Raw genomic sequence first — 56,458 nt, 5'->3', positions numbered from 1 at the left:
GAACCGGGCCACCGTGTAGAGGGCCACCATCAGGGTGAGGGTGAAGTGCGGGGTCGGCGGGGTGCTCACGTTCACCAGCACGCCCAGCGCCAGTACGGCGGCGAGCACCGTCACCGGCCGCGCGCGCCGGGCGATCAGGGGCATCGCCGAGACGATCAGGGAGACGGCCGCGGTCACGCTCAGGACCCGGCCCTCGGTCTGCATGCCCAGGGAGTAGCCGACGAGGTCGATGGTGCCGGCCGCAACCGCCACCAGTGCGTCGTTACGGGTCCACGGTGAGCCCTCGGCGCCGCCGCCCCCTTCGCCTCGCACGCCCACATCCGTACCCACACCCACACCCACACCCACACCCACACCCATGCTGCCGGTCCTCCCCCGTCGGCCGCCCGCGGCCGTGCTCTCCGGTGATCCATTCTGGCACCGTCCCCGACTCCTGCCGCCGGTCCCCGGTGTGAGCCCGTACCAGGACTCCGGTCCTGGTCGGCACCCCCGTACGGACCCTGGTCCCGCGGTGCGGATCCTCCCCTGCCCCGACGTTTTCCCCGCTCCCCGCTGATGGTCTGGAGTCAGGCCGGGAACCCCGGCCGTACCGCACAGACCGGAGGAGACCAGTGATCCGCGCCCTGACCCGATTCTCGACGCGAAGTCCATGGAAGGTCATCGCCCTGTGGGCGGTCCTGGGGATCGCAGCCACCATCGCGGGCCAGGCGTTCGTCTTCCGCGCCATCCAGCCCGGCAACGGCGGGTTCCTGCCCGCGCACTACGACTCGGCGGCGGCCCTGAAGATCGCGGAGGAGCGGTTCGGCGTGAAGCCGGACGCCAACCTCCTCACCCTGCTGGTGGCCCGCTCGGACGACGCGCCGCTCGGCGCCGCCGACGAGCAGCGCATCGACGCGCAGGCCGCGCAACTGGCCCGGAAGCGGGTCGCCATGCCCCGGACCAAGGACACGATGCCCCTCGCCGAGGACCACTCGCAGATCCCCCGGGTCAGCCCGGCCATGACGGCGCCCGACCGCTCCTTCCGCCTGCTCTCCGTCGAACTGACCGGAAATCCCGCCGATCCCGGGGTGCAGGACACCTACCGCGCCTTCCGGGATTCCGCCCGCGACGCGTTCGCGGAGGAGGGACTGCGCACCGGCTTCACCGGCGGGATCGCCGACCGGGTGGACACGGCGGACGCCGAGAAGACCAGGACGAAGGTGGTCGGGGCGCTCATGCTCGGGGTCATCGTCCTGCTGCACGTCCTGGTCTTCCGCAGCGTCCTGGCGGCCCTGCTGCCGCTGCTCGCGGTATCCGTCATCGGTGGCGCCGCGGCCGGCGTCGTGGTCGGCGCGGCCCTGCTCACCGGGACCGGACTGGCCGATTCCACCCCGGGGTTGATCAGTGTGGTGCTGGTGGGCATCGGCATCGACTACTTCCTCTTCCTTCTCTTCCGCTTCCGCGAGCAGCTGCGCGAACACCCCGGGCAGTCCGGCCGCGAGGCAGCCGCCGAGGTCGCCGGGCGCGTGGGTACGGCCATCACCTCCGCGGCGCTGACCATCGTCGCCGCGTTCGCCACGCTCGGGGTCGCCTCCTTCGGCCAGTTCCGGGTGCTCGGGCCGGCCATCGCCCTGTCCGTCCTGGTGATGCTGCTGGGCAGCCTGACCCTGATGCCGGCCCTGCTGGCGGTCACCGGGCGCAGGATGTTCTGGCCCTCGCGGTCCCTGCGCCACGCGCCCCGCGCCGGTTCCGCCGCGCGGCTGGGCGACCGGGTGGCACGGCGGCCGCTGGTACTGGTCCTGGGCTCGGTGGCGCTGCTTGGCACACTGGCCGCCGGTGTCGTGGGGATGCGGATGGACTACGGGCAGGGGGGCGCGGGCGGGGAGCGTACGGCCGCGGTCGTCACCGCCGCGGAGATCTCGCGCGCCCTGCCGGCCGGGGTGTCGGACCCGACCAGCGTGTTCGTCACGGCTTCCGACGGCGGCACGCTCACCGCCGAGGGCCTGGGCGGGCTGTCCACGGCGCTCGCGGGGGTCGGCGGCGTGGGCCAGGTCGCGGGGACCGTGCTGAGCGAGGACCGGCGGGCGGCGCGCATCGACCTGTTCCTGACGGTCGACCCGCAGCGCCAGGAGGCGCGCGATCTGGTCACCGGACCGGTCAGGGCCGCGGTACGGGCCCACGCGCCCGCCGGTACCGAGGCGCACGTGGGCGGCACGCCGGCGCTCTTCGCCGACATCTCGACCGCGGTGGACAAGGACCTGAAGGTGGTCTTCCCGGTGGCGGCCGTGCTCATCGCGCTGATCCTGCTCGCGCTGCTGCGCAGTCTGCTGGCACCGGTGATCCTGCTGGCCGCGGTCGGCCTCGGGTTCGCCGCGACGCTCGGCGCCTCGACCCTGGTGTTCCAGCACGCCCTGGACCGGCCCGGAGTGGACTTCACCCTCCCGCTCGTGCTGTTCCTGTTCGTGGTCGCGCTGGGCACCGACTACAACATCCTGATGAGCGACCGGATCCGGGAGGAGATGGAGCGGCCGGGTCCGGCGCGGGCGGCGGTGGGCCGCGCCGTGCGGCACACGGCCCCCGCCATCGCGACGGCGGGGCTGGTGCTGGCCGCGTCCTTCGGCAGCCTGGCCGTGACCCCGGCCCCGTCCACCCAGCAGATCGGCTTCGCGACGGCCCTCGGGATCCTGCTCTCCGCCTTCGTCTGTCGTCTGTCGCCGTCAGGCGAGCTGGTCGACCTCGGGGTGATCCTTGAGCCAGGCGCGCACGGCCTCCTGCTCCTTGCCCTTCCCGGTTTCCTGGATCTTCGCCTCCAGGCCGGTCAGCTGCTCCTCGCTGAGCTTGAACGAGCTCAGCCAGCGGGCCATCTCGGGCTCGTCGGCGGCGAAGCCCTTGCGGGCCAGGGTGTGGATCCCGTCGCCCTTGCCCCAGGCCACCTTCGGGTCCTCCAGTTTGGTCAGGTCGTACGTGGAGTACGCCCAGTGCGGGGACCACAGCACGACCGCCACGGGCTCCTTCTTCTCGTAGGCCCGCTTGAGCTCGGCGAGCATGCCGGGCGTGGAGCCGTCGACGACCTGGTACTCGCCTTCGAGGCCGTACTCCTTCAGGACCTTGTCCTTGAGGATGGACATGGCTCCGGCGCTCGGCTCGATGCCGATGATGCGGCCCTTGAACTGGCCGGCCTTGCCCTTGAGATCGGCGAGTGAGCGGACGTCCTTCATGTACGAGGGCACGGACAGCTCCAGCGAGGTGGGGCCGTACCAGGACCCGAGGTCCTCGAGCTTGTTCCCGTACTTCTCCCAGTACTGCGCGTGCGTGACGGGCAGCCAGGAGTCGGTCTGGAAGTCGAGCTGGCCGCCGGCCAGGCCGGTGTAGAGGGCTCCGGCCTCCAGCTGGCGGGCGTCGACCTTGAAGCCGCGCCGCTCCAGCAGCTCCTTCCACAGGAAGGTGGAGGCGATGCCCTCGTCCCAGGGGATGTACCCGACGGAGACCGTACGGCCCTTGCCGATGTTCGCCGCGCCTGCCGGTCCGTCCTCGGCGGTGGAGCCGCCGAAGGTGCTGAGGCCGCCCGCGACGAGCGCGAGCACGACGACGCCGCTGAGGGCGTAGACGGGCCGGGGGCGGTGGTTCCACACCTTGGCCGCGCCGGTGGCCGCGGCCTTCGCCTTGGCGAGGGCGCGCCGGCCGAGCGGGGAGACCTGGCGGCCGAGGGCGCCGGTCATCCGGTCCAGGTACATGGCCAGGATGACGATGGAGATGCCCGCCTCGAAGCCGAGGCCGATGTCGACGTTGCCGATGGCGCGGTACACGGCGCCGCCGAGTCCGCCGCCGCCGACCATGCCGGCGATGACGACCATGGACAGGCCGAGCATGATGACCTGGTTGACGCCCGCCATGATCGTCGGCAGGGCCAGGGGCAGCTGCACGCGGAAGAGGGTGTCGCGCGGGGTGGTGCCGAAGGCCTCCGCGGCCTCGACGAGTTCCGCGTCGACCTGGCGGATGCCGAGTTCGGTCATCCGTACGCCCGGCGGCAGCGAGAAGATGATGGTCGCGATGATGCCGGGCACCACGCCCACCCCGAAGAAGATGATCCCGGGGATGAGGTAGACCATGGCGGGCATGGTCTGCATGAAGTCCAGGACGGGCCGCAGGACGGCGCTGACCCGGTCTGATCTGGAGGCCCAGATGCCGAGCGGGATCGCGAAGACCAGGGTGACCAGGGTCGCGACGAGGACGAGGGAGAGCGTGGACATCGCGTCGGACCACAGGCCGACGGAGTCGATGAGCGCGAGGCCGGCGAAGGCCAGCAGGCCCGCGAGGAGCCCGCGCAGCCACCAGGCGCCGAGCGCGAGGATGCCCGCGAACAGCAGCGGTGCGGGGGCGGAGAGGACGGCGTCGATGCCGTCGTAGAGGCCGGTCACGAGCGCGCTGATGGCGTCGAACAGCCAGGACAGGTGGCTCTGGAGGAAGTCGACACCGCTGTCGACCCAGGCGCCGAGGTGCAGGCGGGGCATCAGGCGGCCACCTCCGCACAGGCCATCGGGGGCCGTTGTTCGTCGCCGAGGAAGGCGATGAGCCGGTCCTGCGGCACGGAGCCGACGACGGCGCCTTCCGCGTCGGTGACGGCGACCGCGTGCGGGACCCGGGCGCTGACCGCGCAGACGTCGGCGAGCGGGGTGTCGCCGTGGACGGTCGGGCAGCCGCAGGCTTCGGCGTCCGCGTCGGGCTCGTCCATGACGGCGTCGGCCGTGAGCACCCGCGAACGGTCGACGTCCTGGATGAAGGAGGCGACGTAGTCGTCGGCGGGGCGGGTGAGGATGTCCTCGGCGGTGCCCTGCTGGACGATGCGGCCGTCGCGCATGACGGCGATGCCGTCGCCGATGCGCATGGCCTCGTTGAGGTCGTGGGTGATGAAGACGATGGTCTTCTTGAAGCGCTGCTGGAGCTCCAGGAGCTGGTCCTGCATGTCACGGCGGATCAGCGGGTCCAGGGCGCTGAAGGACTCGTCCATGAGGAGCAGGTCGGCGTCGGTGGCCAGGGCCCGGGCGAGGCCGACCCGCTGCTGCATGCCGCCGGAGAGCTCGTCGGGCCAGGACTTCTCCCAGCCCTCCAGGCCGCACAGGGCCAGGGCCTCGGCGGCGCGGCGGTCGCGCTCGGCGCGGGGGACGCCCTGCACCTCCAGGCCGTAGCCGGCGTTCTCCAGGACGTTCCGGTGCGGGAAGAGCGCGAAGTGCTGGAAGACCATGGAGATCTTCGTGGACCGTACGCGGCGCAGCTCGCCCGCGCTGAGCGCGGTGAGGTCCTGGCCGCCGAAGAGGATGCGTCCCGCTGTGGGCTCCAGCAGTCCGTTCAGCATGCGCAGCAGCGTGGACTTGCCGGATCCCGACAGACCCATGACGACGAAGATCTGGCCGGGTTCGACGCTGAACGAGGCGTCGATCACCGCGGCCGTGGTCCCGTCGGCGCGCAACTCGTTGCGGTCGGTGCCGCTTTCGAGCGCGCGGACGGCGTCGTCGGGTCGCCGTCCGAACACCTTGTAGACATGCTCGGCTTGGAGCGTGGACACATAAACCTCACGGGTCGTACGGGGTACGGCGCGCGCCGGCGGACCGGTGGGCCGTAGAGCGGGACGGGATCTGCCCGCGTGCGCCCCGCCGCCGGCACGAACGGCCGGAGGGCGTGGTTCCGCTCCAGCAGTCCACGATGCCCCGCATTCACCACCGCAAACACCAGCGTGATTCAGGTCACTTGCACATCCGGGAACCGCGGCACGCGGGGCCGCACCGCGCGCCGGGTGGCGACGCGCGGCCACCGGGACGGAGTTGGAGCGGGCGCCCGACGGCCCGGCGGAGCGCCGGGCCCGGCGCTCCGCCGCCCGCGGCGTGTCGGAGCCCACACCGGACGTCCGGCGGGTGGACCCGGCCCCGGCGGCCCCGGGTGTGACCTAGGTAACGCGGAAGCCGGTCCCCGCGGGGTCGCGGCGGTCGCGGTGGAAGGTCAGCCGGTCCCACGTGGGGAAAGCCAGGTCGGTGACGGCCAGCAGCCGGCCGGAGGTGTCGTGCAGGGTGCGGCACACGGTGAGGCCACAGGCCGGGGAGGCGGCCCGCGGGTGGGTGGTGCGGGTCATGGTGATGGTCTCGGCGACCCGGCCGCCCGCCGCGGCGCGGTCGAGCCAGCGCCGCACCGGGGCGAGGTCGTCGTCGCGGAGCGTCACCCCCAGGCCGCGATAGCCGGCCAGCTCGGGGTCGCGCGCGACGACGCCCGGGCTGAAGTACGTGACGGCGTCACGGAGGGTCTCCCCGGCCGGGCCGCGTTCGCGATGGTGATGGACCAGGGTGCGGTCCCCGCCCGCCATGCCGAGCAGTCCGGCGAGCGAGGGCGGGACGGTGACGAGGGTGAGCCGGCTCAGGGTGAGGGCGGGCACGGCGGAGGCGGGCCGGGCGGCGGCCGGCTCGACCCCGGGCCCGTTCCCTGGAGCGGCGGGGACCACCACGGCGGTGACGGCGGGCCGGGTGCCGCGCCGGCCGGTGACGACCAGGCCGTCCTCGCGCAGGTACTGGAGGGCGGCCCGGACGGTCTGCCGGTTGACCTCGTAGCGGGCGGCCAGGCTGCGCTCGGAGGGCAGTCTGCCGCCGGGCGTGCGTGCGGCGCGCTCGAGATCGCGGCGCAGCGCTGCGGCGATCCGCTGGTACTTGGGCATGGCGGCCGGGCCGCCGCCCCGCGAAGGGGAGGGCATGGCTTCTCCTCTGACGGGTGGTCAAGGACTGCGCGGTCTGCCCGACCAACGTAGCATTGGTCTATACCTTTAGGTGAGGGGAGATCCGGGAACCCGGCCCACCTTGGCCGGTTCCGTGCGCACCCGGCCCGATCGGCAGGGCGCCTCCTACTCCCGCAGCGGGTTGGGCAGGGGCAGGTAGCGGGCGTCCGCGCCGTCGGCCCGCGTCCAGCGCAGCAGCAGGTTGGTCTTGGCGGGCAGGGCCGGGGCGGCCAGCAGCTCCACGATCTCGGGGAGCCCGCGCGTGGCGTCGTAGCGCCGCAACTCCTCCCGTACGGCCGGCCACAGGAGCGGCGAGATGTCCGGATACCGTCCGGCCAGCGCTCCCGCGATCTCCGCCAGGTTGTTGACGACCAGGCAGTAGACCAGGCGCTGCCAGGCGTCCGCGCGCGGCAGGTCCGGCAGCAGCTTCACCCCTTCCGCGTCGCGGAAGAGTGCCTGCACGGGCATGCCCTCCGCGTCGACGGCGACCAGGGTGTTCTGGAGGTGGGCCTCCAGCACGACACCGTGGCGGGCGAACAGTTCCAGCACGGGTGGCACCACCTGGCGCAGGTACGCCCGCCACCAGCGGGCCGGGTCGGTGGCCCCGGCCGGCGGGCTCCCGGCGTAGCCCTCGGCGAGCGCGGCGGCCAGCAGCGGCGTGGCCCCGGGCACGGTGTGGGCGTGCAGGCCGTCGCGGACCAGGACGGCGAGCTCCTCGAAGGCGAAGGAGGCGGTGCGGTAGCCGCGGTCGGCCAGCCAGGCCGCCGCCGAGCCGGTCCGGCGCAGCGCGGCGAAACCGGCCTCGACGGCCGCGTCGGTGCGGCGCAGTTTCAGCAGGTCGTGCCGCCACAGCCGGCGCACGTCGTTGGTGATCCGGACGTCGAGGCTGAACTTCACGAAGAGGTCGGCCGCCGGTTCCGGTACGTACAGGGTCCGGATCGAGGCGGTGGGCCAGGCCGGCCGGCGGCTCTCCCCGAGCCGCAGCAGCCGCCCGTCGGCGAAGGCCTCGCGCACCGCGGGCCGGTCGCCCACCAGGTCGAGCTGCCAGGGGTGGGCGGGCAGCAGCCGGTAGCCGGCCGGGGCGCGCGGCCCGTCGAGGGCGTCGGCCAGGGAGTCGATCGCGGCGGAGGCGGCCGGGCCGCCCTCCTCGGCGGCCTGGTCCTCGCGCAGCGCGAGGAAGACCAGCGGGAAGCGGGCGTGGGCCTCCGGCGCGTACGGCAGCCAGCTCCCGGCCGGGGCCCCGCCGCGTGCCTTGGGGGCGGGGTGGTGCGGATGGCCCATCACCAGGGACTGCTCGGAGAGGACGTACGGGTCCTGCGGGGGCTCGGCCTCGGCGCGGGCGGCCAGCAGTGCGGCGAGCGCGTCACGGCTGTCGGTGATCTCGACGGGGAGCTCGTCGTTGGGAACGCCGGTGAACCGGCCCAGTTCGTCGGAGACGAGTTTGACCAGTTCGGTGTGGCTGAGCGGGTGCCAGCCCGCGGCCGTCCGCAGTTCGGGGCGGACCGGCCGGCGCCCGCCGCGCACCCGGAGCAGCCGGCCGCTGCCGCGCAGCCGGTGGACTTCCACTCCCGTGCCCGTGTCCGCGCCGTACTCTGCCGCGGGGCCGGAGGGCCCGGCAGGCTCGACGGGATCGGCCGTCTCCCGCAGCAGGCAGTTGAGGAGCGGGGTGGCGGCGTACGCGTCGGCGGCGGCGTTGAGGTCCACTGGTTCCATTCGGTCCATCCGGTGCGCCGGAGGTTCGCCTGGCGTAACCACCGGTCGTGATCGTCGGTATCCGCAATGATTACTTGATCATCCCGTAAAGCGATATTCCGATGTCGGAGCCCAGCATGTACTTTCCCCACTCGCCGGCCGAAGAGGCCGTCGCCGCCGAACTGGCCGGTGTACGGCCCTGGCTCGGCCCCGGGTACGACGCCGCACTGAGCGGCGCCCGGGCGGCCGTGCTGACCCGGCTGTGGCGGGCGCTGGCCTTCGAGCCGCTGCCGTGGGTCGTGGGCCGGGAGCGCGGGCCGGACGGCCTGGCGCTCCTGCTGGAGGGCGGCGCCCGGCTGGAGGGCCCGCTGCCGGATCCGTACGCGACCGAGCCCTACGTGAGCGAACTGCTGCTCGACGGCAAGGCCTACGGGCAGGCCGCGGCCCTGGTCACGGCTCTGGGGGTGGCGCACGGGAAGGAGTTCGCCGCCGAGCTCGACGCCAGTACGGCCTCCCTGGCGCTCTCCCGGGCCGGACAGCCGCCCGCCGGCGAGGATCGCGCCCCGGGGGCCACGTGGGAGTGGGAGCAGCGGGTCGTCGACGGTCATCCGTACCACCCGAACTGCCGTTCCCGGCCGGGCTTCTCGGTGGCCGAGCAGCTGGCGTACGCCCCCGAGCACCGCCCGGTGGTGGAGCTCGGCCTGGTCGCCGTACCGACTGAGAAGTGCCTGGTCACCGGCGACTGGCCGGAGCCGCTGCGGGACCCGGGGCGGATCCTGGTCCCGGTGCATCCGTGGCAGGCGGCCCACGTACTGCGGCACGAGCGGGCGCTGCCGGGATTCGCGGCGCACCCGCTGATGGCCCTGCGCACGCTGGCGCCCGCCGACGGCGGCCCGCACGTGAAGACCGCGCTGAGCGCCCGGCTGACCTCCTCCGTACGGGACATCTCCGTCTACTCCGTGGAGACGGCGGCGGCCGTGTCCGCCTTCGCCCAGGGCCTGTCCGAGCGGCTCGACGGCCGGCTGCACATCACCCGCACCCTCGGCGCGGCGACCGCGCACACCCCGGATCTGGCGGCCGTGCTGCGGGAGCCGCCGGAGGTGCACGCGGACGCCTCCGCCGGTGAGCGGGTGCTCCCGGTGGCGGCCCTGGCCTCGTTCCCGCCGGCGCGCTCGGCGGCCTGGCGGGCGGACTTCGCCCGTCTCGCGCTGTCGGTGTGCCTGCGGGTGCTGGAGCTGGGGGTGGCCCTGGAGGCCCACGGCCAGAACCTCCTCGTCGTCCTCTCCCCCACCGGGGCCCCGCTGCGGCTGGTCTACCGCGACCTCGCCGACATCCGGATCAGCCCGGCCCGGCTGGTCCGGCACGGCCTGCCGGTGCCGCCCCTGTCCGGCAGGCTGATCACCGACGACGTGACCGTGCTGCGGCGCAAGTTGTTCGGGTCCCTGCTGGCGGGGGCGCTCGGCGCCACGGCGGGCTCGGCCGGCGCCTTCGCCGAGGCCCTCGCCGAGGTCGCCACGCTGCCGGCGACCGCCGACACCGAGGCCCTGCTGACCGGGCCGCTGCCCACCAAGGCGCTCACCCTGATGCGGCTGAGCCCCGGCATTCCCGGGGACCAGTGGGCTGAACTGCCCAATCCGCTGGCCGGAGGGTGATCCGGAGCACCAGAGCCGGGGGTCCCCCGGACGGATCCCGGCGGCTACTGTCCAGGGGTATGACGGAGACCTCGGACCTGACCTCGGTGAGAGCGTCGTACGACGCCGTCGCCGTCGACTATGCCCGGCTGGTCGGCACGGAACTGGCCCGGAGGCCACTGGACCGGGCCATGCTGGCGGCGTTCGCCGAGTACGTGCGCGGCGACGGTGTGCGCCGGGACGAGGGCCGCGGTGGCCGGGCGGTCGCCGACCTGGGCTGCGGGCCGGGCCGGGTGACGGCTCATCTGGACGGGCTCGGCGTACGGACCTTCGGCGTCGACCTGTCCCCGGCGATGGTGGCGGTGGCCCGCCGGACCTACCCGGGCCTGCGGTTCGAGGTGGGGTCGATGACCGCACTGGACATGGCCGACGGGGTACTGGGCGGGGTGCTGGCCTGGTACTCCACCGTGCACACCCCGCCCGCGGAACTGCCCGTGGTGTTCGACGAGTTCGCCCGGGTGCTGGCGCCGGGCGGGTACGTCCTGATCGCCTTCAAGGCGGGCGACGAGAGGGTCCGGCTGGAACACGCGTACGGGCATCCGGTCGAGCTCGACGTGTACTGGACGCCGCCCGACCTCGTCTCGGGCCTGCTGGCCGGGGCCGGGCTGACCGAGGTGGCCCGTCTGGTCCGCGGTCCGGACGCCCGCGAGAACTCCCCGCAGGGCTTCCTGCTTGCGCGCAAGGGGTGATCCTGCCGAGGGCCGTCGGCTGACCGGCGGCTCCTCTCCTTCACCAGCTTCACCAGCGCAGCGGCAGCCGGGTCACGCCCCGCATCAGCACGCCGGGGAGCCAGTCCCGCGGACCCGCGTCCGAATCCTCGGCCAGGTCCGGGAACCGCTCCAGCAGGGCGCGGATCGCGATGCGGCCCTCCATCCGGGCGAGCGGCGCACCGAGGCAGAAGTGGATGCCGTGGCCGAAGGCGAGGTGGCCGGGGCCGGGGCGGCGGATGTCGAACACGTCGGGTCCGGGCTGTGCGAAGCGGGCCGGGTCGCGGTCCGCCGCGGCGAGGGCGACGAGCACGGAGGAACCGGCGGGGATCAGGATGCCGCCCAGCTCCAGGCCGGTGCGGGCGAAGCGGTGGGTGGCGTGCTGGACCGGGCCGTCGTAGCGCAGCATCTCCTCCACGGCTCCGTCGATCAGGCCGTCCGGGTCGGCGCGCAGGGCGGCGAGCTGGTCGGGGTGCGCGAGCAGGGCCCGTACTCCGTTGCCGATCAGGTTCACGGTGGTCTCGTGGCCCGCGACCAGCAGCAGGAAGGCCATCCCGATCAGCTCGTCCGGGGAGAGCCGGTCGCCGTCCTCGTCACGGGTCCGGATCAGGGCGCTGAGCAGGTCGTCGCCGGGGTCCGCGGCCTTGTCCCCGACGAGTTCGAAGAGGTACGCGGTCATCTGCTCCAGGACCCGGCCGTCCGCGCCGACCCCGTCCAGCGGGGCGACGATCTCGTTCGACCAGTAGCGGAACCGCGCCCGGTCCAGGCCGGGCACGCCGAGGAGTTCGCAGATCACGGTCATCGGCAGCGGTACGGCGAAGGACCGGATCAGGTCGGTGCGCCGGTCGGGACGGGCCGCCATCTCGTCGAGCAGTTCCCCGGTGATCCGCCGGACACGGGGGCGCAGGGCCTCGATCCGGCGGGCCGTGAACTCCCGTGCCACCAGGCCGCGCAGCCGCGTGTGGTGGGGCGGGTCCGCGTCCAGCATGTTCGTGGCGACGGCCGGGACCGGTGCGTCCCCGAACAGCCCGGTGCCGAACCAGTTCTTCGACAGGGCCGGATGGTTCAGGGCCTGCCGGGCCTCCTCGTGGCCGACGACCAGCCACGACCGCTCGCCGCCCACGACCACCTCGTGGACGGGGCCGGCGGTGCGCAGCGCGGCGTAGAAGGGGTACGGATCGGCGTTGAAGTCACCGGTGTGCGCGCTGAGGTCGACGAGGGGCATGGGGGCAGCCTAGGCGGGTGGCGTCGATCGGACCGGTCCGTCCATACGACAAGCCGAACCGTTTCGGCCATGAGCCGTTCGGGGGGCTGCCCGGTGTGTGTGGGCCCGCCTTCACCGCGATCGGGGCGGGCGGTGGCAGGAAGGAGGTATGAGCCTCCATCGCCGCCAAGTCCTCGGCAGCGCCGCCGCGGCCGTCCTCGCCACCGTCGGCGCGGCCGCCCGGGGCCCGGACTACGGGGCCCTGGCCCGCGGGATCGACGGGCGGGTGGTGCTCCCGGGCGACCGGGAGTACGCGGAGGCCCGCCGGCTGTTCCAGCCCCGCTACGACGCCGTCGCGCCCGCCGCGGTGGCCTACCCCGCGCACGCCGCGGACGTGGCCGTCTGCCTCGACTTCGCCCGCCGTTCCGGCGCGGCCGTCGTCCCGCGCGGCGGCGGGCACGGCTACGCCGGCTGGTCGACCCGCGCCGGGGCGCTGGTCGTCGACACCGGGGCCATGGCGGGAGTGACGGTCGAGGGGGACGGCGTACGGATCGGCGCGGGGGCCCGGCTCGGGGACGTGCACTCCGCCCTCGCCGGGCGGGGCCTGGCCGTCCCGACCGGGCTGTGCCCCTCCGTCGGGATCGCCGGGCTCACCCTCGGCGGCGGCCTGGGGCTGGCCTCGCGGGCGTACGGGGCCACCGCGGACCGGCTCACGGGGGCCCGGGTGGTCACCCCCGACGGGCGCGTGCGCGAGGTCGGCGCCGACCGCGATCCGGACCTCTTCTGGGCCCTGCGCGGCGGCGGGGGCGGCAATTTCGGCGTGGTCACCGAGTTCCGCTTCCGGACTCACCCGGCCCCCCGGGACTGCGCCTTCGCCGAACTCCACTGGCCCGGCCGCGACTCCGCGGACGTGCTGCGCGGCTGGCAGCGCTGGCTGGCCGGGCTGCCGGACCCGTTCTGGAGCCAGGTGGAGTTCACGGTCGAAGCCGGTGCCGGTGCGGGTGCTGGATCCGGCGCTCGTTCCGGGGATCCGGCGCCGCCGGCGGTCCGGGTGGTGTGCCTCGACGGACGCGGGGAGCTGGAACGGCAGTTGACCCGGCTGTCGGACCTGGTCGGCGGACCGCCGAGGGACGACTGGACCGTCGTACGCAGTCACGCGGACACCCTGCGGGCCATGTCGGGCTGTCTGGACCTGACCGCGGCGCAGTGCCGGCTGCCCGGCACCCTGCCCGGCCGGGACCCGCAGGGTCGGCTGGAGCGGCACTCGTACGCCGCCCGCTCCGACTTCTGGGCGGGCGCCGGGCTGCCCGACGCGGCGATCGGCACGGTCCTGGACGCGGTACGCCGCTACGGGTCCGAGGCCGGCGTCCCCCGCGGCGGCCTGGCGGTGGTGCAGTTCGACGGAGTCTGCGGCGGCGCGCTGAACCGGGTCGCGGTCGCGGACACGGCCTTCGCGCACCGCGGCAGTGCCTTCCTCGCCCAGTACCTCGTCCACTGGCCCGAATCCGCGCCGGCCGCCGCGGTGGCCCGGCACGAGGCCTGGCTCGACGGGCTCTGGCAGGACCTGCGGCCCTGGGCGAGCGGCCGCGCCTACCAGAACTACACCGACCCGAAGCTCACCGGCTGGCGCGAGGCCTACTACGGCCCGAACCTCGCCCGCCTGCAGGAGGTCCGGCGTGCCTACGACCCGGACCGGCTCTTCCGTTTCCCCCACGCCGTTTAGGGAGTGTCCGGAATGCGACGTATGGTGATGGTGGTCGCGCTGGCGGCCGCCCTGCTGGTGCCCGGAGGTCCGCTGCCCGTGGCCGAGGCCGGGAGCAGCGCCGCGGCGAGCGCGGGCCGCTGGTCCGCCCACGAGGCCGAGTCCTTCTGGACGGCCGAGCGGATGGCCGCCGCCGCCCCGCTGCCCCCCGTGACACCGGAGCCTCCCGAACCCCCGGCGCCCGAGCCGCCGTTGGAACCCCTCGCGCCGCTGGAGCCGCTGGAGCCGACGCCTGCCGGAACGCCGGCCCCGGACACGGCGGAGCCCTCCGTGACCCCGTCCGTCCTCGTCCCCGTTCCCACCCCCGCCCTTCCCGCGCTTCCCACGGCCACGCCCACTCCGACCCCGACCCCGACACTGCTGCCCGTTCCGAAACCGACTCCGAAGCCGACACCCAAGCCGACTCCCAAGCCGTCCCTGCTTCCCGCCCCCGCCCGTCCCGTCGTCCCCCGGGTGCCGGCCACCGACCCCGGCATCGGGCAGAACTTCGACGGCATCCCGGTCGTCGGCCGGATGTTCCTCGTCAAGAACGGCGGGTCCTACTTCTGCACCGCGAGCGTGGTCGCCTCCCCCGGCCGCAACCTCGTGCTCAGCGCGGCGCACTGCCTGCTCGGCTCGGACACCCAGCAGGTGGCCTTCGTACCGCGGTACACCCGGGCGAAGCCGCAGCCGTACGGCATGTTCCCCGTCCTGCGGGACGCGGCCGGGCGCTCCCGGATCTGGATCGACCCGCGCTACCGCTCCCAGGGCCCCGACCGCGCCGCCACCCTCGACGTGGCCTTCGCCCAGGTGGGCCCGGACGCGCGCGGCTTCCCGGTGCAGGACGTGGTCGGCGGAAACCGGCTGGTCACCGGCGCCGGTTACGCGCACGCCAAGGTCTCGCTGATCGGGTACCCGGCCTCCGCCGCCCGTCCGCGCCTGTGCGTGAACCGGACGACGAAGTTCACCAGCAAGGACGCGCGGATCCCCGGATCGTTCCTGCGCATCGACTGCACCGGCTACCCCGGCGGGACCAGCGGCGGCCCGTTCCTGCTCCGCTACAACGGGCAGACGGGGACCGGCGACGTGGTCGGGGTCATCGGCGGCTGGAAGACGGGCGGGGACACCGCCGACACCTCGTACAGCTCCTACTTCGGCGCGGACATCAGGAAGTTGTACGAGAAGGCGGTTGCCGGGGCGAAGGTGCGGTGAGCACCCGCACCCAGCGGGTCCGGCGCGGGTTCCCGACCGTACGCGGGGCCGCCGGGAGCCCGTCGCCGGCGGCCACTTCGGCGGAGGCGAGGCCGAGCCGGCGGCGGAGGTCGGCGAGGGCTGCGTGGACGGGCGCGAGGACCACCTCGGCGCCGGGGTCGATGGACGCGAGGGCGTGGGCGGTGGTCTCGATCGCCTCGGCGGCGTCCTCGGCCGCGGTCCGGCTCCACCCTCCGGGCGCTCCGATGCCCCAGGGCGCGATGGTGTCGTAGAGGTGGCAGGCGGCATCGGCCACGGCGTCGGCCCGTTCCCCGACGCCCGGCGCCGCGATGGTCGGCAGTTCCATGCCGGGTCAACGAGCCGGTCCCGCCCCGAGGTACGACCGGATGCGCCGCGGACGCAACCCGGTCCGGCAAGCGTTCCCCGTCCGAGCGGCGGGGACTGCCCGCCAGTAGAGTCGGTTCGAAGACAGCGCGGACCTGGGGGACTCATGACGGCTGCGGACACGGGACCCGGCTCAGCACGGGTCAATGGAGCCCACGGCTCACCGCGCTCCAGGAGGACTTTCGGGTGGCTGCCGTTGACCTGCCGGGCCACGGCGCACGCTCTGATCAGCCCGGGAGCCTGACGACGGCAACGGAGGTCATCGCTTCTGCGGTGGACTCGCTCGACCGCGGACCGGCTCTTACCGGCGGGCCGATTGACCCGCTGGAACGACAGGTTGCTGCGTCACAGCTGAGCGCGCCGGCCGGCAGTTCGCGAAGGCCGCTGAGGGCGTCAAGGTCGCCCTTCGGACGACGGGAGCGGCCCTCCTCTACGACGTCGACGTGGTCGACTACGACCTGGCCCACGTGGCGGGCGCCCACCCGTACACCGAGGGCTACCGCGGCTGAACCGTCGCACGCGCCGGGATGTGCGCGCACATCCCGGCTGTAGGAAGATGTGACGCAGGCGTACTGCCGCACCCGCAGGGGCCGGGCCCTCGTCCCACGGCGCTACGACTCCCGCAACCGCGGAGGTGCCCGAGATGAACGACCGGCCCATCGCGGACTACGCCTTGCTCTCCGACTGCCACACTGCGGCACTCGTCAGCCGCCATGGATCGGTCGACTGGCTGTGCATGCCGCACTTCGACTCACGCTCCCTCTTCGGCCGGATCCTCGGCCCGCAGGCCGGCCACTGGCTCATCCGGCCGGCCGGCCCCGCCACGCAGAGCAGGCGCTACCTCGAGCGCACGATGGTCCTGGAGACGACGTTCCGCACGCCCACCGGGACGGTCACCGTGACCGACGCCCTCGCCTCCGGACGCAGCGAAACAGGACACGACCTGGGCCGGCACGCACCCCACCTCCTCCTCCGAGTGGCGCACTGCACCGAGGGCCAGGTCACGCTCGAGATGGAATTCGCCCCGCGACCGGAATACGGGCTGATCAGACCCCGCCTGATGCCGGTTGACGGAGGGCTGCTCTGTCACGGCGGCCCCGACACCCTCGGACTGTGCTCCCCGTATCCGCTGGAGATCACGGACCTGGCCCGATGCGCCCCTGAGCTGCACGCGGGCCAGTACGCGGGCTTCGCCCTCCAGCACGTCCCTGCCGGCGGGGACCCCACCCTGTGGTCCCAGCAGGAGATCCGCACCCACCTGCAGGACACCGTCGCCGCCTGGCGCGCCTGGTCGGGGCAACACCAGGCGTACGAGGGACCGTGGGCGGACCTCGTCGCCCACAGTGGCCGCGTCCTGCAGTCGCTCACCTTCCAGCCGACCGGTGCCATCGTGGCCGCGCCGACGACCTCCCTGCCCGAGGAGATCGGAGGAGTCCGCAACTGGGACTACCGCTACGCCTGGGTGCGCGACGCCTCATTCACCCTGGACGCCTTGTGGGTTGCCGCCTGCCCCCATGAGGCAGAGCAGTTCTTCCGCTGGATGGCACAGGCCGCCGCCGGCGACCCGGACCACCAGCACGACCTCCAGATCATGTTCGGTATCCGCGGCGAACGCGACCTGAGCGAACGCGAACTGCCCCACCTGCCCGGCTGGCGCGACAGCCGCCCCGTACGGACCGGCAACAGCGCATGGGCCCAGCGCCAACTCGATGTCTACGGCGAACTGCTCGCCGCCTTCCACAAGTTGCGTCACCACCTGCACGACGCCGACGAACACACCAGGGCCTTCCTCACCGGACTCGCCGACACGGCCGCAGTCCGCTGGCGCGAGAAGGACCAGGGCATCTGGGAGGTCCGCAGTGAACCGCAGCACTTCCTGTACTCCAAGCTCATGTGCTGGGTCGCCCTGGACCGCGCCCTGGACCTGGCCGAGGAGTTGGGCGCACAGGAACGGACCCCCCTCTGGCGGCAGGCCAGGGACGAGATCCGCGCGGCCATCGAACATGACGGATGGAGCGAGTCGGCGGGCGCGTACACGCAGGCCTTCGGCTCGGACACCCTCGACGCGTCGGCCCTGATGATGGCGATCGCCGGGTTCGAAGCCGCCGACACTCCCCGGATGCGAGCCACCATCGACGCGGTCAGGACCCGCCTCACCGGGCCGGACGGGATGGTCTACCGCTACCTCTCGGCCGACGACGGCTTGGCCGGAGGCGAAGGAACCTTCCTGCTGTGCACGTGCTGGCTGGCCCAGGCCCTCGCACTGGCAGGCGACACCGAAGGAGCCCGCACCGTCTTCGAACGAGTGGCGGGCTGCATGAACGACGTGGGGCTGCTCGCCGAAGAAGTCGAACCGGCGACAGGCGAACTCCTCGGCAACTTCCCCCAGGCCTTCAGCCACATCGGCCTCGTCAACGCGGCCTGGGCCATCCACCAGGCGGAGTCCCGGGCCACGTGACCGGCAGGCCCCCTCCCGCCCGTGGCACTGTGCCGTCCCAACGCCCGGGCCGAGCCCACGCCTGTTCCTCGGATGCGAGGCCCAACCATCCGTGACACCGTGGAGGGGCGAGCGACACCGCGTCGCCGGATCCGGATGTGGTCCAGCACGCCAACGGATCCGGAGCCGATTCGACACGAACGGCCCGGCGGTCTGCTCCTTCGCGCCCGGCGACCACTGCCGCTGGTGCCATGCCAACAGAGCCCGGCTCTGGATTCCGTACGCAGCCTCTCGGTGGACACCGTCTGCCGAGATGTCGTAGAGGCCACCGTGCCCGCTTTTGCGGGCACTGCCGTCGTGGAGGTGGCCGAAGCCATCGTCCGCGGAGAGCAACCACCGCTGGTCTCTGCCGACCAGGACATTCCCCTGCGCCAGGTGGCCTTCCAGGGCCCGATCTCGCCACACCCGGTGGGAGAGGTGCGGCCCCTGCCGGCGGGCACCCCCTTCTCGGGCATTCTGACCGACCTCCGTCCACGCGTCATCCAGATCGAGGAGGACAGCGCGTGGCTGACCGCAGACCCGGCCAGAGCCGACTTCGTCAAACGGTCCGGTGCACACTCCCTGATCGTCGCGCCGCTCGCGCTGCACGGTCGCGCACTGGGCGTGGTCAGCTTCTACCGCCACCGGCCACAAGACCGCTTCCGAAGAGGACGACATCGAAATCGCGTCCGCCATATGCGCGCATGCTGCGCTCTGCATCGACAATGCCGGCCGCTACATGCGCGAATGGGTTGTCGCGCTGACCGTCCAGCGCAGGCTGCTCCCCGAACACCCGGCCACGCAGAACACCATGGACATCTCTCACCTTCACCTTCCCGACCCGGAAGGCGGTGGAGCCTGGTTCGACGTGATCGATCTGCCCGGCGCACGGACCGCGCTGATCGTGGGCGAAGTGACAGGGCACGGCATCCTTGCAGCCATCACGACGGGGCTGTTGCGGACGGCCATCCACACACTTGCCGCCCTCGATCTGCAGCCCGATGAGCTGCTCGCCCGCCTGAGCGACACCACGGTCCGGCTTGCCACCGCCTATGCCGCCAGACCTCCCGAAGACCCTCGCCACGGTCAGCCACTCACCGTCGGCTGCACCATCACGGTCTACGATCCGGTCGAACTCACGGCCACCATCGCCCTGGCCGGCCTGCCGGAGCCGGTCGCCATCCTCCCCGACGGCACCTCCGCCGGCCTGTCCGTCTCCCGCGGTCCCCTGCTCGCCGAAACGGGAGACGCCCCGTTCCCCGCGACGACCGCCAACCTGCCCGAAGGAAGCATCCTGGCGCTGGGCACGGCCGCACTCGCGGACGAGGTCCTGGCATCCTCCGGCCCGCTGCGCCCGCTCCTGAACAGCGTCGGCAGGAGGCCCCGCCGCGAGGTGCTCGGCCGACATCGCAGAGGCGTTCCCAGCGCCAGGATGCTTCCATCGGGCAGGTTGGCGGTCCGTCGTCAACTCGACGTCTGGGGCGTGGACGAAGAGACGGCGTACACGGTCCAGCTCACCGTCAGCGAGCTCGTTGGCAATGCCGTCCGCTACGGCGCTCCTCCTCTACGACTCCGCCTGATCCACGAGCGGATGCTGACCTGTGAGGTCAGCGACTCTGCGACCAGCTGGGCAGAGCTGCCGACGCCACGTACGGGTTTCCCACCGGAGTGATCAAGCTGGTTGGCGAGCAGTTCGCGGACCGCGAGCGTAGGCTGGAGATCACGTTCCGCGAGCACGACGCCGGCGCGCGTGCGCGTCCGGCGAGCCGCGGAAACGGGCGCCGACAGGCGCGGCCATCAACCTGCGCATCCCCTGGTGACGACGTCATTCCGCCAGTCGCAGGATCTCAGAGGCCATGAACCCCATCGCATGGGAGCTCGTTATGGATATGAATCTTGAGGTCGTAGTGATACCGGTGACCGACGTCGATCGCGCCCTGCGCTTCTACCAGGGCTTGGGCTGGAGGGTCGATGCGGACTTCGAGACGGGTCCGGAATTCCGCATTGCGCAGCTGACGCCCCCGGGCTCGGGATGCTCCATCCATATCGGCCGCGGACTCACCCCGGCGGCCGCAGGCTCGGTCCAGGGAACGTACCTCGTCGTCCAGGACCTCGAAAAGGCCCGCGCCGAGCTGATCGGCCAGGGCGCCGAGGTCAGCGAGATCTTCCACCGCGTCTACGACAGCGGCACCCAGGAACAGGTGGACGGCCCGGCTCCGAATGGCGCCAGCTACGGCTCGTACGCGACGTTCAGCGACCCGGACGGAAACGGGTGGCTACTCCAGGAGGTCCGAGAGCGACTGCCCGGACGATGACGGCCGCGCAGAGCCGGCAGCGCCCACTCACACGAGATTCATTGCTCAGCAGGGGGACCGAGAGGACCGCCCATGACCAGCTTTATACGGCCGATTCTTTACGGCGCTGCTGCGGGGCTCGCCGGTACGACCGCACTCAATATGGCGGGTTATGTCGATATCGTACTTCGAGGCCGACCCATCAGTGATACGCCCGAGATCACCGTGCGCAGCCTTGCCGAGAAGCTTCATGTTCGAATTCCCGGGGACGATCAGGTCCGGGAGAACCGGATCGCGGGCCTCGGCCCCTTGACCGGATACACCGTGGGGATGGGCATGGGGGTGGCGCTGTCATTGGCGCAGGCTGCCGGCTGGCTTCCGACGAAGACTTCCCGCTATGCCGTCGCGTCCCTCTTTGCCCTGACCGTCACAAATATGCCGATCTTCCTTTTGGGAATCTCGGATCCGCGGACCTGGACAGCCTCGGACTGGGTCTCGGACATCATCCCGCACGGCATCTTTGCGGTAGTCACGGTCCGCGTCATCGAAAAGCTGGAAGCAGCGGGCCCCCAGAGCTGACGGCCGGATTCACCCGCCCGCATGCGCGACGATGTCAGCCACGGGCGCGAGAGCGGCCCTCCCCCACGACATCGCCGCTCGCCGCGCCAGTCAGGATCGCGCCTGCCACAACGCCGAAGAGGCGATCGGCGCGTGGGGCGAGCGCGGGTTGATCGCCGAGCCAGGCGAGCGCGGCCACGAGCGCGAACAAGTCGGCACCATCGATGTCGGTCCGCGCCACGCCCGCGTCCTGGGCGCGGGTGAGGAGCCGCGCGCCGGCGGCACGCAGAGTGACGCACGAAGCATGGAGTGCGGACTCGGTGTCCTCGAGGGCGGCTGCCATCAGCGCGACCGCGCCCCGGTACTCCGTCGTCCACGCTACGCAGTCACTCAGCCACAAAGCGAGAGCGTCGCCAGGCGAGCTGGACGCCTCAAGGGTGTCGGCCTTGCCGGTCAGCTCGTCGAAGCTCGTGCGCAGCAGGGCATCGAGCAGCGCCTCGCGCGTCGGGAAGTGCCGCAGCAGCGTGGCGAGTCCGACATCGGCCCGCCGCGCGATGTCGCGCATCGACACGTCGACGCCCTGCTCGGCGATGGCGGTGCCCGCTGCTGCGAGCAGCTGGTCGCGGTTCTTCCTGGCGTCGGCGCGCATCTGCCCCTCTTGACTAAACGGATCGGTGGTCCATATATTCGGATCAGTGGTCCACTTATGTGGATCGCTGATCCGCTAAGCCTATCCCGCAGCGCGGGCTGGAGGAAACGATGTCGGCACAGACGATGAGGGCGATCCGGCTCCATGAGCACGGCGGCCCTGAAGTCCTGCGATACGAGGAGGTGCCCTTCCCCGAGGTGGGGCCGGGTGAGGTGCTCGTCCGTGTGCACGCTGTCGGCGTCAACCCCCCGGACTGGTACCTGCGGGACGGGATGTCCAACCTGCCTCCCGAGGTGCGACCCAAGTTCAGCTTGCCCGTGATTCCGGGAACGGACCTGTCAGGCGTCGTCGAGGCCGTCGCCGCGGATGTGGACGGCTTCTCCGTCGGTGATGAAGTCTTCGGCCTCCTTCGTTTCCCCGGATTCGACGGCAGCACCTACGCCGAGTACGTAGCCGCGCCTGCTTCGGACCTCGCTCTCAAGCCGGCCAACATCGATCACGTGCACGCTGCCGGGGCACCGATGGCCGGGCTTACCGCGTGGCAGTTCCTGATCGAGCTCGGACACGATCACCCCTCACCGTTCCAGGCGGCGCAGCATCGCCCGGTGCCACTCGACACCGACAAGACGGTGCTCATCAACGGCGCTGCGGGCGGCGTGGGGCACTTCGCCCTCCAGCTGGCCAAGTGGAAGGGGGCACGTGTCATCGCGGTGGCTTCGGGCAAGCATGAAGCGTTCCTGCGTGAACTCGGCGCCGACGAGTTCATCGACTACACCAAGAACCGTCCCGAGGAACTCGTGCACGACATCGACCTCGTTCTCGACGCCGTCGGTGGCCCCCACAGCAAGCGCTTCCTGCGCACGCTCAAGCGCGGAGGCTCCCAGTTTCCCGTGTTCTTCGGCGACTTCGACGAAGAGGAGACCGCGAAACTGGGCGTCACGGTCACGGGCACCCAGGTCCGCTCGGACGCCACGCAGCTTGCCGAACTGGGACGCCTGCTCGACACGGGCACGGTCCGCGTCGCGATCGACAGCACGTTCACCCTCGCGGATGCCCGAGCCGCGCACGAACGCGCCGCCCAAGGGCACATCCAAGGCAAGATCGTGCTCACGGTCGCTTCATAGCCCCGGCCGTTGATCTCCGTGACGGCGCTGCGCTACGCAGAGGATGCGTTCATGCGGCAACAGTCTGCAGCCACAGGGGCAGAAGGAGGAGCGACACGAGCGAACTCTTGATCACCAGCGACGCGGAGAGGTCGACGCCCACGTCGTAGCGCTGGGCGAAGATGAACAGGTTCTGCGGGGTCGGCATCGCCGCGATCAGGACGAGGTACGCCAGCCACTCGCCCCGGACGCCGAAGAGCACCCCGCACACCGCCCAGGTCAGCAACGGGAACGCCAGGCACTTGAAGCCCACGAGGGCCAGCTCCTCGCGCGTGGTGCCCCGCAGGTCCAGACCGAGGCCGCCGAGGTGGAGGCCGAGGGCGAACAGGGCGACGGGCGAGGCGCTGTCGCCGACGAAGGCGGCGCCGTCCAGGACCACGCCCGGTACCTTCACCGAGAGCAGGTTGAGCAGGATCCCCGCGTTGCAGGCGAGGACCACCGGGGTGGCGAGCGAGGCACCGACGGCGCGGGCGAGGCGGCGGGCCGGGCCGCCGGCTGCCGGGCCCGGACGTCCCAGTTCCATGAGGGCGATGACGACCAGGGACAGCACGCAGACCTGGAACAGCAGGATCGGGAAGATCGGGGCCGCCGTCCCGAACACGGTGATGAAGACGGGGACGGCGAAGTAGGCCGTGTTGACCTGGACCCCGGCCATCACGCGCAGGGCCACGACCCGGGGCTCCCGGATGCCGTGGACGACCGCCGCCACGGCGACGGCCGCGACCGCGAGGGCCGCCGACCCTGCGTAGCCGCCTATCGCCCGCCAGTTGAAGAGGGCCGCGAGGTCGCTGGCGTAGATGTTGCCGAAGAGGTAGCAGGGGACGGCGAAGAGGAAGGCGTAGTCGGAGAAGACCTTGGAGGCCTCGGCCGGGACGATCTTGCGGCGCGCGAGGAACACCCCGCCGCCGAAGGCCAGCAGCACCGGCACCAGCTTCTCCAGCGCGGCTGCCCCGCCCATGCTCTCTTCCCCCATGATCGCCCGGCCAGCAGCCTACCCTTACCCCCGGTTCGGGGTCCGGGCGGGCATAGGCTGGTCCGATCATGAGCGACAGATCCCGCACCTGGTGGGGCGGCCGGAACCGCGACCGCACCCGCGCCCCCTCGACCGGCATGCCCGGTGCCCGCGTGCCCGGCGCGCTGGGCCAGCTCGCCGTGCTGCTGCGCACGCCCGCCCGGCCGGAGCAGCCCCTGCTGGGGCAGGCCGCCAAGCGCTGGCAGCGGATGCTGCCGTACGTCGTCGTCGGCATCTTCGTGGTGACGCTGCTGCCGGTGACCATCACCGTGCTGACCAACGACTACGGGCTGGACGGCGGCTGGGCGGGCGCGCTCGGGGTGGCGCAGACCGTGCCGCTGCTGCTCGCGGTGGTCCGGCCGCTGCCCGCCTGGGGCATCGTCCTGGCGGCGAACTTCACGGGCGCGGTCCTGCTGATCGGTGCCGACAAGGTGGCCGGGCACTCGTGGCCGTGGCCGCCGATGACCATCGTCGGCTACCTGCTGCTGATGGCCTGTCTGGGGCTGCGCGAATCCATCCGGACCCTGGTCGGGGTGTGGCTGGTGACCGGCGCGCTCGGTGCGGCGCTGGGCTTCTCCCCGCCGGCGGGCGTGATGAACTCCGCAGCCCTGCTGTTCGTGCTGAGCGGGGTCATGCTGGTGCTCACGGGTGCGCTGCGCGGTCTGGGCGACGCGCAGCAGCGGATCGCCGAGCAGGAGAGCATCAGCGAGGCGGAGCGGGCCCGGCGGACCCTACTGGAGGAACGGGCGCGGATCGCCCGCGAGTTGCACGACGTGGTGGCCCACCACATGTCGGTGATCACCGTCCAGGCGGATTCGGCGCCGTACCGGCTGCCGGGCATGTCCGAGCCGGTTCAGGAGGAGTTCGCGGCGATCGCGGCCGCCGCCCGCGAGTCGCTGGGCGAGATGCGGCGGCTGCTGACCGTACTGCGCGGTGACGGGGCGAACGGCGGCGCGGCGGGTGAACGGGCCCCGCAGCCGGGGATCGACCGGCTGCAGCAGCTGGTGGAGGCGACCGTACGGGCCGGGCAGCCGGTGGAGCTGTCGCTGGCGGCGGGGGCGGTCGGCGCGGCCCCGCCGGCGGTCGACCTGTCGGCGTACCGGATCGTGCAGGAGGCCCTGGCCAATGTGGTGCGGCACGCGCCGGGCGCACGCACCCGGGTCTCGGTGACCGTCGACGAGGCCGACGTGCTGGTGCTCGTGGTCAACGGTCCGGCCCGGGACGCCGTGGTGGAGCTGGAGAGTTCGGGCACGGGGCACGGTCTGGTGGGGATGCGGGAACGCGTACGGTTGACCGGCGGGACGCTGGACACCGGTCCGCTGCCCGACGGCGGCTTCCGGGTCGCCGCCCGCCTGCCCCTGAACGACCCGACCGAGGACGCAAGTTGACCATCCGTGTGATCATCGTCGACGACCAGGCCATGGTGCGGGCGGGGTTCGCCGCGCTGCTGTCGGCGCAGGCCGACATCGACGTGGTGGGCGAGGCGCCCGACGGGCGGCAGGGCGTGCAGGTGTCCCGCTCCACGCACCCCGACGTGGTGCTGATGGACGTACGGATGCCGGAGATGGACGGGCTCACGGCGGCCCGGGAGATCCTCGATCCCCCGCCCGGGGTCGTGCACCGGCCGAAGGTGCTCATGCTGACCACCTTCGACATCGACGACTACGTGTACGAGGCGCTGCGCGCGGGCGCCTCGGGCTTCCTGCTGAAGGACGCCCCGCCGGCCGATCTGATCGCGGCGGTACGCGTCGTCGCCTCGGGCGAGGCCCTCCTGGCACCCTCGGTGACCCGGCGGCTCATCGCGGACTTCGTCCAGCAGCGGCCGGCTCCGCGCAAGGACCCGGCGCTGCGGCTGAACGGCCTCACCCCGCGGGAGACCGAGGTACTGGAACTCATCGCGCGCGGACTGTCGAACCAGGAGATCGCGGGTCATCTGGTGCTGGCGGAACAGACGGTGAAGACCCACATCGGACGGGTGCTGGCCAAACTCGACCTGCGGGACCGGGCGCAGGCCGTGATCTTCGCCTACGAGGCGGGACTGGTCCGGCCGGGCGACTCCGCCTGAGCGCGGCCCTCCCTTCTTCTCCTCCACCCCCTACCGGGGTATGACATACGACTTGGCACCACGGTCCGACGTACGCGCCGACACCTCCTTCCTACCTTCCTCCTCGTCACGAGGAGAGGAGAAGGGGCATGCGCCGCTTCGGAAGGACGCTGGTCACGGCCGCACTGGCGGTGGCCGTCGTCGGGGGGACCGCCGGATGGGCCTCGGGCGAGAGCCAGGAGGCGGTCACCGGGCCGCCGCCCGGCACCGCCGGCTGGCGGGCCGCTACGGCGTCCGGCCGGGCGCTGCCCGACCCGGCGACCGCGGCACCGCGCGAGGTGGCCCGGTTCTTCGCCGGGCTCGACGAGGCGGCGCGCCGGGAACTCCTGCGTGACCACCCGCTGGTGGTCGGCAATCTGGAGGGGACGCCGCTCCCCCTGCGGTACGAGGCCAACCGGATCGCGATCGCCGCCACGGGTGAGGCCCGGTACGCCTCCCTCGCCGCGCCGGACCGGCGGATCCTGGCCTTCGACCCGCGCGGCCGGGGCCAGGTCGCCGAGGTGCTCGGGGACCTGGAGCACGCGGAGCACGTCTCGGTGATCGTGCCGGGGTCGGACAACGACGCCACCACGCACGACGCGCGGCGCACGCCGAACACCGGGCCGGCCGGGATGGCCCGGGCGCTGCGCGAGGCGGCCGGGGAGTCGACGGCCGTCGTGGCGTGGACCGGTTACACCACCCCTGTCGGTGTCGGTCTGGACGCGGCCGACGGCCGGCTGGCCACGGCCGGGGCGGCCCGTCTGGCCCGGTTCACCGCCGGGCTCGACGCGGTCGGCGCCCCCGACCCGGTGCTGTTCTGCCACAGCTACGGCTCGGTGGTCTGCGGGCTGGCGGCCCGTCACACGGACGCCTCCGACATCGTGGCATTCGGCTCGCCCGGGATGCGCGCCGACACCGCGGCCGGGCTGCGCACCGGCGCCCGCGTCTGGGCGGCCCGGGGGCCCTCCGACTGGATCGCGGACATCCCGAACGTCCGGTTCGCCGGGCTCGGCCACGGGGCCGACCCCACCTCCGCGGCCTTCGGCGCCCGCCGGGTGCCCGCCGCCGACGTCCAGGGCCACACGGGCTACTTCATGCCCGGCACCCGGTCCCTGGCGGCCTTCGCCGCGATCGCGAAGGGAGAGGCCCGATGAGCGCGTCCGCCGCCCCGGCCCCGCTGAGGAAGGCGACCGCACTGGCCCCGCTGAGGAAGGCCGCCGAGCGGATCGACCGGCAGACCCCCGCCCACCGCGACCGGGCGGTCGACGGGCTCCGCGCCCTGGCGCTGCTCGCCGTACCGACCGGCCACTGGCTGCTCGGCGGCTTCACCCTCGACTCCGACGGCGGCCTGCACAACGCCAGCCCGCTGTCGGCCTTCGGCACTCTGGCGCCGGCCAGTTGGGTCCTCCAGATGCTCGGCATCTTCTTCCTGGTCGGCGGCTACGCCTCGGCGCTCTCCTACCGGCGCCGGCCCGGTTCGGCGGGCGCGTGGCTGAAGGGCAGGATCGTCCGGCTGGGCCGGCCGGTGCTCGGGGTCACCGCGGTGTGGGCGCTGGCCGCGCCGGTGCTGTACGCGGCCGGGGTGCCGGAGGCCTCGCTGCGCACCGGGGCGACGCTGGTGATCCAGCCGCTCTGGTTCGTCGGGGTGTACGTGGTGGTCACCGCGCTGACCCCGTACTGCGTGCGGGCGGCGGGCCGCCTCGGCGGCTGGGCCGCGGCCCCGCTGCTCGGTTCGGTGGCCGTGGTGGACTTCCTGCGCTACGGGCCGCTCGCCGATTCCGTACCGTCCTGGCTGTCCCTGGTGAACATCCTGCCGGGCTGGCTGTTCGCGTACCAGCTGGGCGTCTCGTGGGGCGAGCGGCGGATCGGGCGGCGCGGGGCCTGGCTGCTGCTGGCCGGCGGGACGCTGCTGTTCGCGGCGCTGCTGGCGGTCTTCCACTATCCGGCGTCGATGGTCGGCGTCCCGGGTGCCGCGCGAACCAACTCGCATCCGCCGTCGCTGCTGGTACTGGCCCTGGCCGCGGCCCAGTCGGGTGCGGCGATCCTGCTGCGCGACCGGCTGGCGAAGCTGCTGGCCCGGCCGGTCCTGTGGGCTCCGGTGGTCGTGATCAACCTGTGCGCGATGACGATCCTGTGCTGGCACCAGACGGCCATGCTGGCCGCGGCGGTACCCGGCTCGTTCGTGGGCGGGGGCGGGGGTGGGGGCGGGCTGGCCGGGCTGACGACGGCTCCGGACAGCCTGGGATGGATCGCGGCGCGGGTGGCGTGGATGCCGGTGTTCGCGGCGCTGCTGGTCGGCATCGCCCGGTACGCGCGCCGGTTCGAGCATCCGCCGGAGGGAGTGCGCGGGGGCCGGGCGCTGCGCCGGACCGTGACCGGGCTGCTGGCGGCGGGGTTCGCGGTGTTCGCGCTGGGTCTTGCATGACCCACGTACGACGAGAGCGCCGCTCCTTTCGGGGAGCGGCGCTCTCGTCACGTACGGGTGCTCCGCGTCAAGCGATCGAGGCGGCGACGATCGCGGCCACGGCCAGGTTGCAGGCGGACGAGACCCAGACCGCCGGGTGGGGTTCCGGGTCGACGACGATGGCGCCGAGCTTGCCCGGGGTCACCAGGTCGAGCACCAGGAAGGCGATCGCCATCAGCAGCAGGCCGAGCACGCCGAACGCCGCGGTCGACGCCAGGCCCTTGCCGAAGTCCTCGTACGTCGTCCAGATCGAGGTGAAGACGATGCCGCCGATGCCGAGGAGCGCGGAGCTGAGGAAGAGGGCCGCGTTGCGGTTGCGCTCCTCCCAGATCTGCTTCGGAAGCTTCCCGGGCGTCAGCACGTCCACGAGGACGATGCCGAGGATCAGCAGGACCAGGCCGAGGGCGCCGTAGGCGCTGGTGCGGCCAAGTCCGTTGATGATGTCGCTCATTGAGAAGCCTGTCTCCGCGTGGGTGGGAAAGTATGTGCCGTGGGGAGGCCGAATCTATCGCACGGCCTTGTGGCGGACCATGGGGAGGTCAGGAAATGGCAAAGGTCAGAGCCGCACGGGCGGCCGAGGCGGAGGCCCTGACCGAGCTGGTCATGCGCTCCAAGGCGCACTGGGGGTACGACGCCGGCTTCCTCGCCGCGTGCGCGCCGGAACTTCGGATCCGCTCCGGCGAGGTGACAAGCCGCAGGATCGTCGTGGCCGAGAACCGGCGGGGGACGGTGCTCGGGGTCGCCTCCCTGGAGGGTGCTCCCCCGTTGGCCGCGCTGGGGCTGCTCTTCGTCGAACCGTCGGCGATCGGGCAGGGCGTGGGGCGGCTGCTGTACCGGGACGTGCTGCGCCGGGCCGTGGAGCTGGGGGTGCGCAGGCTGGTGATCGACGCCGATCCGCACGCGGCCGGGTTCTACCGGGCGATGGGGGCGGTGGCGGTGGCCGGCCCGGCGAACGCATCGGGTGGATCCGACGCGGCGGCCCAGGCGGCCCCGGGTCTGGTGCGGTTCGAGGCGGCTCCCGTCGCGCTCGCCGACTGGGCGCGGGCGTGGACCGGGGGCGAACGGGCCGTGCACGTGGGCAACGTGGCGGAGTTCAACGCGCAGTTCGCCGACGCCTCCCTCGACCGCGGGCAGTCGGCCGCGCACCACTACGCCTGCCTGGCCGCCTTCTACAGCCCGGATCCGGCCGCTCTGGTCCTGCCCCGGCCCGTCCCGAAGGGCTGGACGGAGCTGGTCTGCCGCCAGCTGGGCTGGTCGGAGGTGGAGGTGTACGACGGCCTGGCGGAAGGGCATCCCGGCCTGTGCGAGGCCGTACGGGCCCGGCCGGCGCTGGCCGCGCTGCTGACCGGAGCCGGACTGCCCCTCGTACCGTGGGGGCGGACCCGGCCGTTCGGGCGGCTCGCGGGCCGGCCGTGGCGGGACGGGGAGCTGCGCTACGAGTCGAAGTCGGCGGCGCACGCGCTGTTCGGGCGGATCCTGGCGGACGGCGGGCATCCCGGGATCGTGCTTCCCGCGCAGTGGCGGGCGGCCGGCCGGTGGACGGCGGCCCGGCTGCTGGCGGCCCGGACCAGGGCGGGCGAGAGCACTGTTCTGAAATCGGAGCACGGTGTCGGGGGTTCGGGCACCACGGTGGTCACCCCCGATCGGGTGCGGGCCGCGGGCGGGGCCCGCGCCGTACTGCGCCGGCTGCCGCGCGGGCCGCTGCTGGTGGAGGAGTACGTGGCCGGTCCGGCGGAGGGCGAGGGTCCGCGGGATCTCACGTACGACGGCTTCGTGGACGGGGCGGGCCGGGTGCACGAGGTCGGCGGGGCCGTGATGGACGTGACGGACGGCTGCTACGGGGGCGCCACCGTGGGTCCGGCGGTGGTGCCCGCGTGGGCGGAGAAACCGCTCGCCGACTTCGGGGCGGCGGTGGGCCGGGAACTGGCGGAGTCCGGCTACCGGGGCTGGTTCGACGTGGACTTCGTCGCCGACGGCGCCGGCCGGCTCGCGCCGACCGAGACGAACCTGCGGCTGACGGGACCGTCCATCGCCTTCATGGTGGCGGCCCGGCTCGACGCGCTGCGGGGCGCGGGGCACCTCGTACGGATCGCCGACCGGGTGGAGCTCGGCGCGCGGCTGCCCGAGGCCCAGCTGGACGAGTTGTGCACGGCGCTGGCCCGGGGCTGCGCGGAGCTCGGAGCGGTCTTCGTCCCGGCCATCCCGACGGGGGCGTTCGAACCGGCGCCCTGGCTGGGCGTACTGGTGGCCGCGCACGACAGGCGGACTCTGGACGCGGCCGAGGCCCTGGTCCGAGCCGAAGCCCGAGCGGTCGGCACGGAGTTCAGCACCTTCACCCGCCCCGCCCGGTCCCCCCGATAGCCCACATTCCGGCCCGTTCATCCGACGCCTGGGGACCAGTCCGCCTTCGCCAAGCTCATCTGCAGCGCGGTCCAGGACTGCCCGTCCACTCGTTCCACGTCGGGAAGGACCTGGCCCACGCGGAACCCGAGGCGTTCATAGAGCCGCACCGCGCTGCCGTTGTGGGCGAAGACCCCCAGCTCCACTCGTTCCAGGCCCAGTTCGGCGAAGGCGAACGTCAGCACGCGAGTGAGCAACGCGGCCCCGTATCCCTGCCCCCGGACGTCCGGGGCGACGAGCACCCGCCCGAGTCGGGTAGCCACGCCATCAGCGTCCAAGCGCAGCGACGCGTGCCCCACGAGCCGGCCGTCCGGACCGACTCCCGTCCAGGTCCGGCGCCCAGGCTCCCCCGCGTATGCGGCGAGTTGCGGTTCATCCAGCGGCCAGGTGAACCCGGGACCGGCCCACATCAACAGCTCGGCCGGCCCGGATATCCACGGCCGAATCACAGCAGCGTCCGCAAGGGTGAACGCACGCACCTCCATCACAACCCCACCCACCTTCAAGATCGACAGTCATGCCCCGGGACACTACCGAGGCCAAACACACACCGGCCACTCGCTCGTCCGGAAAGGGGGCAGGCCCCGGCAGGACCTAGGCGACCATCCAGAACCGCGCGCCCATTGACCTGCCGGTCCTTCTCCAGGGCCACTTCGGACTCGGTGATCTTGCCTTGGGGGACGAACAGGGCGATGTTCAGCAGGCCCTGCTGAGTGGTCGACGACCCCAGCAGACGCGTGTCCAGGATTCGGAGTCGAGGCCCATCTAGTCTTCCGAGACCGACGGACGGAAGGCCGGCGCCATGCGGAGACTGCTCTATGGCATGGACCTGTCCCTGGACGGCTATATCGCCGCGCCCGGCGACGACCTCAGCTGGGCCGACCGGCGATCAGCAGCCGGGTGCCACCCCAGCGCAGATCGAGTTCGCGCGGAACTGGCGGGACACGCCGAAGGTGGTGTTCTCCTCGACGGTCGGCAAGGTCGACTGGATCACTCGGCTCAAGGCCGAGGACGGTGGGCCGATGAGGGTCGGTGGCGCAGCGCTCGCCGGGGCGGCGATGCGAGCCGGGCTGATCGACGAGTACGAGATCGTCACCCATCCGGTCCTGGTGGGTGGCGGCACACCGTTCTTCACCGCGCTGGACAGCTGGGTGAACCTGAACCTGGTGGAGACACGGACGTTTCCCGGCGGCGTGGTCCTGAGCAGGTCGCGCTGTACGCGGTCGCCCGTACGGCCCTGACCGACATCCTGAACAGGGCGGCAACCTCCGACCGGCACCGGCCCTCCACAGCGCGGATGCCGCCAGCAAGCGCACAGCCTCCGTCGGCCGTGGCGCTCAACGCGACCGTCACCAAACCTCGGACGGCCGGCCACCTGGCTGTCTTCACGAGCGGCCAGAGGCCGCCGAACACGCCCCTAGGGGGGTGAGGGCGGCGGGACCCGCTGCAGATCGGGCACGATGGGCATCCCGAAAGCGGTTCACCATCGGCTACTGGCCGTGCGGTGCGTTCGGTTCCTCCCCCGCGTACATCCCCGTGAGTTCGGCGCCGATCCGGGCCAGCCACTGCCGTACCTCCGGCGGCTCCAGTACCTCGACCCGCCCTCCCAGCCCGGCCAGATGCCCGGCCAGGGCCTTGGCGGCCGGGCCGTCGACCCACACCTCGATCCAGCCGTCGGGCAGCGGACCGCCGACGCGCACGCGGCCGCCGAGGAATCGTTGCAGCAGGGCCAGCGTGTCGGGGTGGACGCGGGCCCGGGCGGTCACCGCGTACATGCCGTCCTGGAAGGCTCCGGACAGCGTCCGCCACGCCGCGGCGAGGTCGAAGTCGGGCGGCCGGGCCACCGGTTCACCTGTCGGCTCGACGGAGGTGACCCGGCTGAGCCGGAAGGTGCGCAGGCCCTTGTCCGTACCGGCGACCAGGTAGTCCACGCCTGCCTTGGCCACGAGCCCGAGGGGGTCGACGGTGCGTTCGCCTGCTGGTTTACCGACGCCCGCGTACCCGAGGCGGACGCGGATCCCGTCCACGACGGCGCCCTGGAGCGCGGAGCGGTGGGCGGCATCGGCGGTGACGGCATTGCGGGACCAGTCCGTGGCGTCGACGACCCCAGCGCGGGTCGCGGCTTGGGCCTGCGCCCGCAGGGGCGGCGGCAGGGCCCGGACCAGCTTGCGCAGCGTGGTGCGCAGTTCGGGAGTGGCCGACAGGGGGCCGGTGACGAGGAAGAGCGCCCGGATCTCGTCGGCGGTCAGCCCGGTGAGGTTGGTACGGGCCCCGCCGACGAGGTACCAGCCGCCGCCGCGGCCGCGCTGCGAGTAGACGGGGATGCCGGCCGCGGCCAAGGCCTCCAGATCTCGGCGCGCGGTGCGCTCGGACACCTCCAGTTCGGCGGCCACTTCGGGGACGGTGACGCGGCCGCGTTCTTGGAGGAAGAGCAGGGTCGCCACCAGCCGGTCGGCTCTCATGTGCCGTTCGTCCTCCTTCGTGGGTGCCGCGTCGTCGCGTTTCATTCTCTTCGGGAAACTGGCCAGAAGGTGGCCACTTTTGCTTCCAGGATGAACCCATGAACAAGACCGAGCAGCTCATCGAGACCCCGTCCGACTCCATCCGTACCGTCGACGCCCCCTCCTCCTTCGATCCGCGGATCGACCTCGCCGCGGCCGTCGAACTGGCGGGCCGTACGCTGGCCGCCGTCCGGCCCGAGCAGTACGACGCCCCGACCCCCTGCGAGGAGTTCGATGTACGGCGGCTGTCGAGCCACCTCGTCGCCGTCGTGCGCCGGATCTCGGTGATCGGGCGCGGCGAGGACCCGTTCAGCGTCCCGTCCTTTGCCGACGAGATCGCCGACGGCGCATGGGCGGCGGCCTGGGTGCCGGGTGCCCGTGAGGTCGCGGAGGTGTGGGCGGATCCGGGCATCCTCGGCCGGCAGCTGCGCCTGCCGATGGGCGTCCTGCCGGGCGCGGCCGCCGCGGCCGTCTACACCCACGAACTCACGGTGCACACCTGGGACCTGGCCAGGGCGACCGGACAGGACCCGGACTGGGACCCGGCCCTCATCGAGCGTGTGATCGGCGTCGTCCGTCGCGCGCTGCCGGCCGAGACCCGCGGCGGGCGGATCCCCTTCGCGGAGGTGGTGGCCGTGGACCCCGAGGCCCCGGCCATCGACCGGCTGGTGGCCTGGGCCGGACGCCGGCCCTGAGGGCCCCGGGGCGGGGGACGGCCTCCTGGGGCGGCTGGAGGCTTCGGCGAGCGGGACCGTGTGGTCGATGTCCAGCCCCCGGCGGCCGGCGACTTCGTACACCGCCGAGCACCTCTCGATGCGTAGTCCGCGTCAGTCGACGAGAGTCTGCGGGGCCAGCAGTTCGGCACGGACGAGTTCCAGGAGGCGGCCCGTCCAGTTGCGGCCCCGGCCCCCCTTCTCGCCCCAAAAACCTGAGTCGGCGTCGTCGTAGAGCAGGGTCGCGTCACCGGTGGCGAGCAGGATCGCCGCGAGGTCGGGGTGCTGCTCGTACTTGGCTCGCAGCAGCCGGGCCATGACCGCCGTCCGAACCTGCTCCCAGCCTTCGCGGCGCTGCACCGCGGCCGCGACCGTACGGGCCTTCGCGCCCGACTCTGCCGCCACCACTGCGGTACGGGCCTCCGGTTCGGCGACGGACCGGGCCCAGTAGGCGTGCGCCACCGACGGGTAGGTGACGTCGCCGATGGTGATCGGGGCGGGGTAGTCGTTGCGCAGGGCCTGCTTGCCCGGGTCGTCGAGCGCGCGCTGCGGATACGAGTGGTAGATCTTGACTGCGGGGGCGAAGGACTCGGCCGGCCCGTCGGCGGGCACCCGTGAAGGAGCCTTCGCGCGCCACTGTGCGCGGTCCTCGAAGTATGCGACGGCTGCGTCGTACTCCTCCTGCGTGACCGTTTCCCCGGGCTCGTCCGGGGTTCGGCCGCCGGGCCCCGCCACCAGCACCTTGAGGGGGCGGTCCTTGCGGTCCATGTCGCCGAGCGCGTAGTGCCGCACGGTCTCGGGGACGGCCAGGTAGGCAGCCCGGGCGGCGGCCCGCTTGTCCTCCGTACGGTCCGCCATGAAGACGTCCACCGCGGCGAGGCAGCGGGCGGTCGAATCGGGACGGCCGTTCAGCTCGTCGACGGTGTCGCGAACTTCGGCGAGCAGCAGGTCCGGCGTCAGCCAGGTGCGCGGTTCACCGAACGTCCACGAGGCCAGGTGATGCGCGGAGGCACGCCCGCCATCCGGAAGGCTCGTGGCCACCCATCCGCAGCGGAGCTTCTGCTCGAACTCGTCGAGGGTGACCAGCTCCCAGCAGTCGACGAGACCGTCGGCGTAAATGAAGAGGTCTGTGAGGAAGTAGGAGCCGCCGTTGCATATGAACGCGTGCCGCCAGGTGCCGGGTACGCGGACGCCGTCCGCCGTGCGATGGGTGATCCGATTGCCGATCATGCCGTGATGATGCCGGACAGACCGGCCGGGAACCACCTCGATACCGGGTCGAGGGCACCGTGTGACGATGTGCGTCCACTCCGGGGCGGCGATCGTGCTGGGCAGGGCGCCGGCACACCGAACTCCGTCTGAGGACAGTCCCGCGGCGACACCCGAGGTATCCACCGTGGTTACGGGACGACCTTCAAGGGCACCGTCAGATCGTTGACGGTGCCTCCTGGTGGGGCTCAGCACCTGAAGGGTCGGCGATGCCCGGTGAGCGATACAACGCGCGCTGAAGACAGGCTCCAGCTTGCCCAATGGCACCTCAGCCGGTCGGACCAGCTCCGATTGGGGCTCGTAAATCGGGCCAGCGCTCTCCTGAGTGCGAACGCACTTGTGATAGCGGGCACTGCATTCATTTCCGGATCGACGCTCTCGCGAATATCTCCGGTCATTGGAGTAACCGCACTGCTCGCCTTGGCGGTCAGTGCATACTCGATAGCACAGGTAACGGGGGTGCTCACGGGGCCCCGAAGGATCCCGGCACTATCCCGACCGCAGAGCTCTCCCACCCCAATCGCATTCAGCTACAGCGATACCGTAGCCGAACTTGGCTCCCTCGGGGACTTTCAGGACCAGCTCCGGGCCCAGAGCATCGATGAGGCAACAAATGACGCGACTCTCGAGTTATGGCGCTGCATAAACATCCACCACTTGAGAACGATCAAACTCCAGCGTGCAACGCGCGGCTTGTTGGCAAGCGCCATAGTCCTCGTTGCGATGACTGCAGAAAAACTGCTCCTCGGACTCCTTTAAGAGCCCGTCGCGCGATCACACGTTTCACGCAGGCCTGACGCGTGTAGCTGTGATCAGCGACTCGGGCTCCGCTGGGGCGGCGGTCGACGGAGGTCTATCCCCAACAGCGTCCTACCCACCATCCGTCGTCGGGCGAGGTGAAGGGGTCGGGCCAGGTTTTGGAGATGTAGAGGTCGTACGCTCTGCCGGGCGACCGCGCCGCACCATCGAACCGGCGCCGGGGGCCGACGCCGTGAGGGCGTCGGCTCCCGGGCGGGGAAGGAGCGGCTCACCACTCCTACGGGTGTTCCGATCGGCTGATCTCCGCGAACACCCTGACCGTTGCCGCCAGTGGACGGCGGCCGGCCCCGGGTCTCAGGCGTCGGCTTCGTCGAAGTCGAAGGGGTCGGCCGGTTTTGCGACGAGGTAGGCGGCGACGATGGCTCCCGCGATCATCAGGGGGATGTTGAAGGTGTAGACGAGCGCGGCCTGCCGGGGCCAGTCCTGTTTGGCCGCCAGTCGGTAGAGGTTGTCCTGCGGCCACCAGGCCAGCAGGAGGTAGGCCACCGCCACGTGGGCGGCCGCGGTGATGCGACGGCCTCGGCCCCGGCTCCGCATCCGGGCGCGGCCCCCGAAGAGGAAGAGCACCCCGACGCCGAAGGCGGCGCACTCGAACAGGTAGAGGACGGTGAAGAGGAACGCCCAGGGCTGTGGCACCCCGGTGAGGTCGGTGGATCCCGACCAGAAGAGGTTCGTGAGGACAAAGGCGACGAAGCCCAGGCCTCCCGCGCAGCCGACCGCACAGGAGGCCGGGAACGGTTCTCCCGCCGTGGCGGCCCCGTACTTGCCCGACGAGCTCCCGCCGCTCCTCTTCGCCACGGCGGCGGGCAGGACGGGCAGCGGCAGGGCGGCACGGTCCTCCCGGCCGGCCCGGTTGAGGGGCAGGGCGCGCAGCCGGATCACGGTGCGCGGGGTCTCCTCTCTGGGTACCTTGCCCGACAGATGGGCCCGCAGTTCCTCGATGTCCGGCAGCAGGGCGGCAGGGCGGGAGGAGGAACCGCCGACGGGCGGGGCGACGTAGGCGACGAGGCGGCGCGGGCCGCGCACGCTGTCGACCGCGTTCACGATCACCGAGCCGATGCCCTCGTGGCTGCGGATCGCGGACTCGATCGGGTAGGGGTCGACGGAGCGCCCGCCGGGCAGGGTGACGCGGTCCCCGAGCCGGCCGCCGAACTCCAGCAGTCCGTCCTCGCGGAGCAGGCCCAGGTCGCCGGTGGGTATCGCGTCACCGGCGTCGGGCGGGGTGAGGCGGATCTGCCCGTCGCGGACCTCGACGCGACAGCCCGGGAAGGGCGTGCCGAGCAGCGAGAGCTCCTCCGGGTCGTCGAGCGGGCGGGGCAGCTGCGGCAGTTCGAACCAGGCGCCGGTGCCCGCGCTCTCCGCGAGCCCGTAGACGTTGAGCACGCGCGCGCCGGGCCGGAGCAGGACCTGGAGGGCCGCCTGGTCGTCGAGGTAGAGCCGGTCGCCCGAGACGGCGAGCAGCCGCAGCGAACGGTAGGCGGTGCCCGGTCCCTCTTCCCCCCTCAGCAGGTCGAGGGCGGTGGCCGGGTCGGTGTGCAGGACGGTGACGTGCTCGTCCTCCACCGCCGCACGGATGTCCTCGGGCTTCCAGGGGGACCGCCGGGGCAGGACGAGGGCGCCGCCCGAGCACAGGGCCCGGGTCCAGCCCGCGGCGAAGGCGGTGACGTCCGTGCCGGCCGTGATCAGGTGCCGGTCCGCCGGGGTGAGCCGGGCCACCTCGGCCCAGCTGTCGTGGGCGGCGAGCAGCAGGCCGTGGCTGACGGGGACGGCGCGAGGCTCGGCCGCCCCGGTGAACAGGAGGGCGGCGCCGCGGCCGGGCGCCGGGGCCGGTGGCAGCGCGGGCGCCGGTGCCTCGGCGTGTTCCGCCGGCCGGTCTACCGGCTGGTCCTCCCGCTGTCCGGCGATCCCGCCGGCCTCCGCGCCCAGCCGGATCACCTTCAGGCCGCTGCCGTTGTCGAGGGCGGCCCGGTGGGCGAGATGGGTCAGCAGGACGAAGGGCTCGGCCGTGGTGAGCTGGCGCTGCCCGGTGAGGGGGGTCTCGGCGTCGACGACGACGTACGTCCCGCCGGCCTTGAGGGCGGCGAGGAGGCCGACGACCAGTTCGGCCTGCCGGACGGTGCCGATGGCGACGAGGCCGCCGGGCGGCAGGCCGGAGGCGAGCAGACGGTGCGCCAGCCGGTCCGCCCGCTCGTCCACTTGCCCGTAGGTGAGGCTCTCGGGGCCGGAGATGAGGGCGTGGGCCCCGGGAGTGTCGCGGGCCCACTGCTCGAAGCGTTGCAGGACGGTGTCGGCGGTTCGCTTGCCGAAGCGTACGGACTCGGATCCCTGCGTCATGAACCGATGATGCCACCGGGCACCGACAGCGGACGGGGAAGGCGAAAATCCCTCGTACGGAAAGGAGTTGGAACCCCTGCGGGCGGTACGGCACCGAAAGCTTGACCTCAGGTTAAGTTGAGGTCCTAGCGTTCGGGTCATGGACATGGAAGTCACCGCCTGGACCTCGCTCCACAGCGCGATCAACGCCCAGCAGGACCGTCGCCCGCTCTCCCGGGCCGGCCTGCGCCGCGTCGCCGCCTTCGCCCGCCCGCACCGGCGCGGGCTCACCCTCTTCCTCCTGCTGAGCGTGGTGACCGCGCTGCTCGCAGTGGCCACCCCGGTGCTCTCCAGCCGGGTCGTCACCGCCATCGTCGACGGCCGGGACGGCGCGGCCGTCACCCGGCTCGCCCTGCTCATCGCGCTGATCGCGGTCGCGGAGGCCGGGCTGGGACTGCTGACCCGCCGGCTCTCCTCCACCCTCGGCGAGGGGCTGATCCTGGATCTGCGGACGGCGGTCTTCGACCACGTGCAGCGGATGCCGGTCGCGTTCTTCACCCGCACCCGGACGGGGGCCCTGGTCAGCCGGCTGAACAACGATGTGATCGGCGCCCAACGGGCCTTCAGCAACACCCTGTCGGGGGTGGTCGCCAACACCGTGACCCTGCTGCTGACCCTCACCGTGATGCTGAGCATCTCCTGGCAGATCACGCTGCTGGCGCTGGTGCTGCTGCCGGTGTTCGTGCTGCCGGCCCGCCGGATGGGGGTGCGGATGGCGGCGATGCAGCGGGAGGCCTCCGCGCTGAACGCCGCGATGGGCACCCAGATGACCGAGCGGTTCTCCGCCCCCGGCGCCACGCTGGTGAAGCTGTTCGGCCGGCCCGCCGACGAGTCCGCGGAGTTCGCGGCCCGGGCGGCGCGGGTGCGGGACATCGGGATCCGTACGGCGATGGCGCAGTCGGCCTTCATCACGGCGCTCACCCTGGTCTCGGCGCTGGCCCTCGCGCTCGTCTACGGGCTCGGCGGGTTCTACGCGCTGCGCGGCTCCCTGGACGCCGGCTCCGTCGTCGCCCTCGCCCTCCTCCTGACCCGGCTGTACGCCCCGCTGACCGCGCTCGCCGGAGCCCGAGTCGAGGTGATGAGCGCGATGGTGAGCTTCGAGCGGGTCTTCGAGATCCTCGACCTGAAGCCGCTCATCGCGCAGAAGCCGGACGCCCGCCGGGTGCCGGAGGGGCCGGTGACCGTGGAGTTCGACCGGGTCTCCTTCGGCTACCCCGCCGCCGACAAGGTCTCGCTCGCCTCCCTGGAGGAGGTCGCCACCCTCGATGCCCGGGGCGGTACGCAGGTGCTGCACGAGGTGTCCTTCCGCGCCGAGCCGGGCGAGATGATCGCCCTGGTCGGCTCGTCCGGCGCCGGCAAGTCGACGATCGCGCAGCTGCTGCCGCGGCTGTACGACGCCGACGCGGGCGCGGTGCGCCTCGGCGGGATCGACGTACGGGACCTGACGGCCGACTCGATCCGCGAGACGCTCGGCATGGTCACCCAGGACGGGCACCTGTTCCACGAGTCGGTACGGGCCAACCTGTTGCTGGCCCGGCCGGAGGCCACCGAGGAGGAGGTCTGGGAGGCCCTGCGGCGCTCGCGCCTCGACGGGCTCGTCGCCTCGCTGCCGGACGGACTGGACACGGTGGTCGGTGAGCGCGGCTACCGGCTGTCGGGCGGGGAGCGGCAGCGGCTGACCATCGCGCGGCTGCTGCTGGCCCGGCAGCGGGTGGTGATCCTCGACGAGGCCACCGCACACCTGGACTCCACCTCGGAGGCGGCGGTGCAGGAGGCCCTGGGTGAGGCCCTGGCGGGCCGGACCGCGGTGGTGATCGCGCACCGGCTGTCGACCGTACAGGCGGCGGACCTGATCCTCGTGGTCGAGGACGGCCGGATCGTGGAACGGGGCACGCACACCGAGCTGCTGGCGGTGGGAGGCCGGTACGAGGAGCTGTACCGCACGCAGTTCGCGGCGGCGGACACGCCTGCCGACCTGGCCTCGGGCGGCGCGGCACCGGTGCCGGGAGCATGATGCTGTGATGGACATCAAACTCGAACTGGTCGCCGTCCCCGTCACCGATGTCGACCGGGCCAAGGCCTTCTACGAGAAGCTCGGCTTCAACGCCGACCACGACGTCACCGTCAGCGAGGACATCCGCTTCGTGCAGCTGACCCCGCCGGGGTCGGCGTGCTCGATCGCGATCGGCAAGGGGCTGACCCGGATGACCCCGGGGGCGCTGGACAACATGCAGGTCGTCGTCACCGACATCGAGGAGGCGTACGAGGACCTGCGCGGCCGGGGCGTGGAGGTGACGGAGATCCAGGACCTGCCGTGGGGCTCCTTCGTCTACTTCTCGGACCCGGACGGCAACGGCTGGGCGGTCCAGCAGACGACCCCGCGCAAGACGGCGGGCTAGTCCTTGTCCGCGGAGCCGGCCCCGGGACCGGGAGCAGAAGCGGGACCGGGAGCGGGACCGGGGGCGGTGGGGCGCGGGGCCATGGACCTCGCGTCGTACGTCGAGCGGACGCGCAGCGGGCCGTGCTTCGTCTGCGCGTTCCTCGCCGGGGACCCGGAGTACGCGCACGAGACGGTCTTCGAGGACGAGCACCACGTGGCCTTCCTCGACCGGTGGCCCACGGTGCCGGGGAAGGTCCTGGTGGCGCCCAAGGCACACGTCGAGCACGCGGTCCGCGATCTGGACGTGGAGGCCTACACCCGGATCATGCTCGTGGTGCGGGAGATCGCCCTCGCGGTCGAGGAGGCCTACCCGTCCGAGCGGACCTACCTGTACTCCTTGGGCAGCCGGCAGGGGAACTCCCACCTCCACTGGCACATCGCGGCGCTGCCGCCCGGAGTTCCGTACGAGCAGCAGCAGTTCCACGCCCTGATGACCGAGAACGGTGTGCTGTCACCGTCGCCGCAGGAGGCGGCGGCCGCGGCGGCGCACCTGCGCGCGGTCATCGCCGCACGGGCCGAACGGGCCGAACGCGCCGTCCGTACACCGCCGCCGCGGTGAGTCCGCCGGGGCTCAGGCCTCGGCGGCGGCGTGGTGGTGGTCGAGCTCCCAGGCGTGGTGCTTGAACTCGTGGCGGAAGTCGGCGTGGTCCTCCCACTGGCGGGCGATGCCGCGCAGCACGTCCCAGTTGTGCTCGACCGACTGGTCGATGACGCGGCGCGTGGCCGGCTCGGCGGTCGCGCGCTGCTCGATGAGGCCCTTGATGGCGGACGCCTCCAGGACGGAGTTGCGCAGGGCGCGCAGCGCGCGGGAGGTGTCGTCCATGCCGAAGCCGTACTCGCTGCCCGTCTCGGCGTCGAACAGCGGGGTGAGCCGTGCCTCGATGAAGGCGGTGATCCGCTCGAAGTGCTGCGCTTCCATCGGGGGCTCCCTCTCCTGCCGGACCACCACGTGTCCCCGGCGTCTCCGGTGCTTCTGCTGTTCGGGGCCATTATCCAGCAGCGGCGGGCGGCGCCGCCCACCCGGCCCGGTCCCGGCGGGGCGGTGCCCGGCCTCGGGCCCAACTGCCCCTTCACTCTGGCGATTTCTTCATGATCTATTTTGAGGATCCGCTGTGCGGAAGGAAGGTGACCCGTGGACGACCGTTCCGGCTTGACCGAGCAGTTCGAAGAGCACCGATCTCATCTGAGAGCGGTGTCCTACCGGATGCTCGGCTCGCTCGCGGAGGCCGAGGACGCCGTGCAGGAAGCATGGATACGCCTCGACCGGTCCGACATGAGCGAGGTCGAGAACCTCGGCGGCTGGCTGACCACGGTCGTGTCGCGCGTGTGCCTCAACATGCTGCGCTCGCGCGAGTCCCGGCGCGAGGACTCCCTCGAGGCCCGCCCCGCCGACCCCGTCGTCAGCCGTGAGGACGAGGACACGGTCGACCCCGAGCAGGAGGCCGTACTCGCCGACTCGGTCGGGCTGGCCCTGCTGGTGGTGCTCGACACCCTCGCGCCGGCCGAGCGGCTGGCGTTCGTGCTGCACGACCTGTTCGCCGTGCCCTTCGACGAGATCGCCCCGCTGATCGAGAAGACCCCGGCCGCGACCCGCCAGCTCGCGAGCCGCGCCCGCCGCCGGGTCAAGGGGGTCCCGCTGGTGTCCGAGGCCGATCTCACCCGCCGGCGCCGAGTCGTGGAGGCCTTCCTGGCCGCCACCCGCGGCGGGAACTTCGACGCGCTGGTCTCGCTGCTCCACCCCGACGTGGTGCTCCGCGCCGACAAAGCCGTCGGCCCCACCCCCGCACCGCTGTTCATCACCGGCTCCGTCACCGTCGCCAAGGGCGCGATGGCCGCGATGCAGCGCGCGCGGTCCACGCAGCCCGCCCTGGTCGACGGTGTGGTGGGCCTGGCGATGGCCCCGCTGGGACGACTGTTCCTGGTGCTCCGCTTCACCGTCGAGGACGGCCTGATCACCGAGATCGACATCGTCGCGGAGCCGGAGCGCCTCCGCGGGCTGGAACTCGCCGTGCTCGACGCCTGACCCCGGTCCGGGCCGCGGTACCGACTCCGCCGCGGCCCGGGCGCCGGCCCGGAAGCGGCCGTAGCGATTCCGTGCCGCGGCCGCCCCTTCTGGGCCGCGGCGCGGCGCTCCCATACTGGCGCCGTGACCGACTACGTCAAGCACCTGCCGACCGCCGCGATACCGGAGGGCGGGGTCATGGCGTGGGGCGTCGACGACGCCCGGCGCTGGCTCCGCGCCCGCGTCCCGGCGGCGTTCGCCCCCGTCGCCGGTGGCCGGCTCCTCGGCGGCCTGGTCGTCCTCTCGATCGTGCTCACGGCGCTCGGCGATGCGGAGCCCGCGCACGGAGAGGACTGGTGGGGCTACGCCATGGGCGTCCTGCTGATCGCCCTGCCGTTCTGGTTCCGCTCGTTACCCGTGGCCACCCTGGTGGCCTCGCCCGTCATCGCGGTGGACGCCGCCCGCTCGCTTCCCGCCGCCACCGACGCGGCGGGCGCGATCGGCCACGGCCTGGTCCTCGCCCTCGCCGCGTGGGCGTTCACCGGGGCGCTGGCCCGCCTCCACGCCCGCCGACGCCAGCGCCAACTCGCCCTCGCCGCAGCCGGACCCGCCCGTTTCCCGCTGCCGGAACCGCTGCCCGCCGCACACCGACGCCGCGGACTGACGGGGATCGTCATCGGCTCCGTGTGCTGCCTCGGGGCCGGCGCGGCCCTCGCCGGCGGCGCGCTCCTCGAAGTGCGGGCCTCGGGCGGCGCGCACCCGTACGACCCGTGGGCCCTGCAGATGCTCGCCCTGGTCCTCCTGCTCCCCGGTACGACCGTGCTCGGCCGGGGCCTGGCCCGCCTCCTGGCCGCGCGCCGCCTCAACGGCCGGCCGCAGCCCGGGCTCCTGGTCGGGGTACGGATCTCCCGGTCCGGACACCACTGGATCCACCCGGACGCCGACACCCCGGCCGGGTCGCCCCTGATCTCCCACCGGGCACGGGCCCGGGACGTCCTCTCCGGACGACGGATCCTCCTCGCCGGCTCCGAACCGACCCTGCGCACGGCCCACCACGACGTCGACGCGCACGCGGAACCCTTCGAGGCGGTCCTGTACGGGGCCGTGCACGAGGGGGCCGAGGTCATCCTGGAGAACGCCGTCTACGAGGGTGGCACCCGCCTCGTCTCGTACGTCACCGCCGCCTCGCTGCTCCCGCACCGCCGGCACGGGCTGCGCGGCTGGAAGCCGGCCGGGCGCTCGTACCGCGAGGCCGTCCGGGAGGCGGCGCGCCGGGCCGAGGAGCGAAGGCGCGAACGCGAGCGGGAACGCGCGGAGTCGAAGAGCTCGGAGTCCACCACGGGTGGCTGCGGCGGAGGCTGCGGTGGAGGATGTGGCGGGTGCGGCGGATGTGGCTGCGGCTGACCCCGCCCGCGGGCCCCCTGCGGCACAGGACGATCTTGCGAGACCGCCGACGCCCAATGGAACGTTTCTGCCCCGACGCCTCTCTAGCCTGGTGCGCACCGGTTGGCGGTGCTCTGGACCGCTGCGTCCGGATCGAGACGTCGTAGAGGGTTCCCCTGATCCATGGGTCTGACAAGTAGTGCGCTCCTGCTGTGTGTCGTGCTCGGCACGGCACTGACGTTCGCGGCCACGGTGTGGCTCTGGCCCCGACTGGCCCGCGGGAGCCGGCCACGGGTGGCCGGGCGTGTGGGACTCATCGTCCTCGTGCAGGTGTTCCTGTTCGCGTCGGTCGCGCTCGCGGCCAACCGCAGCCTGCTGATCTACGGATCCTGGGCGGACCTGGCCGGGCGGGCGCGCCAGGAGGCCGTGCGCCCGGGGGTGGCCGTGGAGGTGCTGGGGCGTCAGGCTCCGGGCGTGCCCGGTGGCGGGAATCCGCTGGTGAGCGGTGTGATCGAGAAGGTGAACCTGCACGGCGAGCGCTCCGGGAGGGCCGCCCAGGCCTATGTGTACCTGCCGCCCGAGTACTTCCAGAAGGGCAACGAGCAGCGGAAGTTCCCCGCGGCCGTGGTCCTGACGGGTTACCCGGGCACGGCGGAGAACCTGCTGAAGGGGCTGCGGTACCCGAAGACGGCCTGGACCCTGGCCAAGGAGAAGAAGGCGCAGCCGATGATCCTGGTGATGATGCGGCCCACCGTCTCGGCCGAGAACACCCAGTGCGTCGACATCCGCGGCGGCGGCCCGCAGAGCGAGACCTTCTTCGGTACGGACCTCCCCAAGGCCGTGTCGAGCACGTACCGTGTCGGCGGCTCGGCGCGGAACTGGGGCATCATCGGCGATTCCACCGGCGGCTACTGCGCCCTGAAGATGACGGTGCAGCATCCGGAGACCTACGCGGCCGGGGTGGGCCTCTCGGCGGACTACAAGCCGGAGATCGACCAGGACTCCGGCGATCTCTTCCGCGGCGACAAGGACGAGGAGAAACGATCCGACCTGCTGTGGCATCTGGCCAACCGGCCGCAGGGCGCCTCTTCGTTCCTCGTGACGACCTCACTGCAGGGCGAGGAGAACTACAAGCCGACCCAGCAGTTCATCAAGGCGGTGAAGGATCCCGCCCGCGTCTCGTCGATCACGCTCGACCGCGGAGGACACAGCTTCAACACGTGGAACCGTGAGATCCCCCCGGCCCTGGAGTGGATGGGCGCGCGACTCGGCGCCGAGTGAGCTGCCCCGGCCCTCTAGGGGGCCAGTACGTCCAGTTCCTCCAGCGCGCCCACCGCGATCTGCCGGGTCAGCGCCTCGGCGCGGGCCGCGTCTCCCTCCCGTACCGCCTCGGCCACCTGGACGTGGAGGGTGACGGCCGCCGGGTCGGGGTCGTGGAACATCACCGCGTGTGCGGTGCGTCCGGTCAGGACCTCGGCGACCACGTCCCCGAGCCGGGCGAACATCTCGTTGCCTGAGGCGTTCAGCACGACGCGGTGGAACGCGATGTCGTGCTCCAGGTAGCCCTCGAGCTGGTGGCCGCGCGAGGTGCGGACCATGCCGAGGGCCGCCTCGGTGAGTTCGGCGCACTGCTCGGGGGTGGCCAGGGTCGCGGCCAGTCCGGCGGCGACCGGCTCGATCGCGGAGCGCAGCACCGTGAGGGAACGCAGCTGCCGGGGCCGGTCCGTGCCCGCCAGCCGCCAGCGGATCACCCGCGGGTCGTAGACGTTCCACTGGTCGGTGGGGCGGACCGTGACGCCGACCCGGCGGCGGGATTCCACCAGGTGCATCGACTCCAGGACGCGGACGACCTCCCGTACCACCGTGCGGGAGGCGTCGAAGCGTTCGGCGATCTCGTCCGTGCGCAGCACGCTGCCCGGCGGGTACTCCCCCGCCGTGATCGCGAGGCCGAGGGTGTCCAGCACGTGGGAGTGGAGCCCCTGCGCAGGACTGCCTTCGGTGGTCATGGCGTAAGCGTACGGTCACACCCCCGTCGGCAAAAGTGCGATGTATGCCACTCAACCCTTGAATAAGTACTACTTAATGCGCTTCAGTGGTGCCGCACGAACCGATGTCGACGAGGACAGCGAGGTAGGCGTGAGCACCCAGCGCGTCATTGTGGTGATGGGCGTGGCCGGCACGGGCAAGACGACCGTGGGCCGGTTGCTCGCGACGGCGCTCGGCATTCCGTACGCGGAGGGCGACGCGTTCCACCCGGCGGCCAACGTCGCCAAGATGTCGGCCGGCACTCCCCTGGACGATGCGGACCGGTGGCCGTGGCTCGACGCCATCGGCCAGTGGATCCGCAACTGCGCCGGGCTGCGCGGTGGCGTGGTCGCCGCCTCCTCCCTCAAGCGCGCCTACCGCGACCGGCTGCGCACCTCGGCCCCCGGAGCGGTCTTCGTCCACCTCACCGGGGAACGCCCGCTGATCGAGGAGCGGATGGCGGCCCGCAAGGGCCACTTCATGCCCACCACCCTGCTGGACTCGCAGTTCGCCACCTTGGAGCCGCTCCAGGAGGACGAAGCGGGCGTGGTCGTCGAGGTGTCCGGGTCCCCCGAGGAGATCACCGAACGTGCCCTGGCCGCCCTGCGCCTCCTCGACACGGCCGGGCACCGCACGGCCGGACACGGCACGGCCTGACACGCCACGGCCTGACTCTCCACGGCCTGACACGCCACACCCGAGAACCACTCACCCCGAAACCAAGGAAGAAACGTCACCGTGACCAGTCTCAGCGTCGAGACACTGGCAGCGGCCGGCACCGGTCCGATCACCTCGGCCGGGAACACCCAGCTGGGGATCGCCGTCCTCGCGGGCATCGCCGTCATCGTCCTGCTCATCACCCGCCTCAAGCTGCACGCCTTCCTCGCCCTGACGGTCGGCTCGCTGGCCCTCGGGGTCTTCGCGGGCGCGCCGTTGGCCAAGACCATCGCCAGTTTCACCGCCGGACTCGGCGCCACGGTCGCGGGCGTCGGCGTACTGATCGCCCTCGGCGCGATCCTCGGCAGACTGCTGGCGGACTCGGGCGGCGCCGACGAGATCGTGGACACGATCCTCGCCCGCGCCAAGGGCCGGGCCATGCCCTGGGCGATGGTGCTGATCGCCTCGGTGATCGGGCTGCCGCTCTTCTTCGAGGTCGGCATCGTGCTGCTGATCCCGGTGGTGCTGCTGGTGGCTAAGCGCGGGAACTACTCCCTGATGCGGATCGGCATTCCGGCACTGGCCGGCCTGTCCGTGATGCACGGGCTGATACCGCCGCACCCCGGACCCCTCGTCGCCATCGACGCGTTGCACGCGAACCTGGGGGTCACGCTCGCGCTCGGTGTGGTCGTCGCGATCCCAACCGTGATCATCGCCGGACCGCTCTTCTCGCGGTACGCGGCGCGCTGGGTGGACATACCGGCGCCGGAGCGCCTCCTCACGGAGCGCCCCTCGGCCGATCCGGAACACCGCCCGCGGTTCGGGGCGACGGTCTTCACCGTGCTGCTGCCGGTGGCCCTGATGCTGGTCAAGGCCCTGGTCGACATCGTGGTCAACGACCCCGCCAACCCGGTGCAGCGCGTGACCGACGTCGCGGGCTCCCCGCTGATCGCCCTGCTCGCCGCGGTGCTCGTGGGCATGTTCACCCTCGGCCGGGCGGCCGGCTTCACCAAGGGGCAGCTGTCCGCCACGGTGGAGAAGTCCCTGGGCCCGATCGCGGGCATCCTGCTGATCGTGGGCGCCGGCGGCGGCTTCAAGCAGACCCTGATCGACGTGGGCGTGGGCCAGATGATCCTGGACCTGTCGAAGGGCTGGGCCATCCCGACCCTGCTCCTGGCCTGGCTCATCGCCGTGGCCATCCGCCTGGCGACGGGTTCGGCGACGGTGGCCACCATCTCGGCGGCCGGCCTCGTGGCGCCGCTCGCGGCCGGCATGTCCACCACGGAGACCGCTCTGCTGGTCCTCGCCATCGGGTCGGGCTCGCTGTTCTTCAGCCACGTCAACGACGCCGGCTTCTGGATGGTCAAGGAGTACTTCGGGATGACCGTCGGGCAGACCATCAGGACCTGGTCGGTGATGGAGACGATCATCTCGGTGGTCGGCCTGGGCTTCGTCCTGCTGCTGTCACTGGTCGTGTAGCCGCACGGGCAGCCGGCCCTGCAATTGGGCGGCGGCGAGGGCGAGCCCGTCGGCCGCCCTCTCGCAACGGGCCGCGAGGTTCTCGACCTCGGCGCGCAGGGCCTCGGTCTGCGGACCGTGCCAGTCCGGCCCGGCGGCGGCAGCGCTCAGCCGGGCCGCGTGCGTGCGCAGCGCGGCGGCGTGGCCGCGCAGGTCACCGGCCGGCGGTCGCGGCGCCGGCCGCGGCGGCCGGCCCGTGACCCGGCGCCGGGCCGGGCCGCGGGCGGACACCCGCCCTGCCGGGGGCCGTTCGGGCAGTCCCTGGCCACGGTCGCAGAGCGCCCAGAAGGCGGCGCCGAGCCCCAGCAGCGGTTCGGCGGTCTCGGCCCGGCCGGTGGCGACCTGCCAGCCGGCGTGGTCGTTGAAGGGGTTGGCGTCGGTCAGTGCCTTCCAGGCGAGGATGTCGGCGAAGGACGGGGCCAGCAGGGCGAAGGCGTGCTCGGCGCCCTGGTCGCGCATGATCGCGCGGAACAGCCGGACGGCCTCGGCCTGCCGGCCAGCGCCTACGGCCCGCAGGACCGCCGCCGCGCCGGGGTCGTCGAGGAGTTCGGGGCGGCCCGTGCTCGCGGCCCGGATCCGGGCCTTGAGTCCGCAGACGGCGATGCTGATGGCGAGGCTCTCGCGACTCACCAGGATGCCGGCGAGCCGCCCGGCCCGGGCGACGCCCCGGCCGCGCGGGGCCCAGCCGAGGCCCGCCGGGTCGGTCAGCGTACGGAGCAGGGTGCGCCAGCCTCGCCGGGCGCTGCCGCCACGGGCGAGGGCGGTCGCGGGCAGGCGGGCGCCGAGGGCCAGGCCGGAGGCGTGGCGGGCGGCCTCGCCGACCGCGTCGGCGGCCTCGGCAAGGGCGCGGCACGGGGCGTCGAGCAGGTCGACGTCCGGGTCGGTGGACGCGGAGGTCGCGGCGTCGGGCATGGGATCCTCGTGGGGTTCGACAGGCTTCGGCAGGTGCGGCGGGCTTCGGCAGGTTCGGCGAGCGGGCGGCGGACGGGGCGCGGGCGACGGGCAGGGCGCGCGGCGAGCGGGTTCGGGCAGCGGGGCAGCGACGGCAACAGCGGCGTTCGGAAGTACGCTCCGTCAGCGGCGGGTGAGGGTGAGCCGGATGCCGTGCGGGTCGAGCGCCGCGGGCAGCGGTCCCACCGGGTCCAGTACCGGCCGGGTGGACCGGATCCGATGGCTCCGCAGCACCTCGGCGCAGAGCGCGGCGGTGATCATCAGGCCGAGCTGGTCGCCCGGGCAGCGGCCGCCGCCATGGCTGAAGGGCGCCATCCGGATGTCCTGGTCCGCGCGCGGGTTCTTCCACCGGCCCGGCACGAACACGTGCGCCGCCGGTACCCGTTCGGGGTCGCGCTGGTGGAACGCGGCCGGCAGCAGCACGGAGGTGCCGGCCGGGTAGCGCACGCCCCGCCATTCGGTCTCGGCCCGGGTGACGCGGATCAGGTCGGGCACCACCGGGTACAGCCGCAGGGACTCCCGTACGCAGGCTCGCAGTCGGGGCAGTTCGCCCCGGCCCGGTCCGGCCGCGGTCTCGGCGGCCGCCTCCGCCGCGGCCGCGTCCTGCTCTGCGGGGTGCGCGCCGAGCAGCAGCAGGGTGCGCAGCAGTGTGTCGGGGACGGCGCCCATGGCCAGCAGCCAGTGCTCGGCCTCGCCTACGGGGTCCAGGGTGCCGGTGGGGTCGGCGTGGCGGGCGGCCCGCCCGACGAGGGTGCCGCCGTCGGCGTGGCGGGCGTACTCCCGGATGCGGGCGTGGGCCTTGTCCCGCACCGAGCGGGCGGTGCGCACCCGGCCGCCGCGCAGGCCCTTGCCCTCGGCGCGCAGTTGGGTGAGCCAGCCGGCGAGCTCCTCGTCCGCGGCGGCCGCGTCGCCGAGCACGATCCGCCGGGCGGCCCGGTTCACGGAGTTCCGGGCGCGGGCGAGGTCGAGGGTGCCGGTGGCGGTGAGGTGCCGGGCCTCTTCGGCGACGGCGGCCAGGAAGGGCCCGCAGGAGGGGTGCACGGGCTGTCCCGCGGCCAGTACCTCGGCGCTGACCTGCCGCCGTTCCGTGGGCAGTTCGGCGCGGGAGCAGCCGGTGCCGGCGGGCTCCGCCGCGTCCAGGCCTCGGCACTTCTCCGGCGGGTCGGCCGCGAGGACGCTGACGGGTTCCTCGTAGAACCGGCGCAGGTCCTGCGGGTCGAGGAGGACGAGGACCGTCCGGCCGGAGCGGGTGCGCACGAGGGCGGGGGCGTCGCCGTGCCGGGCGCGCAGGGCGCGCAGCGCGGCGGCGGAGGCGCGCACCGCGCCCGGTCGGCGGCGCGGGCCGGCGGGGGCGAGGCCGTGCAGGAGGGAGCGGAGGACGCCGAGGGTGAGGGGGGCGGCGGCCGGACGCCGAAACGATTCTTTTACGGATGTCCGCCGGTCGGCGGTTTCCGCGCCGAGCCACTTCCCGGCCGGCCCCCGGTCCGCGAGCGGGGTCCCGCCCCGGGGCGACCGGCCGACGCGCCCGGTGTGGCGGCGGGCGGGCGCCGCGGTCACCCGGACGGTGCCCGGAGCGGAGCGGACCGGCAGCCCGGTCCGCTCGGCGAGGGCCCGAACCCGGGCCCTGAGCCCGTCCAGGGCGACCCCTTGGACCGTACGCATCCGTGTACCTCCGCAGCCGGACCGACAACGGTCGGTGACGTCGGCATCACCGTACGTCTCGCCTGCGCACTCCGCGCCCCGACTACGCCAGGGGGTCCAGCCCGACGAGCAGGGCCGCGGTGTCGAGCCCGGCGGTGAGGTAGGAGGTGAAGGTCTCGTTGTGCAGGGCCCACGGGGAGCGGCGGCGGCGCACGAGGGCGATGGCCTCGCCGGGTGCCATGCCCCGGTCGACGAGGCACTGGGCGACGACGAGGCCGGACCGGTTGTAGCCCGAGTGGCAGCGGACCAGTGCGGTGAGGCCGCTGTCGAGGGCGAGTCCTGCGGTGCGCGCGAGGCGCTGGACGGTGCGGAGCTGGGCCGCGGTGAGTTCGGCGTCGGGCATCTGCGCCACGACGTGCTCGGCGCGCGGGCCGGGGCCGTGCCCGGTGCGGGTGAAGAGGCTGATGACGAGGTCGAACTCGTCGGCGACCACGGTGGGCCGCAGCTCCCCCGCCGGGTCGGTCCAGTAGTGCCCGCCCATCCACAGGCCGGGGGCGATCTCGTCCCACGGGCTGGGCGGCGGCCCGGGCACGTCGCGGTCGCTCTGGCGGGTCTTCTTCACGGTGCCGGGACCTCCTGGTGGGGCGGCACCCAGCATCGCATACAACGCGCCTTCACCTGGGCGGAGTTGGGGCGAACACGGCCTCGCGGAAGGCGGTGCGCAGGGGGCTGTGGCCCCCGGTCGGGAGGAGGACCGCCCAGCGGCCGTGGCGCGGGGAGACCCACAGTGCGGGGCCGCCGTCCTGCGGGGCGTGGTGGGCCCAGGCTCCGTGCGGGGCGGGGTGCCAGAGGAGGCCGCGGGCGGGGGTGAGTTCGCCGGTGCGGATGCGGAGGGACTCGCTGGTCCAGGCGCGGGTGATGCCGCGGGCGGTGTCCGGGGAGCCGTCGGGGTCCGCCGGGGCGAGGAGGCGGCGCAGGAAGCGGACGAGGTCGGCGAGGGGCGCGCGGAGGGTGCCGTCGGCGAACCGGGTCCCGGCCATGTCGAGGGGGTGCCAGACCCGGGTGGCCGCGAGTTCGGCCAGGGGGCTGCCGCAGACGTGTTCGGCGAGGCGGGTGAGGAGGGCGGTCCCTCCGGGGCGGGTGAGGAGGTGGTGGGCGGTGGTCCCGGCGGGGGCGCCGGCGGCGGCCGCGTCCCCGTAGGCGGTGAGCGGGGTGTGCAGGTGGATCGCGCCCTCGTCGACGAGGCTCCCCACGACCGGCCAGAGCGCGAGGACGGCGGTGAGGCCGCCGACGTCGAAGCCCGCGCCCCCGGCGCCCGTACCCGCGGGGCTCGTACCCCCGGCGCTCGTGTCTCCGGCGCTCCTGCTCACGGAGTCCGCGTCCGCGGAGTCCGATCCCGCGGAGTCTGCGCCCGCGGGGTCCGATCCCGCGTGGACGCCTTCGGCGTCGCCGACGGCCCAGACGGCCCCGGGGTCGGCGGACTCGACGAGAGCCCGGATGTCGTCGGCCTGGTCGCTCAGGAGCGTCATGGTGCCCCAGGTTAACGAGCCCGGCCGGGGCCTCCCGGCGCGTCGTGGCGCATTCGCGTCCCCCGCCACCCGAATGGGGCGGGAACCCCACCCTCGGGTGACGGGGGCGAAGGGGAAGGGGCGGGGCGCCCGTGAGCGTCCCGCCCCCTCACACCTTTGGCTAGCTCTTGTCGGGGCGGTCGGTCACGCGCAGGGTGTTCAGCAGGGGCTTGCCGAATCCGTTGTGCGTGACGAAGCGGATGTTGAGCACCCCGTCGGTGACCGTGACCGTGTACTGACGGGTCAGGGCCTTGTACGTGCCCGCCTCCAGGGAGATGTCCAGGGAGGGCAGGACCTGGGTGCCCTCGGCCAGGACGTCGAAGACGCGCTTGTTGGGCCTGGTGGACGAGAGCTCCGCGAAGCCCAGCTCCACCGTGTAGGTGCCGTTCGGCACGTTGTCGAAGCGGTACTCGTACATGCCCTCACGGGCGTTGCGGAAGAGCCGCTGCTCGTCCGTGCCCGCGATCGTGCGGCTGGTGGACTCCACCGAGCCGTTGCCCTGGTAGCCGTACGAGCCGGCCGTGTACTTGCGGTCCGGGGACCAGGCGTCGCCCAGGCTGTCCGTGCTCGCGCCGGTGGAGCCCGCGTCCAGGGAGACCTGGTAGCGCGGGACGATCGCCTTGACGGGCACGGTGAGGACCGGGGTCCGGCCGCTCGCCGAGGTGATCTTCAGGTCCGCGGTGAGGACCGTCCCGGGGGTGAGCCCGGTCGTGTCCACCGACAGGGCGAGCGGGATCTTGCCGCCCGTCGGGAGGTCACCGCCGGCCGGCGTGGCCGTCAGCCAGGCCGCGTCCTCGGAGACCGTGAACGCGGTGCCGAGGCCCGGGTTGGTCAGGTCCAGGGTCCGCGTCCGCTTCTGGTTCGCCGGGAGCACGATCTCCACGGACGGCTTGGACGCCGTCACCTTGCCGGTGCGCAGGGACTGCGTCACCGCCGTGACGTCGGCGGCCTTGATGTTCACCGTCGCCGTGGCGGACTCGTACTGGGGCGCCGCCAGCGAGACGGGCAGCGAGCCCGACGGGCTCTGGACGACGTAGCCGCCGTCCGCCGCGGTGGTCGCCGACACCGCCGTGTCGCCGGTGCCGACGGTGACCGTGGCGCCCGCGACGCCGTTGCCGTCGTTGGCGTCGAGCACCCGGCCCGCCACCACGCCGCTCTTGGTGGTCCGGAAGGCGATGGACAGGCCGTCCGTGATGACCGCGGTGTTGAAGGAGTACTTGAAGGCGTCGGTGCCGGCCGCGTTCTCGACGCCGACCGTGGCCGTGGAGCCGCCCTTGATGCCGGTGCCGCCGGTCCCCTTGTAGGAGTACGAGACGGTGCCGTCCTCGCCGATCGCCGCCGAGAAGGAGAACTTGTCGGCCTGCGCGGACCAGTGGGACACCTGGCGCCACTCAATCACGTAACTGCGGTGCGGGGCGGTGCCGGTGACGCCGGTGAAGACGCCCGAGCCGCTGCCCGCCGCGCCGACGACCAGGTCGTCCCAGAACGGGTACAGGGCCGCGTTGGGCGTGGCCGTGCTCGGGATGTCCCCGTTGATGTCACCGGTGTTGTTGCCGCCGAAGCTGACCGTGCCGTTGGTGCCGATCCAGGCCTGGCCGTACGTCTTGCCGTACAGCGGCAGCGGGAACGGCAGGTCGACGCGCTCGGTGGTGTTGTCGCCGGTCAGCGCGAGCTGCCGGCTCCCCTCGGTGTACGGGCGGTCGCCGGCGGTGGCGCAGGCGTAGCCGTACCCGTCGGTGCGCTCGGGGAGGTTCACCGCGACGGTGGCGTCGCCGGCGACGGTGACCTTCGCGGTGCCGCCGGTGACACAGCGGGAGGCGTGGGTCGCGCTCACGTCGTACGTGCCGTGCGGCAGGGTGACCTCGAAGCGGCCCTGCGCGTCGGCGGTCGCGGTCACCGGGGTGTCCGCGATGGCGACGGAGGCGCCGGCGGCGGGTCCGGCGGCCGAGGAGACGGTGCCGGTGAGCTTGCCGGAGGGTGCCTGGGTGAGGGCGAAGTCGCCGGTGGCGGTGGCGTTCTCGGTCACCGTGGCCGACGCGGTCTGCTGCCCGTAGCCGAACTTGGCGGCGGTCAGCGCGTAGTCGCCCACGGAGAGGGACGGGAAGGCGTAGCTGCCGTCGGCGGCCGTGGTCGCGGTGCGGTCGATCGGGCCGTCGGCCGTGATCTTCACGCCCGCGAGCGGCTGGCCGCCGGAGCGGACGACGCCGCCGAGGGAGCCGATCGCCCCGCGCGGGGCGGCGTTCACGGCGGCGAGGATGTCGAGCTTGCCCTCGCCGAAGACGTTGTTGTCGGCGGGCGTGCCGCCGCACTGGCTGTTGTCGGTGTCCTGGGCGGTGCCGTCCAGGAGCGATTCGGTCTGCGCGACGTCACCTTCGAGGGTGGGCGCGGCGGACCAGAGCAGGGCCACGGCCGCCGCGGTGTGCGGGGAGGCCATGGAGGTGCCGGAGAAGGCCTCGTATCCGCCGCCGGGTACGGAGGAGCGGACGTTCACGCCCGGGGCGGCGATGTTCGGCTTGATGATGCCGCCGGGGCCCGCGCCGCGCGAGGAGAAGGACGCGATCGCGTTGTTGATGTCGAAGGCGCCGGAGCTGTAGGAGCTCGCGTAGTCGCCCGGGGAGCCGCTGGTGGAGCAGCCCGGGCCGGCGTTGCCGTTGGAGAAGGCCGGGAAGATGCCGGCGGCCCGCCAGGTGTTGACGATCTCCTGGTACCAGGTGTCGCCGCCGCTGCCGCCCCAGGAGTTGTTGACGATGTGCGGGGCGAGGTCGGGCCGCGGGTTCTGACCGTTCAGGTCGGTCGGAGCCACGATCCACTGGCCGGAGGCGAGCAGGGAGGCCTCGGAGCAGGAGTTGGACTCGCAGCCCTTGGCGGCGATCCACTTGGCGCCGGGGGCCACGCCGATCTTGTTGGCGCCGCCGTCGTCGCCGACCATGGTGCCCATCGTGTGGGTGCCGTGGTCGTTGTTGTCGCAGGGGGCCGCGGTGGAGCAGACGCCGGCCGGGTCGAACCAGTTGTAGGCGTGGTCGTACGAACCGTCCGCCTTCTTGCCGCGGTACTGGTTGTTCACGGCCGGGTGCGTGTAGTCCACGCCGCTGTCGATGTTGGCGACGACGATGCCCTCGCCGCGGACACCGAGCTGGTCCCAGACCTGCGGGGCCTTGATCCGGTCGATGTTCCACTCGACGGCGTCGGCGGCGACCTGCTCCCGCTTGCCCTCGGCGGGCTTGGGGAGCTCGACCTTGTCGTCGGCGTCGATCCGGGCGACCTCGGGACGCTGCGCCAGGGTCCCGGCGAGCTTCTCGCTGCCGACGACGCGGACGGCGTTCACGATCCAGTACGAGGTGTACTCGGCCTGGGCGCCTTCCAGGGCCTTGACGATCCCGGCCTGGCTGCGCGCGGCGTGGTCCCTCTTGGTCCGCAGAACCGTTTCGGCCTTGGCGGCGCGGGTCTGCTGCTTCCCCGCGGCGGTCAGGTCGGCGGCACTGTCGAGGTACACCCAGAAGACGGCCTTGGCCGAGCCGTCGAGCTGGGCGCGGAGCTTGGGTTCGATCTTGCGCTCGGCCGCGCTCGGCGCGCCGGGACCGGGGTCCTGCGCCGCCGCGGCGACGCCCGCGCCGAGCGGGAGGAGCAGGACCGAGGTGAGGGCGGCGAGCGCCGCGCGTAAGGACCGTGCGGGCCTGGTCGACCTTGTGGGCCTTAAGGCTCGTGAGGACCGGTTGTCGCGTTGGGCCACGTGTTGTCTCCTCGTACGCCGTGTGCGGGTTGTGCGGGAAGGGTGCGCGTGACGTGCGCGGGTCATGGTGAAGGAGGGGTCATGTTCATTACAAGAGGGCCTATTGAGCCGGATCTCGCCATCCCCGGCCCCGGACCACGTCCTCCCCGGCCCCGGACCACGTCCTCCCGGTGGCCCTTCCGGGCCGCGCGGGCCAGCCTGAAGACATGACTGCGCCCGCCGAGCCGTCCGGAGCCGGTGTCCCGATCGCGTCCGCGCGTGGCCGGTGGATCCTGCTGACCACGGTGCTCGGGTCGACCATGGCCATGCTGGACGGGACCGTGGTGAACGTGGCCCTGCCGCGCATCGGGGAGGACCTCGACGCGGATCTGGCGGTGCTCCAGTGGACGGTGAACGCCTATCTGC

Annotated in this window: 45 protein-coding genes and 3 pseudogenes (2 of these 48 cut by a window edge); 27 read left to right on the top strand and 21 right to left on the bottom strand. The window is 72.8% G+C overall.

Annotation, left to right across the window (positions count from 1 at the left end):
• On the bottom strand, positions 1-312 hold the 5' end (the start) of the coding sequence (locus ACFYZ4_RS37100; RefSeq protein WP_390786069.1) for a sensor histidine kinase. 894 nt of this gene lie to the left of the window's left edge; 312 of the gene's 1,206 nt are visible here — the first part of the coding sequence; it begins with the start codon at positions 310-312; its stop codon lies off the left edge, out of view.
• Positions 313-611: 299 nt separating this feature from the next.
• Here ACFYZ4_RS37100 and ACFYZ4_RS37095 point away from each other — a divergent pair.
• Positions 612-2,624: pseudogene (locus tag ACFYZ4_RS37095) on the top strand (MMPL family transporter); the annotation flags it as partial.
• 72 nt (positions 2,625-2,696) lie between these two features.
• On the opposite strand, the gene ACFYZ4_RS37090 reads toward ACFYZ4_RS37095, so the two are convergent.
• The 4 genes from ACFYZ4_RS37090 to ACFYZ4_RS37075 all read right to left on the bottom strand — a co-directional run bounded on the left by ACFYZ4_RS37090 (position 2,697) and on the right by ACFYZ4_RS37075 (position 8,455).
• Complete coding sequence (locus ACFYZ4_RS37090; protein WP_351297316.1) at positions 2,697-4,490, bottom strand: ABC transporter permease/substrate binding protein; 1,794 nt, start codon at positions 4,488-4,490, stop codon at positions 2,697-2,699.
• On the bottom strand, positions 4,490-5,542 hold the full coding sequence (locus tag ACFYZ4_RS37085; protein WP_351297313.1) for a betaine/proline/choline family ABC transporter ATP-binding protein: 1,053 nt from the start codon (positions 5,540-5,542) through the stop codon (positions 4,490-4,492). Before ACFYZ4_RS37085 ends, ACFYZ4_RS37090 begins: the two co-directional genes overlap by 1 nt.
• A 378-nt stretch (positions 5,543-5,920) precedes the next feature.
• Positions 5,921-6,712 (bottom strand): GntR family transcriptional regulator, encoded by a 792-nt coding sequence (locus ACFYZ4_RS37080; RefSeq protein WP_351297310.1) that lies wholly within the window; start codon positions 6,710-6,712, stop codon positions 5,921-5,923.
• A gap of 147 nt (positions 6,713-6,859) precedes the next feature.
• Positions 6,860-8,455 (bottom strand): IucA/IucC family protein, encoded by a 1,596-nt coding sequence (locus ACFYZ4_RS37075; RefSeq protein ID WP_390786068.1) that lies wholly within the window; start codon positions 8,453-8,455, stop codon positions 6,860-6,862.
• 107 nt (positions 8,456-8,562) lie between these two features.
• Between ACFYZ4_RS37075 and ACFYZ4_RS37070 the strand changes: the two genes are divergently transcribed.
• Positions 8,563-10,077 carry an IucA/IucC family siderophore biosynthesis protein gene (locus ACFYZ4_RS37070; protein WP_351297304.1) on the top strand — a complete coding sequence of 505 codons (1,515 nt, stop codon included), beginning with the start codon at positions 8,563-8,565 and terminating at the stop codon, positions 10,075-10,077.
• 59 nt (positions 10,078-10,136) lie between these two features.
• Positions 10,137-10,805, top strand: a complete 669-nt coding sequence (locus ACFYZ4_RS37065) for a class I SAM-dependent methyltransferase (RefSeq protein ID WP_351297301.1) — start codon at positions 10,137-10,139, stop codon at positions 10,803-10,805.
• A gap of 49 nt (positions 10,806-10,854) precedes the next feature.
• Here the strand turns inward: ACFYZ4_RS37065 and ACFYZ4_RS37060 are convergent, their stop codons facing one another.
• The gene (locus tag ACFYZ4_RS37060; protein ID WP_390786067.1) at positions 10,855-12,048 is read right to left on the bottom strand and encodes a cytochrome P450; all 1,194 of its coding nucleotides are present in this window, start codon (positions 12,046-12,048) and stop codon (positions 10,855-10,857) included.
• Positions 12,049-12,196: 148 nt separating this feature from the next.
• Between ACFYZ4_RS37060 and ACFYZ4_RS37055 the strand changes: the two genes are divergently transcribed.
• A complete protein-coding gene (locus ACFYZ4_RS37055) occupies positions 12,197-13,750 on the top strand; it encodes an FAD-binding oxidoreductase (protein ID WP_390786066.1) in 1,554 nt (517 codons plus the stop codon).
• A 12-nt stretch (positions 13,751-13,762) separates the two neighbouring features.
• A complete protein-coding gene (locus ACFYZ4_RS37050) occupies positions 13,763-14,980 on the top strand; it encodes a trypsin-like peptidase domain-containing protein (protein ID WP_390786065.1) in 1,218 nt (405 codons plus the stop codon).
• On the opposite strand, the gene ACFYZ4_RS37045 is transcribed toward ACFYZ4_RS37050, so the two are convergent.
• Positions 14,934-15,326 carry a hypothetical protein gene (locus ACFYZ4_RS37045; protein ID WP_351297289.1) on the bottom strand — a complete coding sequence of 131 codons (393 nt, stop codon included), beginning with the start codon at positions 15,324-15,326 and terminating at the stop codon, positions 14,934-14,936. The genes ACFYZ4_RS37050 and ACFYZ4_RS37045 overlap by 47 nt on opposite strands.
• 681 nt (positions 15,327-16,007) lie before the next feature.
• On the opposite strand from ACFYZ4_RS37045, the gene ACFYZ4_RS37040 reads away from it, so the two are divergent.
• The 5 genes and pseudogenes from ACFYZ4_RS37040 to ACFYZ4_RS37020 all read left to right on the top strand — a co-directional run bounded on the left by ACFYZ4_RS37040 (position 16,008) and on the right by ACFYZ4_RS37020 (position 20,713).
• A complete protein-coding gene (locus ACFYZ4_RS37040) occupies positions 16,008-17,822 on the top strand; it encodes a glycoside hydrolase family 15 protein (RefSeq protein WP_390786064.1) in 1,815 nt (604 codons plus the stop codon).
• Positions 17,823-17,894: 72 nt separating this feature from the next.
• Positions 17,895-18,494 (top strand): annotated as a pseudogene (locus tag ACFYZ4_RS37035) (GAF domain-containing protein); the annotation flags it as partial.
• 85 nt (positions 18,495-18,579) lie between these two features.
• The gene (locus tag ACFYZ4_RS37030) at positions 18,580-19,512 is read left to right on the top strand and encodes a SpoIIE family protein phosphatase (protein ID WP_390786063.1); all 933 of its coding nucleotides are present in this window, start codon (positions 18,580-18,582) and stop codon (positions 19,510-19,512) included.
• Positions 19,513-19,696: 184 nt separating this feature from the next.
• On the top strand, positions 19,697-20,155 hold the full coding sequence (locus tag ACFYZ4_RS37025; protein WP_351297280.1) for a VOC family protein: 459 nt from the start codon (positions 19,697-19,699) through the stop codon (positions 20,153-20,155).
• Between the two features lie 72 nt (positions 20,156-20,227).
• Positions 20,228-20,713 carry a hypothetical protein gene (locus ACFYZ4_RS37020; protein WP_351297277.1) on the top strand — a complete coding sequence of 162 codons (486 nt, stop codon included), beginning with the start codon at positions 20,228-20,230 and terminating at the stop codon, positions 20,711-20,713.
• Between the two features lie 34 nt (positions 20,714-20,747).
• Here ACFYZ4_RS37020 and ACFYZ4_RS37015 read toward each other — a convergent pair whose 3' ends face one another.
• Entirely contained in the window at positions 20,748-21,341 is a 594-nt protein-coding gene (locus ACFYZ4_RS37015; protein WP_351297275.1) for a TetR/AcrR family transcriptional regulator, read from the bottom strand.
• Positions 21,342-21,451: 110 nt separating this feature from the next.
• On the opposite strand from ACFYZ4_RS37015, the gene ACFYZ4_RS37010 reads away from it, so the two are divergent.
• Positions 21,452-22,465, top strand: coding sequence for an NADP-dependent oxidoreductase (locus ACFYZ4_RS37010; protein ID WP_390786062.1), 1,014 nt, complete (start codon positions 21,452-21,454; stop codon positions 22,463-22,465).
• Between the two features lie 49 nt (positions 22,466-22,514).
• Here the strand turns inward: ACFYZ4_RS37010 and ACFYZ4_RS37005 are convergent, their stop codons facing one another.
• Positions 22,515-23,462: an AEC family transporter gene (locus tag ACFYZ4_RS37005; RefSeq protein WP_351297269.1), complete on the bottom strand. Its 948-nt coding sequence runs from the start codon at positions 23,460-23,462 to the stop codon at positions 22,515-22,517.
• 152 nt (positions 23,463-23,614) lie between these two features.
• Here ACFYZ4_RS37005 and ACFYZ4_RS37000 point away from each other — a divergent pair, with 152 nt between their 5' ends.
• From ACFYZ4_RS37000 to ACFYZ4_RS36985, 4 genes are all read left to right on the top strand, one after another.
• A complete protein-coding gene (locus ACFYZ4_RS37000) occupies positions 23,615-24,904 on the top strand; it encodes a sensor histidine kinase (RefSeq protein WP_390786090.1) in 1,290 nt (429 codons plus the stop codon).
• Positions 24,901-25,581 carry a response regulator transcription factor gene (locus ACFYZ4_RS36995; RefSeq protein ID WP_327411849.1) on the top strand — a complete coding sequence of 227 codons (681 nt, stop codon included), beginning with the start codon at positions 24,901-24,903 and terminating at the stop codon, positions 25,579-25,581. Before ACFYZ4_RS37000 ends, ACFYZ4_RS36995 begins: the two co-directional genes overlap by 4 nt.
• Positions 25,582-25,709: 128 nt before the next feature.
• On the top strand, positions 25,710-26,753 hold the full coding sequence (locus tag ACFYZ4_RS36990) for an alpha/beta hydrolase (RefSeq protein ID WP_390786061.1): 1,044 nt from the start codon (positions 25,710-25,712) through the stop codon (positions 26,751-26,753).
• On the top strand, positions 26,750-28,024 hold the full coding sequence (locus tag ACFYZ4_RS36985; protein WP_390786060.1) for an acyltransferase: 1,275 nt from the start codon (positions 26,750-26,752) through the stop codon (positions 28,022-28,024). The genes ACFYZ4_RS36990 and ACFYZ4_RS36985 overlap by 4 nt, the downstream gene beginning before the upstream one ends.
• Before the next feature lie 67 nt (positions 28,025-28,091).
• Here the strand turns inward: ACFYZ4_RS36985 and ACFYZ4_RS36980 are convergent, their stop codons facing one another.
• Positions 28,092-28,514 carry a DUF350 domain-containing protein gene (locus ACFYZ4_RS36980; RefSeq protein ID WP_390786059.1) on the bottom strand — a complete coding sequence of 141 codons (423 nt, stop codon included), beginning with the start codon at positions 28,512-28,514 and terminating at the stop codon, positions 28,092-28,094.
• A gap of 95 nt (positions 28,515-28,609) precedes the next feature.
• Between ACFYZ4_RS36980 and ACFYZ4_RS36975 the strand changes: the two genes are divergently transcribed.
• Positions 28,610-30,424 carry a GNAT family N-acetyltransferase gene (locus ACFYZ4_RS36975; protein WP_390786058.1) on the top strand — a complete coding sequence of 605 codons (1,815 nt, stop codon included), beginning with the start codon at positions 28,610-28,612 and terminating at the stop codon, positions 30,422-30,424.
• 17 nt (positions 30,425-30,441) lie between these two features.
• Here ACFYZ4_RS36975 and ACFYZ4_RS36970 read toward each other — a convergent pair whose 3' ends face one another.
• Complete coding sequence (locus ACFYZ4_RS36970; protein ID WP_390786057.1) at positions 30,442-30,948, bottom strand: GNAT family N-acetyltransferase; 507 nt, start codon at positions 30,946-30,948, stop codon at positions 30,442-30,444.
• A 317-nt stretch (positions 30,949-31,265) separates the two neighbouring features.
• On the opposite strand from ACFYZ4_RS36970, the pseudogene ACFYZ4_RS36965 reads away from it, so the two are divergent.
• A pseudogene (locus ACFYZ4_RS36965) lies at positions 31,266-31,704 on the top strand (dihydrofolate reductase family protein).
• Positions 31,705-31,953: 249 nt separating this feature from the next.
• Here ACFYZ4_RS36965 and ACFYZ4_RS36960 read toward each other — a convergent pair.
• Entirely contained in the window at positions 31,954-32,925 is a 972-nt protein-coding gene (locus tag ACFYZ4_RS36960; RefSeq protein ID WP_384353546.1) for a helix-turn-helix transcriptional regulator, read from the bottom strand.
• 98 nt (positions 32,926-33,023) lie between these two features.
• Here ACFYZ4_RS36960 and ACFYZ4_RS36955 point away from each other — a divergent pair, with 98 nt between their 5' ends.
• Positions 33,024-33,659 (top strand): TIGR03086 family metal-binding protein, encoded by a 636-nt coding sequence (locus ACFYZ4_RS36955; protein ID WP_351289444.1) that lies wholly within the window; start codon positions 33,024-33,026, stop codon positions 33,657-33,659.
• A 132-nt stretch (positions 33,660-33,791) separates the two neighbouring features.
• On the opposite strand, the gene ACFYZ4_RS36950 is transcribed toward ACFYZ4_RS36955, so the two are convergent.
• Complete coding sequence (locus ACFYZ4_RS36950; RefSeq protein WP_390786056.1) at positions 33,792-34,907, bottom strand: NADAR family protein; 1,116 nt, start codon at positions 34,905-34,907, stop codon at positions 33,792-33,794.
• A 1,152-nt stretch (positions 34,908-36,059) separates the two neighbouring features.
• Positions 36,060-38,099 carry an AMP-binding protein gene (locus tag ACFYZ4_RS36945; protein ID WP_390786055.1) on the bottom strand — a complete coding sequence of 680 codons (2,040 nt, stop codon included), beginning with the start codon at positions 38,097-38,099 and terminating at the stop codon, positions 36,060-36,062.
• A gap of 139 nt (positions 38,100-38,238) precedes the next feature.
• Here ACFYZ4_RS36945 and ACFYZ4_RS36940 point away from each other — a divergent pair, with 139 nt between their 5' ends.
• The 3 genes from ACFYZ4_RS36940 to ACFYZ4_RS36930 all read left to right on the top strand — a co-directional run bounded on the left by ACFYZ4_RS36940 (position 38,239) and on the right by ACFYZ4_RS36930 (position 41,137).
• Positions 38,239-40,152 carry an ABC transporter ATP-binding protein gene (locus tag ACFYZ4_RS36940; RefSeq protein WP_390786054.1) on the top strand — a complete coding sequence of 638 codons (1,914 nt, stop codon included), beginning with the start codon at positions 38,239-38,241 and terminating at the stop codon, positions 40,150-40,152.
• Between the two features lie 7 nt (positions 40,153-40,159).
• Positions 40,160-40,537, top strand: a complete 378-nt coding sequence (locus tag ACFYZ4_RS36935) for a VOC family protein (protein WP_388470998.1) — start codon at positions 40,160-40,162, stop codon at positions 40,535-40,537.
• Between the two features lie 81 nt (positions 40,538-40,618).
• Positions 40,619-41,137 carry an HIT family protein gene (locus tag ACFYZ4_RS36930; RefSeq protein ID WP_390786053.1) on the top strand — a complete coding sequence of 173 codons (519 nt, stop codon included), beginning with the start codon at positions 40,619-40,621 and terminating at the stop codon, positions 41,135-41,137.
• Positions 41,138-41,149: 12 nt separating this feature from the next.
• Here the strand turns inward: ACFYZ4_RS36930 and ACFYZ4_RS36925 are convergent, their stop codons facing one another.
• Positions 41,150-41,497: a hypothetical protein gene (locus ACFYZ4_RS36925; RefSeq protein ID WP_351289434.1), complete on the bottom strand. Its 348-nt coding sequence runs from the start codon at positions 41,495-41,497 to the stop codon at positions 41,150-41,152.
• A 213-nt stretch (positions 41,498-41,710) separates the two neighbouring features.
• Between ACFYZ4_RS36925 and ACFYZ4_RS36920 the strand changes: the two genes are divergently transcribed.
• The 3 genes from ACFYZ4_RS36920 to ACFYZ4_RS36910 all read left to right on the top strand — a co-directional run bounded on the left by ACFYZ4_RS36920 (position 41,711) and on the right by ACFYZ4_RS36910 (position 45,244).
• Positions 41,711-42,601, top strand: coding sequence for a sigma-70 family RNA polymerase sigma factor (locus ACFYZ4_RS36920; protein ID WP_390786052.1), 891 nt, complete (start codon positions 41,711-41,713; stop codon positions 42,599-42,601).
• Positions 42,602-42,724: 123 nt separating this feature from the next.
• On the top strand, positions 42,725-43,984 hold the full coding sequence (locus ACFYZ4_RS36915) for a hypothetical protein (protein ID WP_390786051.1): 1,260 nt from the start codon (positions 42,725-42,727) through the stop codon (positions 43,982-43,984).
• A 162-nt stretch (positions 43,985-44,146) separates the two neighbouring features.
• Entirely contained in the window at positions 44,147-45,244 is a 1,098-nt protein-coding gene (locus ACFYZ4_RS36910) for an alpha/beta hydrolase (protein ID WP_390786050.1), read from the top strand.
• Positions 45,245-45,258: 14 nt separating this feature from the next.
• Here the strand turns inward: ACFYZ4_RS36910 and ACFYZ4_RS36905 are convergent, their stop codons facing one another.
• Positions 45,259-45,969, bottom strand: a complete 711-nt coding sequence (locus ACFYZ4_RS36905) for an FCD domain-containing protein (protein ID WP_351289426.1) — start codon at positions 45,967-45,969, stop codon at positions 45,259-45,261.
• Positions 45,970-46,099: 130 nt separating this feature from the next.
• Between ACFYZ4_RS36905 and ACFYZ4_RS36900 the strand changes: the two genes are divergently transcribed.
• Complete coding sequence (locus tag ACFYZ4_RS36900; protein WP_390786049.1) at positions 46,100-46,645, top strand: gluconokinase; 546 nt, start codon at positions 46,100-46,102, stop codon at positions 46,643-46,645.
• Positions 46,646-46,726: 81 nt separating this feature from the next.
• Positions 46,727-48,124: a gluconate:H+ symporter gene (locus tag ACFYZ4_RS36895; RefSeq protein WP_390786048.1), complete on the top strand. Its 1,398-nt coding sequence runs from the start codon at positions 46,727-46,729 to the stop codon at positions 48,122-48,124.
• Here the strand turns inward: ACFYZ4_RS36895 and ACFYZ4_RS36890 are convergent.
• The 5 genes from ACFYZ4_RS36890 to ACFYZ4_RS36870 form a co-directional block, all read right to left on the bottom strand.
• On the bottom strand, positions 48,110-49,075 hold the full coding sequence (locus ACFYZ4_RS36890; protein WP_390786047.1) for a hypothetical protein: 966 nt from the start codon (positions 49,073-49,075) through the stop codon (positions 48,110-48,112). The genes ACFYZ4_RS36895 and ACFYZ4_RS36890 overlap by 15 nt on opposite strands.
• A gap of 162 nt (positions 49,076-49,237) precedes the next feature.
• Positions 49,238-50,776, bottom strand: coding sequence for a cytochrome P450 (locus tag ACFYZ4_RS36885; protein ID WP_390786046.1), 1,539 nt, complete (start codon positions 50,774-50,776; stop codon positions 49,238-49,240).
• Between the two features lie 82 nt (positions 50,777-50,858).
• Complete coding sequence (locus ACFYZ4_RS36880) at positions 50,859-51,377, bottom strand: protein phosphatase (protein WP_351289416.1); 519 nt, start codon at positions 51,375-51,377, stop codon at positions 50,859-50,861.
• Positions 51,378-51,429: 52 nt separating this feature from the next.
• On the bottom strand, positions 51,430-52,284 hold the full coding sequence (locus ACFYZ4_RS36875; RefSeq protein WP_390786045.1) for a hypothetical protein: 855 nt from the start codon (positions 52,282-52,284) through the stop codon (positions 51,430-51,432).
• Positions 52,285-52,444: 160 nt separating this feature from the next.
• Entirely contained in the window at positions 52,445-56,053 is a 3,609-nt protein-coding gene (locus tag ACFYZ4_RS36870) for a S8 family serine peptidase (protein WP_390786044.1), read from the bottom strand.
• 206 nt (positions 56,054-56,259) lie between these two features.
• Between ACFYZ4_RS36870 and ACFYZ4_RS36865 the strand changes: the two genes are divergently transcribed.
• On the top strand, positions 56,260-56,458 hold the 5' end (the start) of the coding sequence (locus ACFYZ4_RS36865; RefSeq protein WP_351289410.1) for an MFS transporter. 1,298 nt of this gene lie beyond the right edge of the window; the window shows 199 of its 1,497 coding nt (coding positions 1-199); its start codon is at positions 56,260-56,262; the stop codon falls past the right edge of the window.

This window comes from Streptomyces sp. NPDC001513 (assembly GCF_042894695.1).
Classification (GTDB): Bacteria; Actinomycetota; Actinomycetes; order Streptomycetales; family Streptomycetaceae; genus Streptomyces.
This window is presented reverse-complemented; position numbering and strand designations above follow the sequence as displayed.

Excerpts from the sequence above, each read along its gene's own strand:
- ACFYZ4_RS36945 (WP_390786055.1), bottom strand. The coding sequence starts at position 38,099 with ATGACGCAGGGATCCGAGTCCGTACGCTTCGGCAAGCGAACCGCCGAC.
- ACFYZ4_RS37080 (WP_351297310.1), bottom strand. The coding sequence starts at position 6,712 with ATGCCCTCCCCTTCGCGGGGCGGCGGCCCGGCCGCCATGCCCAAGTAC.
- ACFYZ4_RS37000 (WP_390786090.1), top strand. The coding sequence starts at position 23,615 with ATGCCCGGTGCCCGCGTGCCCGGCGCGCTGGGCCAGCTCGCCGTGCTG.
- ACFYZ4_RS36925 (WP_351289434.1), bottom strand. The coding sequence starts at position 41,497 with ATGGAAGCGCAGCACTTCGAGCGGATCACCGCCTTCATCGAGGCACGG.
- ACFYZ4_RS36910 (WP_390786050.1), top strand. The coding sequence starts at position 44,147 with ATGGGTCTGACAAGTAGTGCGCTCCTGCTGTGTGTCGTGCTCGGCACG.
- ACFYZ4_RS37015 (WP_351297275.1), bottom strand. The coding sequence starts at position 21,341 with ATGCGCGCCGACGCCAGGAAGAACCGCGACCAGCTGCTCGCAGCAGCG.
- ACFYZ4_RS36885 (WP_390786046.1), bottom strand. The coding sequence starts at position 50,776 with ATGCGTACGGTCCAAGGGGTCGCCCTGGACGGGCTCAGGGCCCGGGTT.
- ACFYZ4_RS36875 (WP_390786045.1), bottom strand. The coding sequence starts at position 52,284 with ATGACGCTCCTGAGCGACCAGGCCGACGACATCCGGGCTCTCGTCGAG.
- ACFYZ4_RS37005 (WP_351297269.1), bottom strand. The coding sequence starts at position 23,462 with ATGGGCGGGGCAGCCGCGCTGGAGAAGCTGGTGCCGGTGCTGCTGGCC.
- ACFYZ4_RS36960 (WP_384353546.1), bottom strand. The coding sequence starts at position 32,925 with ATGAGAGCCGACCGGCTGGTGGCGACCCTGCTCTTCCTCCAAGAACGC.
- ACFYZ4_RS37090 (WP_351297316.1), bottom strand. The coding sequence starts at position 4,490 with ATGCCCCGCCTGCACCTCGGCGCCTGGGTCGACAGCGGTGTCGACTTC.
- ACFYZ4_RS36975 (WP_390786058.1), top strand. The coding sequence starts at position 28,610 with ATGGCAAAGGTCAGAGCCGCACGGGCGGCCGAGGCGGAGGCCCTGACC.
- ACFYZ4_RS37055 (WP_390786066.1), top strand. The coding sequence starts at position 12,197 with ATGAGCCTCCATCGCCGCCAAGTCCTCGGCAGCGCCGCCGCGGCCGTC.
- ACFYZ4_RS36930 (WP_390786053.1), top strand. The coding sequence starts at position 40,619 with ATGGACCTCGCGTCGTACGTCGAGCGGACGCGCAGCGGGCCGTGCTTC.
- ACFYZ4_RS36980 (WP_390786059.1), bottom strand. The coding sequence starts at position 28,514 with ATGAGCGACATCATCAACGGACTTGGCCGCACCAGCGCCTACGGCGCC.
- ACFYZ4_RS36985 (WP_390786060.1), top strand. The coding sequence starts at position 26,750 with ATGAGCGCGTCCGCCGCCCCGGCCCCGCTGAGGAAGGCGACCGCACTG.
- ACFYZ4_RS36935 (WP_388470998.1), top strand. The coding sequence starts at position 40,160 with ATGGACATCAAACTCGAACTGGTCGCCGTCCCCGTCACCGATGTCGAC.
- ACFYZ4_RS37040 (WP_390786064.1), top strand. The coding sequence starts at position 16,008 with ATGAACGACCGGCCCATCGCGGACTACGCCTTGCTCTCCGACTGCCAC.
- ACFYZ4_RS36970 (WP_390786057.1), bottom strand. The coding sequence starts at position 30,948 with ATGGAGGTGCGTGCGTTCACCCTTGCGGACGCTGCTGTGATTCGGCCG.
- ACFYZ4_RS37045 (WP_351297289.1), bottom strand. The coding sequence starts at position 15,326 with ATGGAACTGCCGACCATCGCGGCGCCGGGCGTCGGGGAACGGGCCGAC.
- ACFYZ4_RS37025 (WP_351297280.1), top strand. The coding sequence starts at position 19,697 with ATGAACCCCATCGCATGGGAGCTCGTTATGGATATGAATCTTGAGGTC.
- ACFYZ4_RS36990 (WP_390786061.1), top strand. The coding sequence starts at position 25,710 with ATGCGCCGCTTCGGAAGGACGCTGGTCACGGCCGCACTGGCGGTGGCC.
- ACFYZ4_RS36940 (WP_390786054.1), top strand. The coding sequence starts at position 38,239 with ATGGACATGGAAGTCACCGCCTGGACCTCGCTCCACAGCGCGATCAAC.
- ACFYZ4_RS37070 (WP_351297304.1), top strand. The coding sequence starts at position 8,563 with ATGTACTTTCCCCACTCGCCGGCCGAAGAGGCCGTCGCCGCCGAACTG.
- ACFYZ4_RS37030 (WP_390786063.1), top strand. The coding sequence starts at position 18,580 with ATGCGCGAATGGGTTGTCGCGCTGACCGTCCAGCGCAGGCTGCTCCCC.
- ACFYZ4_RS36890 (WP_390786047.1), bottom strand. The coding sequence starts at position 49,075 with ATGCCCGACGCCGCGACCTCCGCGTCCACCGACCCGGACGTCGACCTG.
- ACFYZ4_RS37075 (WP_390786068.1), bottom strand. The coding sequence starts at position 8,455 with ATGGACCGAATGGAACCAGTGGACCTCAACGCCGCCGCCGACGCGTAC.
- ACFYZ4_RS36905 (WP_351289426.1), bottom strand. The coding sequence starts at position 45,969 with ATGACCACCGAAGGCAGTCCTGCGCAGGGGCTCCACTCCCACGTGCTG.
- ACFYZ4_RS37065 (WP_351297301.1), top strand. The coding sequence starts at position 10,137 with ATGACGGAGACCTCGGACCTGACCTCGGTGAGAGCGTCGTACGACGCC.
- ACFYZ4_RS36955 (WP_351289444.1), top strand. The coding sequence starts at position 33,024 with ATGAACAAGACCGAGCAGCTCATCGAGACCCCGTCCGACTCCATCCGT.
- ACFYZ4_RS37020 (WP_351297277.1), top strand. The coding sequence starts at position 20,228 with ATGACCAGCTTTATACGGCCGATTCTTTACGGCGCTGCTGCGGGGCTC.
- ACFYZ4_RS37010 (WP_390786062.1), top strand. The coding sequence starts at position 21,452 with ATGTCGGCACAGACGATGAGGGCGATCCGGCTCCATGAGCACGGCGGC.
- ACFYZ4_RS36950 (WP_390786056.1), bottom strand. The coding sequence starts at position 34,907 with ATGATCGGCAATCGGATCACCCATCGCACGGCGGACGGCGTCCGCGTA.
- ACFYZ4_RS37060 (WP_390786067.1), bottom strand. The coding sequence starts at position 12,048 with ATGCCCCTCGTCGACCTCAGCGCGCACACCGGTGACTTCAACGCCGAT.
- ACFYZ4_RS37050 (WP_390786065.1), top strand. The coding sequence starts at position 13,763 with ATGCGACGTATGGTGATGGTGGTCGCGCTGGCGGCCGCCCTGCTGGTG.